Raw genomic sequence first — 56,511 nt, forward strand, 5'->3', positions numbered from 1 at the left:
CGGCTCCGGAGATCGGGCCGCTCACCGAGGGCGTGCCGGTGGCGGTGGTGGGCACCACGCGGTCGCCGACGTTGTTCATGAACAGCTTCTGCACCTCGTACGAGGCCGAGCCCCAGGACGCGTGGTTGTTGAACCAGATCATGTCGGGGCGCCACTGCACGTAGTCCTCGTTGGCCAGCAGAGGGGCGTACGAGGCGAGCTTGACGACGTCCGCGTTGCGCTCCAGACCGGTCATGAACGCGGCCTCGGTGAGGGCGTTCTTGAAGGTGTTGCCCTGGGAGGCGTACTCCCCGAGGAAGACCTTGGGGCCGCTGCGGTCGTAGGAGTCGTAGCGGTCGTTGTTCTGGAGGAACCACTGCGGGCTGTTGTAGTAGTGCTCGTCGACCATGTCGACGTTGGCGTCCCGGTTGAGCTTCCAGGCGGTGTCGAAGGTCGAACCACTGTCGTCCGGGCCGGAGTTGGAGATGATGGTGATGTCCGGGTACCTGGCCTCGATGGCGGTGCGGAACTCCGTGAAGCGGGCGAAGAACTCGTTCGGCAGGTTCTCCTCGTTGCCCACCTCGATGTGCGTGAGGCGGAAGGGTTCGGGGTGGCCCATCTGCGCCCGCTTGCGACCCCACTCGCTGGTCACCGGCCCGTTGGCGAACTCGATGAGATCGAGGGTGTCCTGGATGTGCCGCTTGAGCAGCGCCTCGTCGACGACGGCCTGGTTCTGCCCGCAGCCGGTGACCAGTGCCGGGACGACGGGCAGCGGCATCGCGCCCATGTCCTCCGAGAACTGGAAGTACTCGTAGTAGCCGAGCCCGTAACTCTGGTTGTAGCCCCAGACGTTGGAGTTGGTCGCGCGTTGCTCGACCGGTCCGACGGTGTCCTTCCACTGGTACGAGCGCCGGCGCTCCCAGTTGGACGCCTCGCTGTAGTCCTGCATGGAACCGGTGTTGACCAGGCAGCCGCCGGGGAAGCGGACGAAGCCGGGGTCGAGCGCGGCGATCTTCTCGGCGAGGTCCTCGCGCAGCCCGTGCCCCTTGTAGGTGTCCCGGGGGAGCAGCGAAATCATGTCCAGGGCAACGGAGTTGTCCGTCGCGACGGTCAGCCGCCCGGCGGTGCTGGAGCGGGTCGCGGTGAACCGCGCCCGGTATTTGGCCCAGCCGCCCTTCACCGTGACCTGGCGTACCTCGGCGAGGGTGCCCTCGGCGTCGGCGAGGGACACGGTGAGCGCGCCGGCCCGGTCGGCTCGGGCCCAGACGGAGAAGTCGTACTTCTTGCCGCTCTCGACCCTGATCCCGGTGTTGTAACCGGAGTTGGTGACGGACGAGCCGGCGCCCAGGGAGAGGTAGGTGCGGTTACGGGTGTTCAGACGGCCCTCGTCGTCCTGGGCCGTCGCCGTACCGCTGACGGCCCAGGAGGTGAGGGGCGTGTACGAGCGGTTGTCGGCGGTGGAGTACTCGAAGGACCGGTTCTGCACGAGTTCGGCGTACAGGCCGCCGTCGGCGGCGCGGTTGATGTCCTCGAAGAAGACGCCGTACATCGTGTCGTCGATCCTGGCGCCCTTGGTGGCCCGGTCCACGGTGATGGCGTAGTCGGTGACGTCCACGGCGCCGGCCGGGGCGGGGACGACCGCCGATACCGCCAGGAATGCGGTGGTGACTGTGAGACCTAGTCTCCAGCGGGTGCTTGTGCGTGACATGGATACTCCGCGGCTCTGTCGATGCAGTTCGGGATACCGGACAACGATCAGCACTTCGAACGGCAACATAGGTATGTGACCGGAGTGCGTCAATGGGGCGCGCGACAACCGGAGGTTCAGGAGAGGCGGCGACATGGGCGACTTCCGGCCAGTGCCTGATGTGCTGCCGTATCTGGCGGGGAGCTGGCGGCTGGAACGGTCGGTGCGGGATCTCGCGAGCACGGACGAGGGGACCTTCACCGGCACCACGACGTTCAGCCCGTTGCACGGCGGGAGCCCGCGCGGCCTGCTGCACCACGAGTCCGGCACGTTCGTGTGGCGGGGCGTCGCCCGCCCCACCGAGCGGACCCTCCATTTCCTCCCGGGCACCACGCCCGGCACGGCGGACGTCCGTTTCGCGGACGGCCGCCCGTTCCACGACCTGGACCTCACCTCGGGCCGATGGATCACCGGCCACCTCTGCGCGGCCGATCTCTACCGGGGAGAGTTCACGGTCCTCGACGGGGACCGCTGGCGGACGGTGTGGCGGGTGGCGGGCCCCGCCAAGGACCTCGTCCTCACGACGGAATACGCCCGCGCCCGATCGGGCGGCTAACCGCGCGTCGCCTGCGGGAAAGCACCTTCGAAACGCAGGTTCCAGCGGCCCGTACGGCCCGTGACGACGGTCGTGGACAAGGGGCGGACGTCGAGGTTCCAGTAGGTCGAGGGCGGTGCCTTCAGGGCGTAGACGAGGGCGGCCCGGATGACCGAGGGTTCGGCCACGGCGACGATCCGGCCGTTGTCGTCGGCGGGCCGGGTGTCGAGCCAGCCGCCGACGCGCGAGACGAAGTCCACTAGAGACTCACCGCCGTGGGGCGTCGCGCGCGGGTCGGCGAGCCAGGCGTCCACGGACTCGGGCTCCCGGGCCATCGCCTCGCCGAGGGTGAGTCCGCGCCAGCGGCCCATGTCGCAGTCGCGGAGGGCCAACTGGACGAGCGGCCCGTAGCCGAGCGCGTCCCCGGTGGCCCGGCTGCGGGGCGTCGGCGAGCAGTAGCGCAGCTCGGCCGCCGCCAGCGGCAGCAGATCCTGGGCGGCGCGCTGCACCTCGTCCCAGCCTGCCTGGTCCAGCGGCCGGTCGTCGTCGAAGCGCTCGGCGAGCAGCGGGGAGCTGCGCGCGGCGGCGACGAACGTGACCCGAAGTTGCATGCGGCGATGGTGGGCCGGGAAACAACGCAGGTCAAGGGGTGTTACTCAGGAGTTATCGAGGGTCCGCACCGACCCCCACCCGATCGTCACAGAGGCTTTACGTCTGCTCCATGAGGGCTTCACGCGAAGTGGAGCGCCATCCACCGGTCGGGCTTGTCGAGCGGCCGGAAACCGATCTTCTCGTAGACCCCGTGCGCGTCGTGCGTGGCGAGCAGGATGCGGCGCACCCCGAGCGCCCCGAGGTGATCGCGCACCTCGCGCACCATCGCCGTACCGATCCCCGTGCCCCGCACCGACGGGTCCACGTACACATCGCACAGCCACGCGAAGAGCCCCTGATCCGTCACCACCCGGGCGTACGCCACCTGCTCCCCCGACGTCACGTCGTACACCCCGAAGTTGAGCGAGTGCGGGATCACCTCGTCGAACTTCTCCCGGGGGCGGTCCAGCGCCCAGTAGGCGTCGGTCGACAGCCACCGGTGAACACGCTCGACATCGACCCGGGCGGGGTCGACGGAGATCTCGTAACCCTCGGGGAGGGCGGGTACGTCGTCGTCGCTCATGGCGGGAGGTTCCCCCGTCCCGGCCCACCGTGTCGAACCGTTTTCTCACGGCCCGCCCCACGTCAGAGCACCTCGTCAGAGCACCTCGTCAGAGCACCTCGTCAGAGCACCTCCTCACAGGCTGTACGCAGCCTCCGTACCCCCTCCCCGATCTCCCCCGTCCCTGCCACGGCCGCGAAACTCAACCGCACGTGTGCCGCCGGTGGTTCGGCGCTGAAGTAAGGGCGGCCGGGGGTGATCGCGACGCCCGCGCGCAGGGCCGCCGCGACGAGGGCCGAATCTCCCCCGGAGCCGAAAGCCTGGGAGGTGCCCCCAGTGCCGTCGGGAAGGCGCAGCCAGAGGTGGTAGCCGCCCGAGGGGATGTGGGGCAGGGAGAGTTGAGGGAGTGTGGTCAGCAGCGCGGACGTCATGGCGTCCCGGCGGATCCTCAACTCCGTTGAGATCGAGCGGAGATGGCGGGGCCACGCCGGTGAGCCGACCAGCTCCAGGGCCGCTTCCTGCAACGGCCGCGGGACGAAGAAGGTGTCGACGATCTGGATGGCGCGCAGCCGTTCCAGTACCGGGCCCCGGGCGGCGAGCGCACTCACCCGGAAGCTCGGTGAGGTCGCCTTGGTGAGCGAGCCGACGTGGACGACCACACCGTCGGGGTCCTCCGCCGCGAGCGGACGCGGCAGCGGCGCCGCGTCCTCGTGCACCAGCCGCCGTACGAAGTCGTCCTCGATCACGAAGGCACCGGCCTCGCGCGCGATCCGCAGTACCTCCGCGCGCCGCTCCGGCGCGAGCACGGCACCGGTCGGGTTCTGGAACAGGGGCTGGCAGACGAACACCCGGGCGCCGGTCGCCCGGAACGCGTCGGCCAGCAGCGGTGGACGTACCCCGTCCGCGTCCACCGGGACCGGCACCGGGCGCAGACCGGCCGCGCGGGCGATCGCCAGCATGCCGGGGTAGGTGGGCGACTCGACCAGTACCGGAGCCCCGGGCGGGGCGAGAGCGCGCAGGGCTGTCGTCAGGGCCGCCTGACCGCCCGCCGTGATCAGCACCTCGGCCGCCGTGACGGCACCGCCGATGCCCCGCGCGAACCACTCGCGCAGCTCCGGCAGCCCGTCCAGGGGCGGCCGGCCCCACGCCCCGGGACGGCGTCCGGCCCGCGACAGGGCCGCCGCCATCGCCCGCTCGGGCTGGAGGGAGTGATGCAGATAGCCGCCGTTGAACTCGATCACGCCGGGCGGCGGCGCGGCCAGCGAGACGACGACACCGGCAGCGTCCACCGTGCGCGGTACGAGGTCGGCGGCGCCGTCCGCGCTCAGGGCGACCTCCTGCCACGAGGTGTCCCCGCCGGGGCCGGACGCGGGACGTGCCTCGGCGCGGTAGGCGCCGGCCCCCGGGCGGGTCACGACCAGACCCTCGGCGGCCAGCTGCGCGAGCGCCCGGGAGACGGTCACCGGGCTCACCCGGAAACGCTCCACGAGCACCCGGCTCGACGGCAGCTTTCCACCAGGAGAGTAGCGGTTCACCTCCCGTCGCAGCCGATTCACCAGTTCATCCACACTGCTACGCTCTTGCATGAGAGCACACAATAGCGCTACCGCCCCTACCCCGATAGCGGTCAACAGGCGCGCGGAGACCCCGGGCGCCCCCACCGGTCCGCTGCCCGCGGGCTCCCCGACCCGCCGCGCCGGAACCCTTCAGGCCGCCCTCGGCGTCACCGCCTTCTCGCTCACCTTCCCGGCCACCGCCTGGGGTCTGGAGGGCTTCGGCCCGTGGTCGCTGGTGGCCGTGCGGTCCGTCCTGGCGGCGGTCATCGCGGGTGGCTGTCTGCTGGCACTGCGGGTGCCGCTCCCCGCTCGCCGCCACTGGGCGGGGCTCGCGGTCGTCGCCGCCGGGGTCGTCGTCGGTTTCCCGCTCCTCACGACGCTCGCCCTGCGGACCTCGACCACCGCGCACGCCGCCGTCGTGGTCGGCCTGTTGCCGCTGACGACGGCCCTCTGCTCGGCGCTGCGCATGGGCACCCGCCCCTCGCGCACCTTCTGGGCGGCGGCGCTGGTGGGCGCGGCGGCCGTCCTCGCGTTCACCGTCCAGCAGAGCGGCGGCGCCCTGACCAGTGCCGACGCCTATCTCTTCGGCGCCCTGCTGGTCTGCGCCGCCGGTTACACCGAGGGCGGCCGACTGGCCCGGATCATGCCGGGCTGGCAGGTCATCGCCTGGGCGCTGGTGCTGTGCCTGCCGCTCACCGTGCCCGCCGCCGCGCTGACGCTGTCGTACGAGCCTGTGCGGCTCACCGCCCACAGCGTGCTCGGGCTGCTCTGGGTGGCGGCGGGCTCGCAGTTCTTCGGCCTGGTCGTCTGGTACCGGGGCATGGCGGCGATAGGCATTCCGAAGGCCAGCCAGTTGCAGTTGGCGCAGCCCCTGCTCACACTGGTGTGGTCGGTCCTGCTGCTGGGCGAGCAGCTGACGCCGGCCGCTCCGCTGACGGCGGCGGCCGTGCTCGTCTGTATCGCCGTCACCCAGCGGGCCCGTGGCTGAAAGCCGAGAGGAGACCCGCAGATGCGCGCAACCGTGGGCGACCAGCTTGTCCAGCACGGCAGGGTGGTCGGCCAGCACGACCAGGTCACGGAAGTCGTCGAGGTCATGGGCCAGGAGGGCAATCCCCCGTACCGCGTCCGTTTCCCGGACGGGCACGAGGCAGTGATGTCCCCCGGCCCCGACTGCCAGGTCCGCCACAAGGGCGAGGACCGCTAGAGAGCAACCGTTCCAAAACCGCTGAACATCAGCACATCAGCGCGGGGGCATCGCCGGCTGCTGATAGTGGTCGGCGACCACCCGGGCCATGGCCCCGATCCTGTTCGTGCCCACTTCCTTGGCGGAGAAGAAGACGTGCCCCTTCGCCTCGGGGTGGCCCTGGGCAAGGGTCAGATGCCGGGACAGCTCGGCCGGGTCCTGCCAGGCCGCGGGCTGCGCCGGGTCGCCCGCCTTGTACAGCGCCTCACCGACGTACAGCTTCGTCCCCGTACCCTTCGCGACCCCGGCCCACCAGGGCAGCAGCTTGGCGTAGTCGGCGGCGGCGAAGCCGATGTTCCAGTAGATCTGCGGGCAGATGTAGTCGATCCAGTTCTGCCGCACCCATTTCCTGGTGTCCGCGTACAGGTCGTCGTACGTCTGCACACCCGCCCGTGTGTCGGAGCCGAGCGGGTCGGTCGCCACGTTGCGCCAGACGCCGAAGGGGCTGATCCCGAAGTCGGCGCCGGGGCGTACCGCCTTGATGCGGGCGGCCGTCTCCTGGACCAGTTTGTCGATGTTGTCGCGCCGCCAGGAGGCCCGGTCGGGGAAGGCGCCGCCGTACTTCACGTACTCGGCGTCGTCGTCGAAGGCCTGGCCGGCGACCGGGTACGGGTAGAAGTAGTCGTCCCAGTGGACGCCGTCGATGTCGTACTTCCGCACCGCGTCGAGCATCGCGTCCTGGACGAAGCGGCGGACCTCCGGCAGACCGGGGTTGTAGTACAGCTTGCCGCCGTACGGCACCACCCAGTCCGGATGCCTGCGTGCCGGGTGGGAGGCGATGAGCCTGGTGGGGTCGGTGTGGTTGGCGACGCGGTACGGGTTGAACCAGGCGTGGAGTTCGAGGCCGCGGGCGTGTGCCTCCTGGACCGCCGTGCCCAGCGGGTCCCAGCCGGGGTCCTTCCCCTGGGTTCCGGTGAGGACCTGCGACCAGGGCTCGTACGGTGAGGGCCACAGCGCGTCGGCGGTCGGGCGGACCTGGAAGAACACCGCGTTGAGGCGGCGGCTCACCGCCGTGTCGAGGTGGGTGATCAGCTCTGCGCGCTGCTGGGTGGCGGTCAGCCCCTGCTTGGACGGCCAGTCCCGGTTGGCGACCGTCGCCAGCCACATGCCCCGCAGTTCGCGGGTCGCCCGCCCTCCCTTGCCGTTCGACCGGCTCGGCTCCGCACCGGCCAGTGCGGCTCCCGTGACCGCCCCGCCCACGACGAGGGTCGACAGGGCGGTCACCGCGAACGCCCGCCGTGACATGCGCGCGTGCCGCGCCTTCCCACTCATTTCCGTACCTCCGCTGTGCGCTGTGTCGGACACGTCACAAACCGTCCTCACCCGTCCGGGGCCACACTCCCATGGGAGGCCCGGACAATGGGGCAATGGCCGCCGCAGGTAACGTGCAGGTTTGGCGCAGGCCCCGGACGGACGGAAGACCCCGGACGACGGCGGGCCAGCGAAGGCCGGACGGCCCTGAGGAAGATCAGTGAAAGGGACGATGTGACGGACAGCCCAGCGGGAGAGATCTCGCGCGTCGGAGTTGTGGGCTGCGGCCAGATGGGAGCGGGCATCGCCGAGGTGTGCGCCCGCTCCGGGCTGGACGTGAAAGTCGCCGAGACCACCGGCGAAGCCCTGGAGTTCGGCCGTACCCGGCTGTTCAACTCCCTTTCCAAGGCGGCCGAGCGCGGCAAGATCACCGAGGAGGAGCGGGACGAGACGCTGGCGCGGCTCAGCTTCACCACCGACCTCGGCGAGTTCGCCGACCGCGACCTGGTGATCGAGGCCGTCGTCGAGAACGAGCAGGTGAAGACCGAGATCTTCCAGGTGCTCGACCAGGTGGTGACCCGCCAGGACGCGATCCTCGCCTCCAACACGTCCTCGATCCCCCTGGTGAAGCTGGCCGTTGCCACCTCCCGGCCCGACCAGGTCGTCGGCATCCACTTCTTCAACCCGGCGCCGGTGCAGAAGCTCGTCGAGCTGATCCCGGCCCTCACCACCTCCGAGGGCACCCTCGCCCGCGCCCAGCTGTTCGCCGAGAAGGCCCTCGGCAAGCACGCGATCCGCGCCCAGGACCGCTCGGGCTTCGTGGTGAACGCCCTGCTGATCCCGTACCTGCTCTCCGCGATCCGGATGTTCGAGTCGGGCATGGCCAGCCGCGAGGACATCGACAACGGCATGGAGATGGGCTGCGCCCACCCGATGGGCCCCCTGAAGCTCTCCGACCTGATCGGCCTGGACACGGTCGCCTCGGTCGCCTTCTCGATGTACGAGGAGTACAAGGAGCCGCTGTACGCCGCTCCCCCGCTGCTCCAGCGCATGGTCGACGCGGGCCGGCTGGGCCGGAAGTCGGGCTCGGGCTTCTACACCTACGGCTGAGCATCACCCAGCGTCATGGCTGGGCTTGTGCGGGCCCGGCACTCTTCGGAGTGCCGGGCCCGCGGCATTCACACACCGTGTGCGCGCCGGACACGCATATGCCGCACGCACACTCTCCCCACGCGCCCACCAGGCGAGTTGACTCATCATGCACATTCAAGGGATGTGACGACTACGGAAAGGAGCGGACAAGTGACCGCCGATCCCGAACATCCCACGGCCCATGGGGAACTCGCAGAGTTACGCCGCCGCCTCGATGTCGCGTACGCACGCGTCGAGGGAGGGCTGGCTCTGCTCAGCCACCGCACGAAGGAGACGGACAAGGAAGTCGACGACCTGAGCACACGCGTCGTCCACCTCGAACACGGCCGATGGCCCCTGCCGGCCGTCGCGGCCCTCGCCGCCCTCGGGGCGCTGGCCGTGACGGTCTGGCAGATCCTCGGACGCTGAGCGTGTCCCAGGTGTCCTAGGCGTCCTCGCCGAGCCTGAGATGGTGCAACAGCAGCAGCGCGGCCGCCATGTTGGCGGCCGGGACCTCCCCGCGGGCGACCATGTCGGGGACGAGTTTGAGGGGGATCCACTCCCGGCGGTCCGACTCGAAGTCGTCCACGGGGTGGCCGATGTACTCGCCCTCCTCGGCCCAGTAGATGTGGTGCCGGGCGTCGGTGAGTCCGTTGGACGGCTCGACGCTCATGAGATGCCGCAGCGGTCCCGGTCGCCAGCCCGTCTCCTCCTCCAGTTCCCTGGCTGCCGCGAAGGCGATGTCCTCGCCGTCCTCCACGATCCCGGCCGCGAGTTCCCACCCCCAGCTGTCCGTGATGAACCGGTGCCGCCAGAGCAGGAGCACCTCGTTGGCCTCGTTCACCACCGTGGCCACGGCGACGGGCCTCAGCCGTATCAGAAAGTGGTCGAGATGCCGCCCGTCCGGCAGCTCGACATCTGCGAGATTGACCCTGAACCAGCGGTTTTCATACACAGTTTGTTCGTTCTGTTTCGTCCACTGCACGGTTCTGCCACCTTCCGCCGAGTAGATGGCAATATGGCAGCAGGAACGTTCTGACAGCAGGCACACAGGATGCGACTCGGTGCACGGGTACCCGCGAATCCGGGCGCCAAAGGTGCCCGGCGAAGGGTGTCAGAGCGGTACGCGCAGTGCGCCGTCGATCAGTTCGGCCGCCTCGGCCGTGCCCGCGCAGCCGTTGCGCACCAGGTGTTCGCGTACCGCCCGGAGTCTGTCGCGCAGCCGCTGGGACTCCATTCCGCGCGCCTGCTCGGCCATCTGCACCGCGGTGGCCACGGCCTTGTCGGCGTTGCCCCGGCGCAGCTCGATCTGACTGAGCATGGCGAGTCGGTGCACTCTGCCCCGGTCGTGCGCCGGGGTGTCCACCGCGGCCGTCGCATGCTCCCCCGCCGCCGATAGATCGCCGAGGAACAACAGTGCCTCCGCCACCTGCACGTTGACCAACCCCGGCTGGACATAGCCGGTCTCGTCGGGCTCGTACCCGCGCCGGATGCGTTCGGCGGCCTGCTCGGCCCGCCGGATGCAGGACAGCGCGCTGCTGCCGTCGCCCAGGTGTGCGTACGCCTTGGCCTGCATCGCGTAGAGATCGGAGGCCAGCGCCGGCGTGATGTGCTTGCCCGCGGCACGCAGCGCGGCCTCCGCGAAGGCGACGGCCTGCCTGAACTCCCGCATGAACAGCGCCTGGTTGACCAGCAGCCCGATGACGTACGCCCCGAGTCCCTGGTCCCCGCTGGCCTTCGCCAGCCGCAGCGCCTGGTGAAAATAGCGCTGGGCGAGGCCGTGGGCATCGGAGTCGTACGCGCAGATACCGGCGATCGCCACCAACCCGCCGGTGGCCCGGTGCAGTTGGCGGCCGGTGGCGTCGGTGTAGCTGCCGCGCAGCAGGGGTGCGGTCTCGGCGTTCAGGAAGCCGACGATCCGGGTGCGGGTCGCGACTCCGCCGGCCTTGCGGTACATCTGCTCGTAGTGCGCGCGGGCCGAGCGGAGCATCTCGATGTCGGCCATGCTGACCCGGTGTCTGCCGCCGCGCGACACGTCGACGTCCTCGGGCGGGTTCTCCCACTCCCACACCGGCATCACCGCGGGCGTGCCGGTGACGGCGGGGGCGCCGAGGATGTGCGGGCGCTGCTGCTCGTCGGAGCGCCACAGTGCGGTCGCCCGCTCGACGAACCCGGACAGCGAGGTACCGGCCGTGCCGAGCGGCCCGGCGGTGTCACCCGGTACTCCGAGGCCGATGTCGTCCAGCCTGACCGGCCGGTGCAGCCGGGTGGCGAGCACCTCGCAGATCAGGTCGGGAACCTGGCCGCGCGGGCGCTGCCCCTTCAACCACCGCGCCACAGCGGTGTGTTCGTACCTCAGGGCCAGGCCGCGCGCCCGGCCCGCCTGATTGACATGCGCGGCGAGTCCCGCGTGCGAGATGCCCGCCTCGTCGAGGATCGCGTCGAGCAGGGTGTTGGGCTGCATGGATGCCCTCCGGTGGCTCGGTGCCGACGGTGCACCTACCGTGCCCGTCAGCGTAGTGTGTCCGGCTTCACACGGGGTGTGATCGAAGTACGCGAATTCGTAGCGTGTGCACGCTGTCGCGGAGAGTCCCTGTCCGGTTGACTGAAATGCCTCGCAAGAGGCCGCCGGGCCGCCGGCTCCCCCTCGTAAGTGCGGCGGCTCGGCCCCGCCGGTTGAGCACGGGCAGCTTCGGTCGTGGGTTGCCTACGGGTGCGTCGTGGCTTGTCGCGCGGTTCCTCGCGCCCCTGAAGACCCGCAGTTCACGTGACTTGGTGGGCTACCGGAGGTTCCTGTTGCCGCCTGGGGACCTGGGTGCGGTCGTTTCGCAGTACGAGTACGGCTACGTCGTCCGCCGGAGAGCCGCCCGCATGCCGCAACAGGCGGGAGAAGACGGCCCCCAACACCGCCTGCGGCGAGACCGGTTGGGTACGGACGGCGTCCGCCAGGACCGCCGGCAGGGGAAAGAACCGGCCATGAGCGTCCCGGGCGTCCTCGACCCCGTCCGTGTGGAGCAACAGGGCCTCGCCGGGCAGGAGTTGGCCGCAGTGTTCGGCGGACAGCTCGGCCGGCAAGGGGAACGGGCCCAGCGGAGGCATGGGCTCACCGGCCATCAGGACGTCGGCTCGGCCGCCACTGAGCAGATATGGCGACGGATGGCCGCAGTTGAAGGCGCGCACCTCGCCGTCCCCGCGGATCTCCAGAAGCAGTACGGTGACGAACTCCTCGGCGACCGGACTGTCGGGGTCCAGCGCGGCCGAGAGCCCCGCCGAGGGGTGCTCGGCACGTGCGCGCTCCCTCAGGTGCCGGGCCAGCGCCCGCTCCAACCTCCTCAGTACGCCGCCCAGTTCGACCTCGTCGTGCACGGCCTCACGGAAGCTGCCGAGCACGGCGGCGACGGTCCCGATGGCGCCGATGCCGTGTCCGCGCACATCGCCCATCACGACCCGTACACCGTGCTCGGTGGCGATGACCTCGTACAGGTCCCCGCCGACCACGGCACCCCGGTCGGCGGACAGCTGGGCGGCGGCGACCCGCAGACCGTCGATGCGCTGTGGCAGCGGACGCAGCAGCACGCTCTGCGCCGCCCCGGCGACCTGCCGGGCCAGCCTCAACTCGCGCAGGAACGCCCGGCGGACGTGGAGTACGAGCCCGGTCCCGACGGCGAAGAAGACGGCACTGGTGACGATCCGCGCCCCCAGCCCGTTCTGCTGGGCGACCGGACAGGTCAGTTTGTACGTGATCGCCGTGGCACCCCACACCGTGGGCAGCGCGACCGAGAGCACCCGGCGCAGGGGCCACCGCTCGATGCGCCGGGCGACCTGCCGTTCGGGCGGCCGACGCCGCCTCCGGCACCCCGGCCCCGCTTTCCTGATCCGGAACCTGCACCCCCGCCCCACCAACGCGGCCCGCAGCCGCTCCGTCCGGAGCCGAGCCCCACAGGAAACCCCAGCCTTGATACGGATCATGCCGATGGCCCCCCAGTCAGGCCCTGACAACGCAAATCGGACCGGCCTCGAAAGACCGGTCCGATTCTGTCGACCACATGCCCCGAACGGGCCAGATCGCCCCAACTTGTCACCCGAAGGAGTGAAGTGACCGATGGTGGTATGTGTGTGTGAGGGGGCGGGGCACAGCCCCACCCCCCAGGGGCGCGGGGCTGTGTCGATTGCGGCTCCGCCGCGTGGGCGCGACCAGCCACAGCGCACCCGCAGCCGAAACGCCCCCAAACGGACCTAGCTCCTCAACACCGCCCCGGTTCGCTCACCCGCGAGAGCAACCGCCGCATCCCGTGCGGCCGACGCCTCATCGACAGTCAGGGTCCGGTCGGCCGCGCGGAAGCGCAACGCATAGGCGAGGGACTTCCGCCCCTCCCCCAACTGCTCACCGCTCTCGTACACATCGAACAAGCGGATGGACTCCAGGAGGGCTCCCGCGCCTTCCCGCAGCGCCGCCTCGACGTCCGTGTGCGGAACCTCGCGCGCGACGACCAGGGCGACATCCTGCGTGGCGACCGGGAACGTCGAGATCTTCGGGCCCTTGGGCACGCCCGAACTCGCCGCCTCCAGCTCGTCCAGGTTCAGCTCCATCGCACAGGTGCGCGCGGGCAGATGCAGGGCCTTCAGGACGCGCGGATGCAGCTCGCCTGCGTACCCGATGACCTGCTCGGTGCCGTCGGCCACCACCACCAGCTCGGCGCAGCGGCCGGGGTGCCACGGGCCGTACTGGCCCGCGCGGACGAGGAGTTCGGTGCCGGCCTCGTTAGCCAGGCTCCGTGCCGCCTCGATCGCGTCGGCCCAGTCGGCCGGGCGGCCCTTCCCCCACCAGCCGGCCTGCTCGCGCGCGCCCGCGAGGACGACGGCGGCATGCCGGGGCTGGACGGGGAGCGCGGCCGTGAGGGACGCGATCTCCTCGTCCGTGGGACGCCGGTCGACCGGAAGACGCCCGGCGACCAGCAGCTCGTCCTGCGGATGGAACACCAGCCCTGTCTCGAACAGGGCCAGGTCGTGGCTGCCCCGCCCGTCGTTCCGACGCAGCGCGCCGAGCAGGCCCGGCAGCAGCGTCGTACGGAGTGCGGGCTCCTCGTCGGAGAGCGGGTTGGCCAGCTTGACGACCTTGCGCTTCGGGTCGTCGGCGGCCAGGCCCAGCTGGTCGAAGACCTGCTCGCCGATGAACGGGTAGTTCAGCGCCTCGACATAGCCCGCCCCGGCCAGCGCACGGCCGACCCGGCGGTGCAGTCGCTGCCGGTCGGTCAGACCGCGCCCCGCCGGGGGCTTGGGCAGGGTGGAGGGCAGGTTCTCGTAGCCCTCCAGCCGGATGACCTCTTCGGCGAGGTCGTTCGGGTCCGTCAGGTCGGGGCGCCAGGACGGGACGGTGACGATCAGCTCGTCCTGCCCGTACACGTCGCAGCCGACCTGCTGGAGACGGCGTACGACGGTCTCGCGGCCGTACTCGACGCCTGCCACCCTGTCCGGGTGGTTCGCCGGGATGGAGATCGTGCGCGGCGCGGACGGCGAGATGACCTCGGTGACGCCCGCGTCGGCGGTGCCGCCGGCGAGGAGGACCAGGAGGTCCACCGTGCGCTGGGCGGCGGCCGACGCGGCCTGCGGGTCGACGCCGCGCTCGAAGCGCTTGGACGCCTCGGAGGCCAGCTTGTGACGGCGGGCCGTGCGCGCGATGGTGATCGCGTCGAAGTGGGCGGCCTCGATGACGACCTCGGTGGTGGTGCCCTCGGTGTCGTCGATCTCGGTGTTGGCGCCGCCCATGACGCCCGCGAGGCCGATGGCGCCCCGGTCGTCGGTGATGAGCAGGTCCTCGGCGTCCAGCGTGCGCGTGACGCCGTCGAGGGTGGTGAGCTTCTCGCCCGGCTCGGCCCGGCGCACGCCGATCGCACCCTGGACGCGGGAGCGGTCGTACGCGTGCAGGGGCTGGCCCAGTTCCAGCATCACGTAGTTGGTGATGTCGACGGCGAGCGAGATCGGGCGCATACCCGCCTTCTGGAGGCGGCGCCTGAGCCAGATCGGGGACTTCGCGTCCGGGTCGAGCCCGGTCACCGTGCGGGCGGTGAAGCGGTCGCAGGCGAACGGGTCGGCGACCTCGACCGGGTAGCCGTACGCGTTGGGCGCCGGTACGTCGAGCAGGGCCGGGTCGCGCAGCGGCAGACCGTAGGCGATGGCGGTCTCGCGGGCGATGCCGCGCAGCGAGAGCGCGTACCCGCGGTCGGGCGTGACGGCGATGTCGAGGACCTCGTCGACGAGCTGGAGCAGTTCGATGGCGTCGGTGCCGACCTCGTGCTCCGGCGACAGGACGATGATGCCGCCGGTGCCGTCGTCGCCCATGCCCAGCTCGTCGCCGGAGCAGATCATGCCGTGGGAGGTGTGGCCGTACGTCTTGCGCGCGGCGATCGCGAAGTCGCCGGGCAGGACGGCGCCCGGGAGGACCACGACGACCTTGTCGCCGACGGCGAAGTTGCGCGCGCCGCAGACGATCTCCTGGGGCTCGCCGGTGCCGTTGGCGGTGCCGACGTCGACCGTGCAGAAGCGGATCGGCTTCTTGAAGCCCTCCAGCTCCTCGATGGTCAGCACCTGGCCGACGACCAGCGGACCCTTGAGACCGGCGCCGACCTGCTCGACGGTCTCGACCTCGAGGCCGACCGTGATGAGCTTCTCCTGGACGTCCCGGCCGGTCTGAGTCGCCGGCAGGTCGACGTACTCCCGCAGCCAAGAAAGCGGGACCCGCATCAGATCTCCATCCCGAACGGCCGGGTGAACCGGACGTCACCCTCGACCATGTCTCGCATGTCCTCGACGTTGTGGCGGAACATCAGCATCCGCTCGATGCCGAACCCGAAGGCGAATCCGCTGTACTTCTCGGGGTCGACGCCGCACGCGACGAGCACGCGCGGGTTGACCATGCCGCAGCCGCCCAGCTCGATCCAGCCCTCGCTGGAGCAGGTCCGGCAGGGGCGGTCGGGGTTGCCGACGGACGTGCCCTTGCAGACGTAGCAGAGCATGTCCATCTCGGCGGACGGCTCGGTGAAGGGGAAGTAGTTGGGCCGCAGCCGCGTCTTCATGTCCGAGCCGAAGAGCGACTGGACCATGTGGTCCATGGTGCCCTTGAGGTCGGCCATGGTCAGGCCCTCGTCGATGGCGAGGAGCTCGATCTGGTGGAAGACGGGGGTGTGCGTGGCGTCCAGCTCGTCCGTGCGGTACACGCGGCCGGGGCACACGATGTAGACCGGCGGCTCGCGGTCGAGCATGGAGCGGGCCTGCACGGGCGAGGTGTGCGTCCGCAGCACGACACCGGACTCGTCGCCGGCAGTGCCCTTGGGGCCCTCGACGAAGAAGGTGTCCTGCATCTGCCGGGCCGGGTGGTCCGGGGTGAAGTTCAGGGCGTCGAAGTTGAACCACTCCGCCTCGACCTCGGGGCCCTCGGCGACCTCGTACCCCATGGAGACGAAGACGTCCGCGACGCGCTCCATGAACGTGGTCAGCGGGTGGCGGGCGCCGGCCCGCGCGCGGTCGTACGGCAGTGTGACGTCCACCGCCTCCTCGACCAGCACGCGGGTGTCCCGCTCGGCCTCCAGCTCGGTCTGGCGGCCGGCGAGCGCCTTGCTGACGGCGCCCCGGGCCTGGCCGACGAGCTTGCCCGCGGCGGCCTTGGCCTGTGGGGGCAGCGCGCCGATCTCGCGGTTGGCGAGGGCCAGCGGCGAGGTTCCGCCGGTGTGGGCGACCTTGGCCTCCTGGAGCGCGTCGAGAGAGTCCGCGGCGGCGAAGGCGGCGAGCGCCTCGTCCCGCATGCGCTCGATCGCTTCCGGTTTCAGGGCCTCGACCTCTACAGGGTCGTACGACTTGTTCGGTGCCGACATCTCTTCCCGTGCTTCCGGTTGGCTGGCGGATGGTCCCCGTCTACGGCTCGGAGACGAATGGTCCACAGAGAGGGACGCAAAGGTGCCAAAGGCCGATTCTAACGGGGGTGAGGTGGGGGAACGCGCCCGTGGGGCCTCGTCGGCGTTACTGCAGGTACGCCGGGGTGCTCACGGGCAGCATAAATCGGAACTCGGCGCCGCCGCCGGGGGCGCGGCCGACCGTGATGGAGCCGCCGTGGGCCTCGACGATGCCCTTGACGATGTACAGCCCAAGACCGGTGCCGCCGCGCTTGCTGCCCCGCCAGAAGCGGGTGAAGACGCGGTTCATGGACTCCTCCGGGATGCCGGGCCCTTCGTCGCTCACCGTGACCGACGTTGCCGTGTTCTGGTCGGCGTCCCCTTCACGCGGGGACAGCGCGGCCGTGACCTCGATGGTGACGGTTCCCTCGCCGTGGCGCACCGCATTTTCCAGCAGGTTGCTCAGCACCTGGTCGACCTTGTCGGGATCCGCCCAGAGCGCGGGCAGCGGCTGCTCTATCCGGAGCAGGAACCGGTCGGCGGTCTGGCCCGCGGCCACGTACGCCTGGATGTGCCGACCGACGGCGGCGCCCATGTCGACGGGCTGGCGGCGCAGTTCGAGTCGTCCGGAGTCGATGCGCGAGATGTCGAGCAGCTCGGCGATGAGCCGGGTGACGCGGTTGGCGTCGGCGTCGACGGTCTCCAGCATCAGTTTCTTCTGGTCGTCGGTGAACCGTTCCCACTTCGCGAGCAGGGTCGCGGTGAAACCCTTGACGGAGGTGAGCGGTGAGCGCAGCTCGTGGGCGACGATGGCGATCAGTTCGGCGTGACTGCGCTCGGTGCGGCGGCGGGCCTCGGTGTCACGCAGGGAGACGACGACCCGGCGGATCGGTCCGGTGGGGTGCGTACGGAGGTAGCGCGCCGAGACGAGCACCTCGCGCCCGCCGGGCAGCAGCAGGTTCCGCTCGGGCTGGCCGTTCCTGATCGCGAGCCCGCCGTACGGGTCGGTGAGCTGCCACCAGCGGCGGCCTTCCAGGTCTTCCAACGGAAGGGCCCGGTCGAGCCGCAGGCCGAGGGCCTCGGCGGCGGGGACGGTGGTGATGCGCTGGGCGGCGGCGTTGAAGCAGATCACCCGGCCGTGCTCGTCGGCGACGACGAGTCCGTCGGGCAGATCGTCGGGGTCGATGCCCAGCTCGGCTCCGAGTCCGGCTGCGGGCCCAGCTCCTGGCCCGGCGGGATCACCGTGCGGGGAGGCGGGTTGGCTCCGCAATTCCCATGCCCCCAGTGTTCCGCTCGTGCCGACAGTCATCCCCGAACCCCACCTCTCGGACTGGCGCAGTGGGCCCCCGAGCCCGTCACCCTACTAGCTCTCGGTGACGGAGCGGCACCCTCCGGAGGCGCGCTGTGCACGGGCGGACGCGTAGAGACATACGGCGGCGGCGGTCGCCAGGTTCAGGCTTTCCGCCTTTCCGTGGATCGGAACGCGCAGGACGGCGTCGGTCAGTGCGCGCGTCTCCTCCGGAAGCCCCCAGGCCTCGTTCCCGAACACCCAGGCGGTGGGCCCGCCCATGGTCCCCTTGTCCAGCTCGTCGTCGAGGTCGTCCGGGCCCGCGCCGTCGGCGGCCAGAATCCGTACGCCGGCGTCCCTGAGCCCGGCCACCGCCTCCTCGACGGGCACACCGACGGCCACGGGCAGATGGAACAGGGAGCCCACGGAGGCCCGTACGGCCTTGGGGTTGTACAGGTCCACGGAGGCGTCGGTGAGGACGACCGCCTCGGCGCCCGCGGCGTCCGCGCACCGCAGTACGGTGCCGGCGTTCCCGGGGTCGCGCACGTTCGCGAGAACGGCGACGAGGCGGGGCCGTGCCGTGAGGATCTCCGCGAACGGGGTGTCGACGAACCGGCAGATCCCGACGAGCCCCTGTGGCGTGACGGTGGTGGTGATGTCGGCGATGACGTCCTCGTCGGCGAGGTGCACACGGGCTCCGGAGGCGCGCGCCTCCCCGACGATGTCGGCGTACCGCTCCGCGGCGTCGACCGTCGCGAACAGTTCGACCAGGGTGTCCGTGTGCCCGGCCGCCTCCCGCACGGCCTGCGGCCCCTCGGCGAGGAACAGCCGTTCCTTCCCCCGGAAGTTCCGCTTCGCGAGCCGCCGCGCGGCGGAGACACGGGCGGAGCGCGGGGAGATCAACTCGGGGGTGGCGGGCATGGGGCACCTTTTCGAGGGGTCGGTTCGTTGTCGGGTGCGGGTGCGTGGGGGGGCTGGTCGCGCAGTTCCCGGCGCCCCTGAAGGACACGGCCCCTGCGGGCCGAAAAGCACGGGCGCAGCCCCTGCTTTTCAGGGGCGTGGGGAACTGCGCGAGAAGCCCCACCGGGCCCGCACCCGACAACGCACCCCAAAACGCCCGGGCCCACAGGCGGCGAACACCTGTGGGCCCGGAATCACATCACACGCGGCTCAAGGCCAGCGCCGGCGTCACGCCGCCTTGGGCGCGTTGACGTCCGACGGCAGGGCCTTCTGCGCGACCTCGACGAGCGCGGCGAACGCGGGGGCGTCGTTGACGGCGAGCTCGGCCAGGATCTTGCGGTCGACCTCGATGTTCGCGGCGTTCAGACCCTGGATGAAGCGGTTGTAGGTGATGCCGTTGGCGCGGGCAGCGGCGTTGATGCGCTGGATCCACAGCCGACGGAAGTCGCCCTTGCGCTTCTTGCGGTCGTTGTAGTTGTAGACCAGGGAGTGGGTGACCTGCTCCTTGGCCTTGCGGTACAGGCGCGAACGCTGACCGCGGTAACCCTTGGCGGCCTCGAGGATCGCCCGGCGCTTCTTGTGGGCGTTTACTGCCCGCTTGACGCGTGCCACTTTTAACTCCTTGCAGCGGGGCCGTGGGTGTGGTCACACGGCCCGATTTCGATGAGGTCCCGGTCTTCAGACGTACTTGCGGCGCACAGGCGCCGGTACGTCACTTGCCGAGAAGCTTCTTGATCTTCTTGGCGTCGCCCGGGGCCATCTCGGCGGTGCCGGTGAGGCGGCGCGTCACGCGGGACGACTTGTGCTCGAGCAGGTGGCGCTTGCCGGCACGCTCGCGGAGCACCTTGCCGGAGCCGGTGATCTTGAAGCGCTTGCTGGCACCGCTGTGCGACTTGTTCTTCGGCATAGCGCCGTTCTCTCCTCGTCAGTGCCGTCCCGGTGCCCGGTCGTGAAACCGGGCACGGTGGAACGTCATGTGTATGGGTTGGCATCCCAGGGCGTGAGCCCCGGGATCACACCTCGGCGGACGCCGGAGCCGGAGCCTCGGCGGTCTCCTCGGCACTGTCCACGTCGTCGGCGGTGTCCACGTCGTCAACGAAGTCCTCGTCGACTCCGTCGCTCTCCGCGGCGTTCTGCGACTTGCCCGGGTTGGCCTTCGCTTCTGCCTTACGGACCGCCTGGGCCTCACGGGCCTCGGCCATCGCCTCGGTCTTCTTCTTGTGCGGACCGAGAACCATGATCATGTTCCGGCCGTCCTGCTTCGGGTTCGACTCGATGAACCCGAGATCCTCGACGTCCGTCGCGAGCCGCTGCAGCAGTCGGTAGCCCAGTTCGGGCCGGGACTGCTCGCGACCACGGAACATGATCGTGATCTTGACCTTGTCGCCCTGCTTGAGGAACCGGACGACGTGACCCTTTTTGGTGTCGTAGTCGTGCGGGTCGATCTTCGGCCGGAGCTTCATTTCCTTGATGACCGTGTGCGCCTGGTTCTTGCGCGCCTCACGGGCCTTCATGGCCGACTCGTACTTGAACTTCCCGTAGTCCATGAGCTTGCAGACCGGCGGGCGCGCGCTCGCCGCCACCTCGACCAGGTCGAGGTCGTACTCCTGCGCAAGCTCCAGGGCCTTGGCAAGCGGAACAATCCCGACCTGCTCGCCGCTGGGACCGACAAGTCGCACTTCGGGAACGCGAATCCGGTCGTTGATGCGGGGCTCGGTGCTGATGGATCCTCCTCGGTAGCACCACACGGCGGTCTGGCGGACAGCCGCGTATGTCTCTGATGACAGTGGGACCAACCACCGAGGCACATGAAAAATGCCCCGCCGGGACACAGGCGGGGCTCCAATGGCATACCGGAACACCGCCGCGGTCAACCGCGGGGCGCACATCGGGCGACTCCATCGTCCGTACGGAACGATGGTGGCCGCCTGACCGGGTGACCCGCCATCCGTGAGGACGGTCGGGTGGGAGATCGGAGCCTCCACTTGTGGGCCGGGCACGTAAATGCCCAGCCGGTCGTTCCAAAAGGTTAACACCAAGAGGGAGTAGGTGCTAACCCGCGGGCACAGGGCTCCCGCGCCCCGGCCGTTGCGGGACTGGGCCTATCGTGTGGGTCATGAGTGAGACCCCTCCCCAGAACGCCGACTTCGACGCCATGACCCGCGACATCGCCGAGGTCCCGGCGGTCGAGGTGATCGTGACGGTCGCCGTGAACCTGATGAGCGCCGCCGCCGTGAAGCTCGGTCTGACCGACGAGGGCGACAAGTACAAGGACCTGGACGAGGCCCGCAAGCTGGTGCACGCCCTCGCCGGTCTGCTCGACGCGAGCACGACGGAGATCAGCTCCTTCCACGCGGCCCCGCTGCGCGACGGCCTGAAGTCGCTCCAGCTGGCGTTCCGCGAGGCGTCCCTCGTCCCGGACGACCCGGGCCAGGGCCCCGGCGAGAAGTACACGGGTCCGGTCTACGGCTAGGAGCCGGTCAGGGAACGCACGTAGAGGGGCTCGCCGGGCGGCGTCGCTCCGGCCGGCAGGAGTGCCAGGTCGAGGCCGCGCACCAGGCGGGCCCTGAGCGTTTCGTCTGCGGCGAGGCGCCCGGCGACCGCACGGGCGGCGGCGGCCGGGGGTGCCGCGGGGTCCAGTACGAGCGCGAGGGTGCCGTCGGCCTCTCCCGGGCCCAGGTGGGCGCGGACCACGGCCGGCTCGGCGGCCACGACGGCCCGTACGGCGTCGACCACCGCGGGATCGGCGAGCGGATCCGCCGTCGTACGCCCCTCGGCGAGCGCGCGCAGCGCGGGACCGCTCAGCTCGTAGGGCACGGGTCCGGCCAGGTCGATGACGATCGTGTCCGCCTTCTCGTGCACGGCTGCCTGGATGGCCTGGTGCAGGGGTACGGCGACGGGGCGGGCGGCCGGGTCCCAGCGGGCGAGCGAGTCGGTGGACGTGAAGGCAGGCAGGGCGGTCCGGTCGCCGGCTCTAAGGGTCGGTACGGCCATGTCGCTGGTCTTCTCGTGGCGCAGCCCGTTCTCGTCCTCCTCGACCTCCCCCAGTACGGCGACCACGGGGACGAGCAGCCGGGCCCCCTTGAGGGCCGCCAGCACCGGTCCGACGGCGGTGCGGTCCTCGGCCCAGGCCGCCAGCGCGGCGCTCAGCCGGGGGTCGGCACTGCCGTCGTCGTCGGGAAAGCCGGAGTCGGGAATGTTCTTGTTCGCCACGGTGACCGACCCTATCGGGGGATCGCTCCTGGGCTTTCGCCGCCCCGGAAACCCGCCGTTCACCGGATTCACGGGATTCTCAGTCATCGCTGACACACATCTAACATTCGGCTAATCAACCGCACAGTCAGGGCCGCCAGCATCACGGCATGGCCTCTGAGAGAGCTCCCCGGCGTCGGTCGCTCGTCCGCATCGTCCTCGCCTCCGCGGTGGTCATGGGTGGCACGGGGGTGGGCACCGCGTATGTGAAGGCACAGGCACAGGCTCACGCGGACGTGGGCCGCGTAACGTCGGCGGCGGCAGCGCCCGTGGCGGCCGGAGCGAGCGAGGAGACGTCGGTGAAACCCGTCGTGAATCCCACGGTGGCAGCGGATCCCACGGTGGCACCGGACACGCTGCTGTCCGATGCGATGAGGCCGGTGACCGCGGCGGCCGAGGACGGGGCCGAGGTGTCCGTGGCCGTGTTCGACGTCGCGTCGGGCGACAGCGCCGCCTACGGGGACGGGGCGTTCGACACGGCGAGCATCGTCAAGGTGGACATCCTGGCGACGCTGCTGCTCCAGGCGCAGGACGAGGGCCGGAGTCTCACCGCGCAGGAGAAGCGGTACGCCACCTCGATGATCGAGGTCAGCGACAACGCGTCGGCGTCGGCCCTGTGGACGGCGATCGGCCGGGCGGAGGGTCTCGCCGCCGCCAACAAGCGCTTCGGACTGACGGACACCGAGGGCGGGTCGGGCATGCTGTGGGGCCTGACCCAGACCACGGCGGCCGACCAACTCACCCTGCTCCAGCAGGTGTTCGCGGAGAACGGGGCCAGCGGGGACAGCGGGGAGGCCTCGGAGCTCAACGAGGCGTCCCGGACGTACCTCCAGGGGCTGATGGGGTCGATAGCCGAGGACCAGGACTGGGGGGTGTCGGCCGCGGGGGCCGCGAGTACCGCCGATCGCCGGTTCGCCCTGAAGAACGGGTGGTTGCCGCGTACGGCGACCGGGCTGTGGGACGTCAACAGCATCGGGCGGGTGACGACGGCGGACGGGCGGGAGTTCCTGGTCGCGGTGGTGTCGAAGGGCAACACGACGAAGGCGAAGGGGATTTCACTGGTGGAGTCGGCGGCGCGGGCGGCGGTGTCGGTGTTCGCCGTGGACTCCGGTACGGCCGACCAGTCCTGACGAGCGGTCAGGTCAGGTCAGGTCATCGCACGCGAGCGTCTCAGAAGCTGTCGTCGTACGAGTCGTAGGCGGAGTGGTCGGCCGTCCTGCGGCGACCGCGCCACAGCGAGACCGACGCGACCAGGAGCACGACACCGAGGCCGCCGGCGGCGGGTCCGGCCCAGTTGAAGGTGTCGTCCTCTTCGGGAGCCGGGTCCGGGCCCGCGCCGAAGTACTCCTTGCCGTACGCGGTCGGCGTGAGTCCTTCCGGCTTGAGCTTGGTTGCCGCCTTGATGGCGGCGGCGGGGTCGATGAAGCCGAAGCCGCGTGAGTCGTCACGGCCGCCGTCCGGGGCGTTGCGGGCCGTGTCCTCCAGGAGCTTCTTGATCTGGGCCGGGGTCAGTCCGGGGTGGGCGGCCTTGATGAGGGCGACCGCGCCGGAGACGAACGCGGCGGCTGCGCTCGTGCCCCAGCCCTCGTAGTAGCGGTGGTCGGGGGCGGCGATGACGACGTCGACGCCGGGGGCGCTGACCGTGGCGTACCAGCGGCGGGTGGAGAAGGAGGCGCGGGTGCCGTACTTGTCGACGGCGGTCGCCGCGATGACGCCCGGGTAGGCGGCCGGGTAGGAGATGTGGTCGCCCTTCTCGCCGCCGTTGCCGGCCGAGGCGACGACGACGGCGCCCTTCCTCAGGGCGTACTGGACGGCCTCGTCCTCGGCGGGCTCGGGATGCGCGGACTTCGAGTCGTCGCCGAGGGAGAGGTTGATGACGTCGGCGCCCTGGTCGGCGGCCCAGCGGATGCCTTCGGCGAGGGCGTTGCCGCGGGTGTTGCGCGCCTTGGCGCGGGCCGAGTCGCCGTCTTCGAGGATCACGCGGACGGGCAGGATCTTGGCCTGGGGGGCGATGCCGAGGACGCCGTCCTCGTTGTCGTAGCCGTGGCCGTGACCGGCGATGATGCCGGCCATGGCGGTGCCGTGCTTGGCCCAGGACTCGTCGCCCCGGCTCGCTCCGAAGCCGACCATGTCCTTGCCTTCGAGGACGTTGCCGACGAGGTCGGGGTGGTCGGCCTCGACGCCGGTGTCGAGCACGGCGACCGTGATGCCCTTGCCCTTGGTCGTCCGCCAGGCCTCCTGCGTGTGCATGGCGTCCAGGGCCCACTGCTGGGCCCGGATGCTGTCGGCGTACGCGCTGGTGGCGGGCAGGAGGGTCAGGGAACCGGCGAGGAGGAGGACGAGGAGCCCGCTTCGGGCCGTGCGGGTGCGGGTCATGACGGCAGCTTCGGGGCCGAGCTGACGGTCTTCCGGAGGGCCCGTTCGACGCGGTCGGCCAGGCCCTTCGCCTCGTGGCCGAGGCCCGCCTGGGCGAGGGCCGTGGTGGCGCCGGACGCCATGGCCTCCTCGGCGGGCTGCGGGGCGTCGACGGTGCGGCCGTCGGCCCAGCCGGAGACGGCGTACGTGATGACGGGGGCGTCGGTGAGGACGGAGATGGTCCAGGAGGCTCGCCGGGCGTCCGTGAAGTCGTCGGCGACGGTGTTCTTCGCGGCGTACGGGCGGGGCATCAGGTCGGTACGGCGGTCGAGGTTCTCGTTGCTGAAGCGGGTGCGCAGGGCGCGCATCGCGGTGACGTCGGCCCTGGTGAAGAGGAGGCCGACGGTGGTGACGTAGCTCTGCGTCTCGTCGGTGTAGGTGGCGCGCAGGAGGCGCTGGCAGCCGACCGGCGCGAGGGCCTTGCCCAGCAACGGGTCGAAGGCGTCGGCACAGCCGCTGTCCGGGGCGACGGCGATCCGGGTCCAGGTCCGGTCGGCGCCCCCGGGGCCGGCTCCGTCGCCCTCGATGGTGGGTGGGAAGAGCCGGTCCACGGGGACGCTGTGCCAGAGACTCCCTGCCGCGCTGAACGCGGTGCGTGAACCGGCGTCCCCCGAGGCCTCCCCGGTCAGCCAACTCCCGGTCAGCGCACCGCCGATGAGCCCGAGTCCGAGCACGGCACAGGCGACGGCCAGCAGCGCCCTGCCGCTGAAACTGAAGGAGCGGGACCTCTCCCCACCGCCGTACACGTCGGGTTGCGCGAGCGAGACGACGGGCCGCCCGGAGCCGACACCACCGGCGGCGCCGTAGGAGGAGCTCCAGGACAGGGCGGGGTCGGGCGTGCCGGGCGCGGGGGGCGTGTTCGCGGGGCCGGGCCGCTCGGTGGGCGCCGAAGGCATCCCGGCGGCGCCCGGCACCTTGGGCGGGTCGGCCACTGCCGGGTTCGGCAGGTACGGGCGACCGGCGGGGGTGTTGGCGGGCCGCGGAGGATCGACGGGGGCAGGGGGCGTCCCGGCGGCGCCAGAACGGCTGCCGGGTGCCTGGGACGGGCCCGGGAGATACGGGCGGCCGATGGGAGCGGAGGACACGCTCGCCGGACGCGGCCGACCGACGGGGGCCGGGGGCGTCTCGGCGGTGCCCGGACGGCTGCCCGGCGCCTGGGGCGAGTGGCCCACGGACGGGTCCGGCAGGTACGGGCGACCGGCGGGAGTGTCGGCGGGCCGCGGAGGATCGAAGGGCGCCGACGGCGTACCGGCGGCGCCCGGACGGCCGTTCGGCGCCTGGGGCGGGTCGGCCACAGGCGGGTCCGGGAGATACGGGCGGCCGGAGGGGGCGTTCGCGGGGCGCGACGGACCGGCGGGCATCGGCGGCGTCTCGGCGGCGCCCGGACGGGCGTTCGGCGACTTAGTCGGGTCCGAGACGAACGGACGCCCGACGGGAGCCGACGGCACATCCACGGGCCGCGACACACCAGCCGACACCGACGCCGTCCCGGAGGCACCCGGACGCATGCCCGGCGCCTGAGACGAATCCGAGACGAACGGACGCCCCACGGGAGCCGACGGCACATCCACAGGCCGCGGAGGACCAGCCGGCGGCGACGGCGTCGCGGTGGCCGGGCGGGTGTTCGGTGTCCCGGGTTGGCTCAGGCGGTACGGGCGGCCGGTGGGGGCGAGGGGCTGGTCCGGGGTGCGTGGTCCGGTCTTGGGGGCGGCGGGAGGCTGGTCGGTGGAGCGCGCCTGGTGCCCGGGGGCGGGCCTGCCGTTCGGGCCGGGGGGCGTCTCGTCGGTGCGTGGCTGGTCGCTCGGTCGCGGAGGGGCCTTACGGAGGCGCCGGGTGGTCTCCGACTCGGCGTCGGCGAGGGCGGCCGGGCGCCAGGGCGCCACGGGCGGCTGGTGGGTCGGGCGCGGCGGCAGGTCGGGGTGGGGGCGCGGTGCCGCCGAGGTGCGGTCGGCCGGGGGCGCGTCGGGGAGCCGGGTGGCGGAGGGCGGCGGGGCTATGGGGTCGCTGGCCTCCCGGGAGGGAGCACGCAGGTGCGGGAACGGGGGTGGGGCAGCGTCCGTCGCGGTGTTCGACGTCGGCGTGGGGAAGACCGGTGCGCCGGGAGTCGTCGAGCCGGATGTCACGGGGCCGCCGGCGGTCGCACCAGGTGCACCGGGCGTACGCCCGGACCCGCTCGCCGCGTCCCCGGTCACGCCGGACTCCCGGGCGTCGCTCCCCGTGCCGTTCCTGCCGGTCCCCGGCGCACCCTGCGCCTCGTCGGCCGTGCCACCCGTACCGTCCGTGACCGGCGCCCCGGTCGGCGGTGGAGGGGTGGCCGGGCGCGGGGGGATGGAGGCGCGCCGCGCTTCCGTGCTCATGCACCCCCCGTTTCCTCGTACCGGCGCAGGGCCGCGGAGTCGGTGCGGCGCGGGACGCGGCCGTCCCGGGCAGGCATACCCGCGCGGGCGGGCGGCCATCCGGACGCGTACCTCCGCGCGCGAAGGCTCCTCCCTGCGTGAAGCGTCACTCTACGGGTTGACACCCGCCGAACGGGAACCAGTCCGCGGCACCGGGGCTTCTGCCCGGATCGTCCCTCTGCCCTGCGGTAATCGTGCCCGGCAGACTTCGTTCATGACGGCCCGCGCCGCTGCCCGGCCGGTCACGGCCGGCCCTCCGCACCGGCCGGCGGACCAAGTGTCCCGGGACACCCTCCGCCCCCGCCCGGTGCGGAGGGGGCGAAGGCACTTCGGGTGCGCGCCGGTGGTCGGTCCGGCTGCTCCCCCGTCTTCCGGAACCCGTCAGGCGTACGGCTGTTGCTACACCGGTGTGACGTACGCGCCCGCGATGCCGCCGTCGACCAGGAAGTCGGTGGCGTTGACGAACGAGGAGTCGTCGCTGGCCAGGAAGGCGACAGCGGCGGCGATCTCGTCGGCCTCGGCGAACCGTCCGACCGGGATGTGGACGAGCCGGCGGGCGGCGCGCTCGGGGTCCTTGGCGAACAGTTCCTGGAGGAGCGGGGTGTTCACCGGCCCCGGGCAGAGGGCGTTGACACGGATGCCCTCCCGGGCGAACTGAACGCCCAGCTCGCGGGTCATCGCGAGGACGCCGCCCTTGGACGCGGTGTACGAGATCTGGGAGGTGGCCGCGCCCATCCTCGCCACGAACGAGGCGGTGTTGATGATCGAGCCCTTGCCCTGGCGCCGCATGTAGGGGATCGCGGCCTTGCAGCACAGGAAGACGGAGGTCAGGTTGACCTCCTGGACGCGCTTCCAGGCCTCCAGGCCGGTGTCCAGGATGGAGTCGTCGTCGGGCGGCGAGATACCGGCGTTGTTGAACGCGATGTCGACGCTGCCGTAGGTGTCGTACGCGGTCTTGAACAGTGCCTCGACCTGCTCGGGGTCGGTGACGTCGACCTTGACGAAGACGCCGCCCACCTCGTCGGCGGCGGCCTTGCCGCGTGTCTCGTCGACGTCGCCGCAGACGACGTGGGCGCCCTCGGAGGCGAGCCTGCGCGCGGTGGCGAGGCCGATGCCGCTGCCGGCACCGGTGATGACGGCGGTACGGCCGACGAGACGCCTGCAAATGTTCTCTGCGGTCACTGTGCGGGGCCTTCCGTGCTGATGAAGACGTTCTTCGTCTCGGTGAAGGCGGTGAGGGCGTCCGGGCCGAGCTCACGGCCGATCCCGGACTGCTTGAAGCCGCCGAAGGGGGTCCAATAGCGCACGCTGGAGTGCGAGTTGACGGACAGGTTGCCTGCCCGGACGGCCTGTGACACGCGCAGGGCGCGGCCGACGTCCCGGGTCCAGATGGAGCCCGAGAGGCCGTAGTCGGTGCCGTTGGCGAGTGCCACGGCGTCCGCCTCGTCGTCGAAGGGGAGGACGACGGCGACGGGGCCGAAGACCTCCTCGACGGCTACACGCGCGTGCGGGTCGACGTCGGTGAGGACGGTGGGCGGGAACCAGAAGCCGGGGCCCTCGGGCGCCTCGCCCCGGATGCCTGGCAGGTCGTCGGTGACATACGCGCGTACGCGGTCCAGTTGGGCCCTGGAGATCAGCGGGCCCATCTGGGTCTTCTCGTCCGCCGGGTCGCCGACGAGGACGGATTCGACGGCGGGGGCGAGGAGGCCGAGGAAGCGGTCGTACACGGAGCGCTCGACGAGGATGCGGGTGCGGGCGCAGCAGTCCTGGCCGGAGTTGTCGAGGAACGACATGGGCGCTGCCGCCGCGGCGGCCTCGATGTCCGCGTCGGCGAAGACGATGTTGGGGCTCTTGCCGCCGAGTTCGAGGGTGACACGCTTGAGGAGCGCCGACCCCTTCGCCAGCACCTGCTTGCCCACACCTGTCGACCCGGTGAAGACGATCTTCGCGACGCCCGGGTGCTCGACGAGTGCGCTGCCCGCGACGGGACCGTGGCCCGGCAGCACCTGGAAGAGGCCCTCCGGCAGCCCTGCCTCCAGGGCGAGTTCGGCGAGGCGCAGAGCGGTCAGGGGGGTGGTCTCGGCGGGCTTGAGGATCACCGCGTTGCCCGCGGCCAGCGCGGGAGCCGTGCCCCAGGCGGCGATCGGCATGGGGAAGTTCCAGGGCGCGATGACGCCGACGACGCCGAGCGGTTCGAGGAGGGTGATGTCGATGCCGCCGGCCACCGGGATCTGCCGTCCGGTCAGCCGCTCGACGCCGCCCGCCGCGTAGTCGAGCAGATCGCGGACGTTGCCCGCCTCCCAGCGCGCGTTGCCGATGACGTGCCCGGCCTCCCGCACCTCCAACTGGGCCAGTTCTTCGAGGTGTTCGTCGACGGTGGCCGCGAAGCGGCGCAGCAGACGGGCACGGTCTGCGGGCGGGAGGGCCGCCCAGCGCGTCTGTGCCCGCGTCGCCCGGACGACGGCCGCGTCGACGTCCTCCCGGGTGGCGGCGGGGACGGTGGCGACGACCTCCTCGGTCGCGGGATTGAGTACTTCGAGCTCGTGCTCATGCTCGTACGACAAGAAAGGACCTCTCACAGACATTTCACAGACGTTCAGAGACGTTCGAAGGAGCGGCGAAGCTCCCAGTCGGTCACCGCGGCGTCGAAGGCGTCGAGTTCGACGCGGGCCATGTTGCGGTAGTGGGCGACCACCTCGTCGCCGAAGGCCGCCTTGGCGATGGGGCTGTTCTCCCACAGCTCGGCGGCCTCGCGCAGGGTGGTGGGGACATGTGCGTACTCGCCGGCGTACGCGTTGCCCGCGCACGCCTCGGGCAGTTCCAGTTTCTGCTCGATGCCGTACAGGCCGGCGGCGACCAGTCCGGCGACGGCGAGGTACGGGTTGACGTCGCCGCCGGGCAGCCGGTTCTCGAACCGCATGGACCGGCCGTGGCCGACGATCCGCAGCGCGCAGGTGCGGTTGTCGTAGCCCCAGGCGACGGCGGTCGGGGCGAACGAGCCCGGCTGGAACCTCTTGTACGAGTTGATGTTGGGCGCGTAGAGGAGCGAGAAGTCCCGCAGGGCGGCGAGCTGCCCGGCGAGGAAGTACCGCATCACCTCGGACATGCCGCCCGGATCGGCGGGGGTGCCGGCCATGACGTTGGTGCCGTCGGCGTCGGCGAGCGAGAGGTGGATGTGGCAGGAGTTGCCCTCGCGCTCGTTGTACTTGGCCATGAAGGTGAGCGAGACGCCTTCCTGGCTGGCGATCTCCTTGGCGCCGGTCTTGTAGACGGCGTGCTGGTCGCAGGTGACGAGGGCGTCGTCGTACTTGAAGGCGATCTCGTGCTGGCCCGGATTGCACTCGCCCTTGGCGGACTCGACGGTCAGCCCGGCGGCCGTCATCTCGTTCCGGATGCGGCGCAGGAGGGGCTCGATGCGGCCGGTGCCGAGGACCGAGTAGTCGATGTTGTACTGGTTGGCCGGGGTCAGTCCGCGGTAGTTGGCGTCCCAGGCCTGCTCGTAGGTGTCCTTGAAGACGATGAACTCGAGTTCCGTGCCCACCTTGGCGCTGAACCCGTGCTCGGCGAGCCGGTCCAGCTGGCGGCGGAGCACCTGGCGGGGTGCGGCGACCACCGGGGAGCCGTCGTTCCAGGCGAGGTCGGCGACGAGGAACGCCGTACCGGCGTTCCAGGGCAGCCGCCGGAGCGTCGACAGGTCGGGACGCATGGCGAAGTCGCCGTACCCCCGCTCCCAGCTGGACATCTCATAGCCACCAACCGTGTTCATCTCGGTGTCGACGGCGAGGAGGTAGTTGCAGCCTTCGGTGCCGTGCTCCAGGACGTCGTCGAGGAAGAAACGGGCGGCGAACCGCTTGCCCTGGAGCCGCCCCTGCATGTCGGGGAACGCCAGGACAACAGTGTCGATCTCTCCGCTCGCGACGAGGGCGTGCAGCTCCTCGACGCTCAGCGGGGGTGTGCGGTCTGCCACGGGAAAGCTCCTTCGGCTTCTGCGCGCTTCTTCGGCCGGGCCGGAAGCCATAAGGTATTGCGGAGAACCATTGCTTGGGAAGGGGGCACGACGAGATGTCGCTGGACGCGGAGGGCGGCTTGGAGGACCGGTTGACGCCGGTGCTGCGGCCCGTGCGGGCGGGCAACGGGTTCGAGGAGGCGCTGGAACAGATCCTCCAGGTCGTACGACTGGGCCTGGTACCGGGCGGCGAGCGGCTGCCGGCCGAGCGCGAACTCGCGGAGCGGCTCGGAATCAGCCGGGTGACGCTGCGCGAGGTGCTGAAGGTGCTCCAGGACCAGGGGCTCGTGGAGTCGCGGCGCGGCCGGTACGGCGGCACGTTCGTGCTCCCCCGGGACGGCGCGGGCGGCGAGGTCGAGTTGCGGCGGCGGATCAGCGCGGTCGACATCGAGGACGTCCTTCGCTTCCGGGAGGTGCTGGAGGTGGGCGCGGCGGGTCTGTGCGCGCGGCACGGGCTGTCGGCCGAGCAGGCGGCCCGGCTGCGGGAGGCGCTGGCGCGCACCCAGGACGCGCCGCTGCCGGACTACCGCCGCCTGGACACGCTGCTCCACCTCACGCTCTCCGAGCTGTGCGGCTCCCCGACGCTGACCTCGCAGTACGCGGCGGTACGGGCGACGGTGAACGACCTGCTGGACTGCATCCCGCTGCTGGTCCGCAACCTGGAGCACTCGCAGCGGCAGCACGCCGCGCTGGTGGACGCGGTGCTCGACGGGGACGCGGACGGGGCGCGGGAGATGATGCGGGAGCACTGTGCGGGGACGGCGGCGCTGTTGCGGGGGTTCCTGGCGTGACCCGGGTTGCCACCCGGGGCGAGGGTCGGCAAAGGTATGGCCGTACGCCATTGGATGCCAGGAGGGCCCTCGTGACCACGACCGGACGACGACCGCTCATCGGTGTCAGCACGTACCTGGAGTCCAGGACGCGCTGGGGTGCGTGGGAGCTGCCCACGGCGCTGCTGCCGGCCGGGTATCCGCGGCTCGTGCAGCGGGCCGGGGGCATCGCCGCCCTGCTCCCGCCGGACGACCCGGCACACGCCGCCGCGACGGTCGCCCGGCTCGACGGTGTCGTGATCGCGGGCGGTCCCGATGTCGATCCGGCCCGGTACGGCGAGGCGCGCGACCCGCGGACGGGCCCGCCCGCCGAGGCGCGGGACACCTGGGAACTGGCCCTGATCGAGGCGGCGTTGGCGACCGGCACCCCGTTGCTGGGCATCTGCCGGGGCATGCAGCTGCTGAACGTCGCCCTGGGCGGCACGCTGGTCCAGCACATCGACGGCCACGCGGAGACACCGGGCGTCTTCGGCCACCACACCGTGAAGCCGGTACCGGGCACGCGGTACGCGGAAGCGGTACCGGAGGAGACATCGGTACCCACCTTCCACCATCAGGCGGTGGACCGCCTGGGCAGGGGACTGCTGCCATCGGCGTACGCGGCGGACGGGACGGTGGAGGCGGTGGAGGCGGAGGGTTCCGAGTGGCTACTGGGGGTGCAGTGGCACCCCGAGATGGGTGAGGACCTGAGGGTGATGGAGGCGTTGGTGGGCGCTGCCCCCGAACCCCCGCTCCTCAAACGCCGGACGGGCTGACTGTCCAGCCCGTCCGGCGTTTGAGGACGAGGCCGTTCAGGCCGACAGCGGGGGTCTGGGGGCGGCAGCCCCCAGGGACGGGACGGGTAAGGGCGGCGGGGGCGGAACAACCCACCGCCCGCCAACGCCTCACCCCCGCGTCAACCCCAGCAACTCCCGCGCGGGCCCCACCGGCCGATGCCCCGTCGGCCACACGGCCCGCAGGTCACGGTCCAACCGCACCCCGTCCAACGGCACACACACCAGCCGCCGCGTCGCCAACTCCTCCCCCACCGCCAGTTCACTGAGCACCGCGGGCCCCGCGCCACCCACCGCCGACGCCTTCACCGCGGTCGTCGACGACAGTTCGATCAGCGGACGCGCCAACCCGCCCAACGCGGTGTTCAGCACCTGCCGCGTCCCAGACCCCTCCTCCCGGAGGATCAACGGCGTCACCGCCAGTTCCTCCGCACCCACCGGCTTCCGCCGCCGCGCCCACGGGTGCCCCGGCGCCGTCACCACGATCAGCCGGTCCTTCGCGACGACCACCGAGTCCAGCCCGCCCGGTACGCCCGTCCCCTCCACGAAACCGAGGTCGGCCTCGTCCGACAGGACCCGTTCGGCCACCGCCGCCGAGTTCCCCGCGAGCAGCGACACCGCCGTCTCGGGCCGCAGCGCGCGCAGTGCCAGCAGCCAGCCCGGCAGCAGGTACTCGGCGATCGTCATACTGGCCGCCACCCGCAGCCGGGAGTCGCGTCGCGTACGCAGGGCCTGCGCCCCGGCGTCGAACGCCTCCGCCGCCTCCACGACCCGCCGGGCCCAGTCCGTGACGAGCACACCGGCGTCCGTCAGGCGGGACCCGCGCGGCGAGCGGTCCACGAGAGCCACGCCAAGCTGGCGTTCCATCGACCGGATGCGGCTGCTGGCGGCCGGCTGTGTGACGCCCAGCTCCTGCGCGGCCCGCCCGAGGCTCCCCAGCCGCGCCACGGCCAGCAGCAGCTCCATCGCCCCGAGGTCGGGAACCCGCCGCGCGACCCCCGACGACTGCACGGCCCTGCCCTCCACATCACCCATAGATCCAGCTTATGCCCTCATTCACCGGAACCCCCTGGTGACCGCCCTCACCCCGCGCGACGGTGAGGACATGGCCCCCGCAGCACCCTCCCTCGCCCGCCCACTCCCCGGATCTCAATCCCAATCCCAGTCCCGGCCCCAGTCCCCCTCACAGCCCCGGCGCCTGTCAGCGCGCCTCGGCAGCCTCCGCCATCTCGGCCCCAACTGGTACGCCCCCGTCATGGGCACGACGATCGTGGGCACCGCGGGCGCCGGTCTCCCCGGCGCGGACGGCATCCCTGGACTGCGTACCGTCTGCACGGCCGTGTGGGTCCTCTCCCTCGCCCTGCTGCTCGCGCTGCTCTGCGCCCGCGCCCTGCACTGGGCCCACCACGGCGACCAGGCCCGCACCCACCTCCTCGACCCGGCGACGGCACCCTTCTACGGCTGCCTCGCCATGGCCCTGACGGCCGTCGGCGGTGGCGCCCTCGTCGTCGGCCGGGACTGGATCGGCCTCCCGGCCGCGCTCGCCCTGGACGCGGTCCTGTTCACCGCCGGGACGGTCGTCGGACTCGCCGCCGCCGTCGCCGTCCCGTACCTCCTGGTCGTACGACGGGGAACACCCAGCCCCGTCTGGCTGCTCCCCGTCGTCGCGCCCATGGTGTCCGCGGCGCTCGGTCCCCTTCTCGTCCCCCACCTCCCGCCCGGGCAGGGGCAGCGGACACTGCTGTTCGCCTGCCTGGCCATGTTCGGCCTGAGCCTGCTCGCCACCCTCGTGATGCTGCCGGTCGTCTTCGCGCGCCTGGTCACGAGCGGTCCGCTCCCGCTCGCCCTCACCCCGACCCTGTTCCTGGTCCTGGGCCCGCTCGGCCAGTCCACCACCGCCGCCGGCCACTTCGCCGACCTCGCCCCGGACGTCGTCCACCTCCCGCATGCCGCCGCCGTTGCCGCCGCCGTCCTCTACGGCGCGCCCGTCATGGGCTTCGCCCTGCTGTGGCTCGGCCTCGCCGGGGCCCTGGTGGTGCGCGCCCGGCGCCGGGGCATGGGCTTCGCGATGACGTGGTGGGCCTTCACCTTCCCGGTGGGCACCTGTGTCACCGGTGCGGAGAGTCTCGGCCGGCAGACCGGGCTCGGCGCCTTCGACGTCCTCGCCGTCGCCCTGTACGCGCTGCTCGTCGCCGCCTGGGCCGGCGCCGCCGTCCGTACCGTCCGGGGCCTGGTCAGCGGTGAGCTGCTCGCAGGGCCTCGCCCAGCACCTGGGGCGCCTCTGCCAGGGACGGCCCGTACCAGGTGAGGTGGCGCCCGCTGACGAGCGCGCAGGGCAGCCCCTCGAACGCCTCGGGACCGTCCTCGGCCGTGAAGCGGTACGGCTCGTCCGGCAGCACGACCGTCCCGGTACGCGCGGCGGCCCGCAGTTCCTCGACGGGTACGCGCGGATAGCGTTCACTGTGGCCCGCGTACGCGTTGTCGACGCCCAGCCGCGCCAGCACGTCACCCGCGAAGGTGTCCCGCCCGAGCACCATCCAGGGGCGCCGCCAGATCGGCACGACAGCACTCGTGCGACCGTCGGCGGCCGTCCTCCACCATCGCTCCGGCGCCGACCACGCCGTCTCCGCCTCGTCCAGCCACCGGGGCCGCGACGCCGCGCCGCACGCCGTCACCACCCGCTCCAGCTCCCGGAACGCCTGCGGCACGGTCCGTACTTCGGTGAGCAGCACCTCGATGCCCGCCGTGCGCAGGGCCGCGAGGTCGGGTTCGCGGTTCTCCTCCTCGTTGGCGACGACCAGGTCCGGCGCGAGGTCGACGATCCGCTCGACCTTGGGGTTCTTGGTGCCGCCGACGCGTACGACGTCGGCGCCGAGGTCGGCCGGGTGGGTGCACCAGTCCGTGGCACCGACCAGAACGCCGGGCACCGTGACCGCCACCGCCTCCGTCAGGGACGGCACCAACGAGATCACCCTCATGGTCGTGCTCTCCAACTGCCGATCAGCGGATACGGGTTGACGGCGAACGCCGGGTCGTGGAGCAGCCGCGAGGGTGGGTGAGGGGCGTTCCGGCGCCCGAGTGCCTCAGCGACCGCGTTTCAGCGCCGCCCGTCCTGCACCGGCTCGATGTGTTCGGCCACCGCCACCACGATCACCCGGGTGTCCGGCACGGTCGCACGCCAGCGGTGCCGCACCCCGCCGGTCAGATACAGCGTGTCGCCGCGGCCGAGCCGGTGTGCGCGGCCCTCCGCCTCGATCTCGACGGCGCCGTCGGCGACGTACATCAACTCGTCGTTGCGGTGCTGGAACTCGCGGCCGGCGTCGTGGTCACCCGTGAACTCCATGGCGTGCAGCTGCTGGTGGCCCCGGACGAGGGAGCGCACGAGGGGCTCGTCGGGGACGGGTTCGAGGGCGTCGGCGCGGACGACGTCGACGCTGCACGCCGGGTCGGCCGCCGCGAGGAGTTCGACGGCGGTGGTGCGCAGGGCGTCGGCGACCTTCTCCAGGGAGCTGCGGCTGGGCCGCGCCCGCTCGTTCTCGATCTGGCTCAGGAAGGGCACGGACAGGCCGCTGCGTTCGGCAACGACGGCGAGGGTGAGCTCCAGCGTCCGCCGCCGCCGCCGGACGGCCGCGCCCACCCGAAGGGGCTGTTCTTTGTGGTCGCCCATAGCTCCGGCTCCCTCCTCGGCTCGTCGTCGCGTCCCGGTGGCGTACGTCCCATCACAGCGCATCGCGCCGCGTGTTCGGTGGCTGTTCGCCGGATCGTCTCCGAACCATGCACGACGCGTTCTCTGATGACTTCCTTGCACCCTACGCATGTTCGTCAAACCGTTTCACGCGCCCGTCACATCGGTGTCACCCTCCGTCGGGCACGACCCCCACGGTTCGCGCCAGTGGAGGGGTCGCCCGGCCCCTCCCGGTGCCCGTCCACGCGCGCGTGCCGCGGACCTGACCAGCGGGACCCGTCCACACGGTGGTCGAGCCAAGGTGATGGCCTAGCGCTCCGTGGTTGGCCGGATCCTTCTCGTACGCGGAACGTGTCCGTCCGGGAACGCCGCGAGGGGTGGGCCGCACCGGAGACACCCGCACGCGCGCGTGCCTCCCGGCTCGACCCACCCCTCCTGAGAGCGGCTCCCTCAGTTGTCCGATACCCCGTTCGCGCCGCTCTTGCCCTCGGAACTGCCGACCGGTGCCCATTTCTCGGCGAGCCCGGGGTTCGCCTTCAGCCAGGCACGCACGGCGTCCTGTTCCCCGCCCTTGCCCGCCTGCTGGATGCGCGCCTCCAGGCCGGTGAGCTGTTTCTCCGTCATGGAGAAGTTCTTCAGCCAGTCGCCGACCTCGGGGTTGTCGTCGGCGAAGCCCTTGCGGGCGAGCGTGTGCACGCCGTCGCCCTCGCCCCAGGCGGCCTTGGGGTCCTTGAGCTTCTTCAGGTCGTAGTCGCTGTACGCCCAGTGCGGCGACCAGAGGGTGACGACGATCGGTTCCTTCTTGGCGTACGCGCGCTTGAGCTCCGCGAGCATGGCCGGGGTGGAGCCGTCGACGACCTCGTACTCGCCGTCGAGGCCGTACTCCCCCAGAACCTTGTCCTTGAGGAGGCCCATCATTCCGGCGCTCGGTTCGATGCCGACGATCCGGCCCTTGAACTTCGACGACTGTCCCTTGAGGTCGGCGAGCGAGTCGACGCCCTTCACGTACGAGGGGACGGTCAGCTCCAGTGAGGTGGGCCCGTACCACTTGCCCAGGTCCTCCAGCTGGTCGCCGTACTTCTTCCAGTACTCGGCGTGGGTGACGGGCAGCCAGGCGTCCGTCTGGAAGTCGATCTGGCCGGTGGCCAGGCCCGTGTACAGCGGGCCGGCCGCGTACTGGGTGGTCGTGACGTTGAAGCCGCGCTCCTCCAGGAGCTCCTTCCACAGGAAGGTCGTGGCGATGCCCTCGTCCCACGGGATGTAGCCGATGGTGACCTTCTTGCCCTGGCCCACGTCCGTCCCGGTGGCCGCGGTGGTCTGCGCGGAGGAGCCGAAGATGCCGAGTCCGCCGGCGACGAGCGCCAGGACGACCACGCCGGCCAGCGCGACGACCGGGCGGGGGCGGTGGTTCCAGAGCTTCGGCGTGCCCGCGGTACGGGCTTTCGCGGCGGCGCGACGGCCCAGCGGGGAGATCTGGGCGCCGAGGGCGCCGGTCATCCGGTCGAGGTAGATGGCGAGGACGACGATGCCGAGGCCGGCCTCGAAGCCGAGGCCGATGTCGAGCTGGCCGATGGCCTCGTTGACGGCGCCGCCGAGCCCGCCGGTGCCGACCATGCCGGCGATGACGACCATGGACAGGCCGAGCATGATGACCTGGTTGACACCCGCCATGATCGTCGGGAGCGCGGACGGCAGCTGCACGCGCAGCAGCGTGTCGCGGGGCGGGGTACCGAACGCCTCTGCGGCCTCGACGAGTTCGGCGTCGACCTGCCGGATGCCGAGTTCGGTCATGCGTACGCCGGGCGCGAGCGCGAAGATCAGGGTGGCGACGACGCCCGCCGGAACGCCCATGCCGAAGAACAGGATCGCCGGGATCAGCAGCACCATCGACGGCATCGTCTGGAGCAGGTCCAGGACGGGCCGTACGACGGCGCTGACCGTCTTCGAGCGGGCCGCCCAGATGCCCAGTGGGATCGAGATCACCAGGGCGACCAGGGTGGCGACGAGCACCAGGGCGAGCGTCGACATGGCCTTGTCCCACAGCGCCATGGAGTCGACGAGCGCGAATCCGGCGAAGGCGAGGACGCCCGCGACCAGGCCGCGCAGCCACCAGGCGGCCACCGCGAGGATGCCTGCCAGGAGGAGGGGCTCCGGGGCGGTGAGCACCGCGTAGATGCCGTCGTACAGGCCCTCCACGACCATCTTGATCGCGTCGAAGAGCCAGGACATGTGGTCGACGAGCCAGCTGACTCCGTCGTCGACCCAGTCGCCGAGCTGGAGCCTAGGCACGGGCGGTCACCTTCCCGTCGACGTGGGCGGGGACACTCGGGTTGCCGCAGGGCTCGGGGGCGCCCTGCCGGTCTCCCAGGAAGCCGACGAGGCGCTGACGCCGTACGACACCGACCAGTTCGCCGTCCTCACTGAGCACCGCGACCGGGTGGGACAGCCGGGCGCTCAGCGCGCAGAGCTCGGTGAACGGCGTGTCGGGCGTCACCGTCGGACAGTCGCAGTCGGCCTCGTCACCGCGTGTCTCCGGGTCCATGACTGCGCCCGTGGTGAGCACGCGGGAGCGGTCGACGTCCTTGGTGAAGGAGGCGACGTAGTCGTCGACCGGGCGCACGAGGATGTCCTCCGCGGTGCCCGTCTGGACGATGCGGCCGTCACGCATGACGGCGATGCGGTCGCCCAGACGCATGGCCTCGTTGAGGTCGTGGGTGATGAACACGATGGTCTTCTTGAGAGTCTTCTGGAGTTCCAGGAGCTGGTCCTGCATGTCGCGGCGGATCAGCGGGTCGAGCGCGCTGAACGACTCGTCCATGAGCAGCAGGTCGGCGTCAGTGGCGAGCGCCCGGGCCAGGCCCACGCGCTGCTGCATACCGCCGGACAGCTCGTCGGGCCACGAGTCCTCCCAGCCGGCCAGACCGCACAGGGCGAGCGCCTCGTCGGCGCGGCGTTCACGCTCGGCGCGGGGCACGCCCTGCACGGACAGGCCGTAGGCCGCGTTCTCGCGGACACTGCGGTGCGGGAAGAGCGCGAAGTGCTGGAAGACCATGCTGATCTTGTTCGCCCGCAGCGCGCGCAGTTCGCGGTCGCCGAGCGCGGTCATGTCCTGGCCGTCGAAGCGGACGTGTCCGGCCGTGGGTTCCAGCAGTCCGTTGAGCATGCGCAGCAGCGTCGACTTGCCGGAGCCGGACAGGCCCATGACGACGAAGATCTCGCCGGGTTCCACGCTGAAGGACGCGTCGATGACGGCTGCGGTGGTGCCGTCGTCACGCAGTTCGTCGCGGTCGGCTCCCTGTTCGAGCCGTGTCACCGCGTCGCCGGGTCGTCTGCCGAACACCTTGTACAGATGCTCGGCCTCAAGCCTGGATGACAAGGGTGCTCCTCGGTCGTGTACTTCGGGCGTGTCACTTCGTCGTGTCACTTCGGTCGCGCTCTTCGCTTACGACGGTTGCGCGAACAACCGGTTTTGTCCGTGGCCGCACCTGCCCCTGCTCCACATGGGCAAACGGAGAAGTGGGCCAGTTCACAAGGCTTCGCATAGGTAACGGAAGGCCCGTCGGCGGAACCCCTGGGAGTGCCGGGAAGTGGTGCGAGGGGTGACTGTCAGTGGCGTACGGCATGATGCGAGGCGTGACCGGACGACTGATGCTCCTCGACACCGCCTCGCTCTATTTCCGCGCCTACTTCGGCGTCCCGGATTCCGTGAGAGCTCCGGACGGCACGCCGGTGAACGCCGTGCGCGGGCTGCTCGAATTCATCGACCGGCTGGTCAAGGACCATCGGCCGGACCTCCTGGTCGCCTGCATGGACGCGGACTGGCGTCCGCAGTGGCGGGTCGACCTGATCCCCTCGTACAAGGCCCATCGCGTCGCCGAGGAGCGCGAGACGGGGCCGGACGAGGAGGAGGTGCCGGACACCCTGTCTCCGCAGGTGCCGGTCATCGAAGCGGTGCTGGACGCGGTGGGCATCGCGCGCGTGGGCGTCGCGGGGTACGAGGCGGACGACGTGATCGGCACCTTCACCGCCCGCACCGAGGGCCCCGTGGACATCGTCACCGGCGACCGGGACCTGTACCAACTGGTCGACGACGCGCGCGGAGTGCGTGTCCTGTACCCGCTCAAGGGCGTGGGCACCCTGCAGCTGACGGACGAGGCGTGGCTGCGGGAGAGGTATGGGGTGGACGGGAAGGGGTACGCGGAGCTGGCAATGCTGCGCGGTGACCCGAGCGACGGATTGCCGGGCGTGCCCGGTATCGGCGAGAAGACGGCAGCGAAGCTGCTGGCCCAGTTCGGCGACCTGGCCGGGATCATGGCCGCGGTCGACGACCCGAAGGCGAAGCTGACGCCATCGCAGCGCAAGCGGCTCGACGAGTCACGGCCGTACGTCGAGGTCGCACCCAAGGTCGTCCTGGTGGCCGGCGATGTGCCCCTGCCGGACGTCAACACAGCGGTGCCGCGCACCCCTCGCGACCCCGCGGCGCTCGACGCGCTCGCCGCCCGCTGGGGACTTGGGGGTTCGCTGGAGAGATTGCTCACGACACTCGGCCACTGAAGAACCCGCTCACCGTTCCTGGGGCACGATGCACTCGTGCCCCATCACCAGGCACGAGGCCCTGCACGAGGAGAACCACACCACCGCTCCCGGGAGCATCTCTCTCGTTTTGCGGCGAACTTTGCGAAATCGATCACCTCGGGACACAGGGCTTCACCAAGGGGAGATGCTAACTTAGGTAAGCCTAAGCAAGGAACAGGGAGGCCGTCATGGCAGAGCGCCCGGAACGCAGGGCTCCGAAGCTCCACTCCGCGCAGGTCGTCCGCACCGAGCGGCTGACCCCCCATATGCAGCGCGTGGTTCTGGGCGGCGACGGCCTCTCCGAGTTCTCGGCCGGCACCCGCACCGACCACTACGTGAAGCTGCAGTTCCCGGCCGAAGGCGTCACCTATCCACAGCCCTTCGACCTGCAGCGCATCCGCGAGGAGTTCCCGCGCGAACAGTGGCCCGTGTCCCGCACCTACACGGTGCGCGCCTGGGACCCCGAACTGCGTGAGCTGACCCTCGACTTCGTCCTGCACGGCGACGAGGGCCTGGCCGGCCCCTGGGCGATGCGCGTCCAGCCGGGCGAGACGGTGGTCTTCGGCGGCCCCGGCGGTGCCTACGCCCCCGACCCCGACGCAGACTGGCATCTGCTCGCCGGGGACGAGAGCGCGCTGCCCGCGATCGCCTGCGCCCTGGAGGCGCTGCCCGACGGCGCCAAGGCGTACGCCTTCGTGGAGATCGCCGGCCCCGGGGAGGAGCAGAAGATCGACTCGGACGTGGAGGTCCGCTGGCTGCACCGCGGCGAGCGGCCCCTCGGCGAGGCCCTCGTCGAGGCCGTACGCGCCCTGGAGTTCCCCGCCGGCCGGATGCACGCGTTCGTGCACGGCGAGGCGGCCTTCGTGAAGGAGCTGCGCCGGCTGTTGCGGGTGGAACACGGGATCCCGCGCGAAGATCTCTCGATCTCCGGCTACTGGCGTCTCGGCCACAACGAGGACGGCTGGCAGGCGTCCAAGCGGGATTGGAACGCGCAGGTGGAGGCGGAGCAGGAGCCCGCCGAACCGGCGGCCTCCTGAGTTTCCGCAAGTCCGACGAGTTCCTCTGTGATTCAGGGGCCCGCGACCGCCCGGGCCCCACGTGTCCGGCCCCGTGTGGAGCCGGACCGGCGGCGCACCGCCCCGACTGAACGGGTTTTACGGTCAGGGCGGTCAGGGCGGTCAGGGCGGTCAGGGCGGTCAGGCAGCGATGAACCCCCCTCCCCCAGCGCCACGTTGACGTTCTCGCTCTGGAGCAGGCGGGAGAGCGACTGCACGCCCACACACACCACAGCATCCCGTCCTCGCCCCAGCCCCAGCTCCGAAGACACCGCGCGGGAACGTCCTTCCATGCCGGCGCCACGCCGCCGAGCCTCGCCACACCGCCCAGTCGGCGAGCCGCCACCGCCAAGTGAGGACTTGGGTCCCGCCTCGTCACGGCCGCGATATCCCTGCGAAACAGCGCGTCCCTAATTTCTGTCACCCGACAGGAATACCGCGCCGAAGGCAGGTCCCGCCGTGACCACGACCGCTCCCTCCGACATACGCCCCGATCCACCGGACCCGTCCGTCGACGGCTCCCTGACCGAGTTCGGCTACCGCCAGGAGCTGCACCGCAACCTCGGCAGGTACGCCTCGTTCGCCGCCGGGTTCTCCTTCATCTCGGTCCTGACGACCGTCTTCCAGTTCTTCGCCTTCGGATACGCGTTCGGCGGCCCCGTCTTCTTCTGGGCCTGGCCGGCCGTACTGATCGGCCAGTTGCTGGTCGCCGCGTGCTTCGCGGAACTGGCCGCGCGCTATCCGATCTCCGGCGCGATCTACCAGTGGTCGTCCCGGCTCTCCAACCTCACCTTCGGCTGGTTCGCCGGCTGGATCATGGTGATCGGGCAGGTCGTGGTGGTCGCGGCGGCAGCGCTCGCACTCCAGGTCGTCCTGCCGGCCATCTGGTCCGGCTTCCAGCTGGTCGGCGACGACCCGGCCCCGACCTCGGCGAGCGGCGCGGCCAACGCGGCGATTCTCGGCGTGCTCCTCCTGACCCTGACGACCCTGGTGAACGTCCTGGACAACCGCGTGATGTCCCTGATCAACCGGGTCGGTGTGACCGCCGAGATCATCGGCGCCGTCCTGATCATCGTGCTCCTGTTCACCCACTCCGAGCGCACTCCCGGCATCACCTTCCACACGGGTACGGCACTGGAGTCCGGCCTGACCGGGGCCCTGTTGGTGGGGTCGTTCACTGCGGCGTACGTGATGATCGGGTTCGACAGCGCGGGCGAGATGAGCGAGGAGACGCACCATCCCCGGCGCACCGCCCCCCGCACGATCCTCACCGCGCTCGCCTCGGCGGGCCTGCTGGGCGGCCTGATCATCCTCGCCGGCCTGCTGGCCGCGCCGAGCCTCACCGACGGCCGGCTCGGCGTCGAGGGCCTGAGCTACGTCCTGACGAGCAGCCTTGGCGACGGGGTGGGCCGCGCCCTCCTGGTCGACGTCGTGGTCGCGATCGCGGTGGCCACCCTGGCGATCCAGACGTCGGCCTGCCGGATGCTGTTCTCGATGGCCCGCGACGGCCAGCTGCCCTTCTCGGCCCGCCTCGCCAAGGTCAACCCGCGCACGGGCATGCCGAGCGCCCCGGCCCTGGTCGTCGGCGTCCTGGCGGCGGCCCTGCTCCTCCTCAACTTCGCCTCCCCAGAAGCGTTCCTGGCCATCGGCACCACCTGCATCGTGATGCTGTACCTGGCGTACGCGATGGTGACAGGCCCACTCCTGGTCCAGCGGCTGAAGGGCACCTTCACCGCCGACGGCACCGACGAAACCGGCAAGCCCCTCTTCTCCCTCGGCCGCTGGGGCATCCCCGTCAACGCCCTCGCCCTCCTCTACGGCCTCTTCATGACCATCAACCTGGCCTGGCCCCGAGCAGCGGTGTACGACCCGGCGGGCGGGCACTGGTACTTCCAGTGGTTCACTGTGCTGTTTTTGGTGGTCGCGGTGGGGGGTGGGGTGGTGTACCGGGCGGTGAGGGCGCGACGAGGGCGCTCCGCTCCGAAACCGCACTCTCCGGAACCTCTCCGAGAACCGACTCCATAGAGTCTGCGGTGATGTCCACGCCCGTCGGCCAGCGGTCCGTGTACGTGTCGACCGTGCGGCTCGGCTTCAAGTCGCCGAGCCGCACCTGATCGACCTTCACGTTCCCAAGACCATGGCGGACAGCTGCGGGGCACCGTCGAACGGCACCGCCTCACCGACCGTCCGATAGCCCCATCCTTCGTACAGAGCACGCACCTTGCCGTGCTCCTTGTGCACCAGTAGCGTCACCCGTTCCTCGGGGCGGTCGTCAAGCAGCGCATCGTGGATCCGGTGGGAGGCCCCCGTACGGCGCCACGGCACCCGAACCATCAGCTCGGACAAGGCGAAGGTGCGCGCCCCGGTCTCCTTGGTGAACGCCTGTGGCAAGGCTGGAGTCACCTTGTCCCACCAGGTCGTGGCCGGACCCAGGGGCGCACCGTATGCGTAGCCGATCGGCTGGCCCTTGTCGTACGCGACAACGCAGGCGAAGCCAGGGCGCGCGGACCAGTGGTCCAGGAACTTGGCGAAGGCGTCCCGGCCGGCGAGCGGGTCGTCCACGCCCTCGTACACCTCGTCATGAACGTCGAGGAGAAGTTCACGGATCTCGGGTGCGTCCCCTGGGCCGTACTTGTGAAGGTCGAGTGGCGTGGGCGTGGTCACGGGCTTCCTTCCTCCCTACGGCTGGGCCGCTTTGGCCACCCGGTCGAGACGGGCGGTGATGCGGCTGCTGGCCACATCGGATGCGGGCACGTCCGCGACAGTTGCCGCAGCCTTCTCGATGTCGCCTTGTGTGAGCTGTAGTTCGGCGAGGAGCACCGTGTAATAGGCGCGATTTCGAGTGAAGCGGCTGTTGAGGAGATCGAGGGCCTGCACTGTCTGTGTCTCCGCGCGGGCGTACTGGCCTGCGCTCTGGTGGGCAATCGCGCCGAGCCCGGACAGCTCCGCCGGCGTCAGGAAAGCCAGCCAACTCGGGGCGCCTTCGGGGTCCGCGCGGTCGTAGGCACGCTCGGCGGCAGCAAGTTGACGGCCCATGCCCGATCGGTCGTCGATCTGCGCTAGGCAGTCGGCCAGCCGTGCGTGGAGGAGCGCGGAGATCAGAGGCTGAGTGCGTAGGTGGCGCTCGGAGAGGGCGGCCTTGTTGATCCGAGCGGCCTCGACGGCGCGTCCGGCATGCTCGGCCTGCGCGGCAAGGTCGGACCATGCACGGGTCACGGCGACCGGATCGCGTGCCAGTAGAGCGGCCTGTAGCGCCTCGTTGCGGAACTGCGCCGCCTTCGCGTACTCCCCGCAGTCGTGGGCCGACCATCCGGCGCAGGCCGCCACGTCGGCCACTGCCCGCATCAGGGCCCGTTCGACGCGCTCACCGAACGTGCAGTGGTCCAGGGCGCGTTGGAGTCGTGCCAGGTAGTCGGTGGCGACCTCGACGAGGGCCCCGCCGCCGAGCCTGTTGAAGTGGGCGTCGAGCCGCGTGACGGTGCCCTGGATCCGGTCGACGTCGGCCATGCCCAGGCGGCCCCGCTGGGGCGCCTCGTCGGTACCGAGCACGGTGATGAGGGCACCGGCGATGAAGGTACGGCGCTGCACGGCGTGGTGCTCCACGGCAGGGGCAGACAGCGCAGCCGTGACGGTGTTCCGCACGTTGCTGCGTGGCACGAACCCCATGACCTCCGGGGCGCGACCGAAGATCTCCTGGAGGGGGCGAAGGTATCGGGACCATGGCCACCGCACCTCGCCCGCGATCCAGCGGCGTACATGCCGGTCGGTGCAGTTCGCGGAGGTGCCGAACTCGTCCAGGGCAATGCGGTTGACCTCATCGGCGAGCTGCTCGTGCGTATACCCGAACTCGATGAGCAGCGTCTCTAAGGCGGTGTTCCGCTGCTTCGGCATGGCTGTGTCCCCTCGTGCGTGTGCCCTCGACGGTAGTCCTACCGTTGTGGCCCGTCCGGTGAAACTGTCCGGTCTGCTGTCGGTAACTGCCCTCCTTCTGTCCTGATGCGCAACAGGCCACTTCCGGGAGTCTCAGAGCATGAGACCTCAGCAGACGACGCCCGGTCCCCCCATCACACTGCCCGACCTGACCCAGCCGCCCCGGCCTGCGCCCGGCTGTGACGTGTGCACTGCCCTTGACAAACAGCGCGCTCAAGCGGAGGAGACCAGAGACATTCGACGCGCCACCATGTTCGAGGTCGAGATGCGCCGCCATCCCAACCACCGCGAGGTCACGCCATGATGGACAGTCAAGGGAAGAGGCACGACACGTCCGGCAATGCCGGACGTCCGCAACGGCTAGTGGTTCCGGATCACCTTCCTGGGGAGGAGGCGTACGGGACCTTCATGCACCACATGACGGGGTGCGCGGACTGCGGGTACGGGCAGGTCCAGTGCGAGAAGGCAACCGAGCTCTGGCAGGCGTACAAGAAGGCTCGGCGTAAACGCACATGAGCCTCGGAGCCGGCGGTCACTTCGCGCCGGCTCCGGGAGGGAGTGGGTGCTCGGGCCCCGTCGAGTGCCCGTCCGCCCTCTTTGCCCTGGCCTGGCCTGCCACGCCTTGCCCGACGAACGGACCTGACCCGGTGGTCGGGTACGCGTCTCCGTGTCTGCCTCAACTGTCGCAGCAGGCCGTTGATGTTCTCGTTGGTACCCCGGCCGGGAACTGTGCGGGCACGCGAGGTAGACGAACAGGCTGATGTCGATGTGCAGTTGGGCGCGTTTGGGCCATCTCCGCACATTGGTCCCCCAGGTCACGCCCTGCGAAGCTGCTCGGGCAGGGTCGTGATCGTCGTGGTGACAGCGTTGCGCACGGCTGCGGCACCGTGCACGGCCCGTGGCAGGCCGTTCTTCACCCAGGCGCCGCCGGGCCCGGGCATGGGCGGAATGTGCTGGAGCTTCGCGAAGCGGGTTCTGCGTTCGACCAGCCCGCGCCTCGGCCTTTGACGTACCCCTCTCCCGATTTTCGCAGAACGGCCTGACCTGGGCGGCGCACTGGGCAGAGTGTGGAGTGAGGCCGCGCACAAGACCGCTCCATGCGCCGGAGCGCACTCCCTTTTCCGACTACCGGGAGCCGTCGCATGCTGCGAAGCAATGGGCTGTCAGGGCGAGTTGACGGCATGAAAGGGTGTCGCACCCGGCCCCGTGGGGGTGAGGTCCGGATGCCCTCGACGGTCGTCAGCGCGACTCGGGATCACTGCGACGAGCCGGTCGAGCCGAGAGGCGACCGGGCGGCCACGGCGAGTAGCCCCCAGCGGCGTCTCGGTGATGCGACTCTGGAGATCGACCCGATGCGGTTGTATCGTATGAGGGTGCGAATCTGGCCGGAAAGCGCGACCTGCTCACTATCAACAAGGCCATCCGGACAGTCGCCGAAGACGTGGATCTTGCTCAATCAATGGTCCGCGGCTATAGGCAGGTGTCCTCGCACTGACCGAATCGGCGTCGGCGGACGTAGATCTCGTACACCATGCACAAGATTCTGGCCTGCGCCCCTGATCAGCGGGAGCGTTTCGAGGCGGCCCCCGGCCCAACGCCGGCGAAGGTCCGCCGAGGTGGACGCAGGTCAGCGCGAAGTGGGTGGTGGCTGGAAGATCGATTCCCCGGACAGCATCCAGCAGGAAGTGGAGACGATTCCCTGCCCGACCGTCGACGACACAGGTCGCCGCAGTAGTGACTGCACCTGTCCAGTCCCGAGCTTTCCGAACCCCGTAATCCAGGAGACGCGCGCCCCAAGATCGTCAGCTACTCGCTATGAGGAGACATCGCTATGCCACCTCTTGAGCTCGACGTTCCATTCGCCTTGCGGATGAACCCCCGGCTGGCAGAAGCTCTGCCAGAACATGTACAGCGACTGCGGAGCTTCTGCCTGCCTGAGAAAGTTTACCTGGCCCAGCGGTGCCCCGACATCGTCGGAGGGTGGTGGCCTGAGGCAAACGGAGAACAACTGGACCTCGGGCTGGACTTCTTCGCCTGGCTGTTCCTGGTCGACGATGCCTTCGATGGCCTCAATGCACAGGACGCAGAGAAGCTGATCAAGACGTTCACTGGCGTCGTAGAGGGTACCGGAGGAAACGGCGATGGCCGAGTCGACTTCTTCGCCGATGTGTGGGACCGCCAATGCAAGGGGATGTCAGCCCGATACTGCAGACGTGCGGCAGACAACTGGACAAAGGTGTTCGACGCCCTCCTGACGGAGGTTGCCAATATCGCGGAGGGTCACCTCCCCACGATCGAGGAGTACCGCGATATCCGATACCGGTCCGGATACATGCCTCCCATACTCGACATGACCGAGCGCCTCCGGGGTTTCGAGCTGACGCCCGAAGTACATGCCGATCCGGTGTTCCAAACCCTCTATGACGCGAATGTGTGGTGTCTCAACCTGGTCGATGATCTGTTCTCGTTCGAGAAAGAGGCAGCTCAGGGAGAACCCCACAATATGGTCCTCGTCGTCGAGCGCGAGCGTGGCTACTCACGCTCGGAGGCGATCAACACGGTGGTGTCCATGCTGGGTGAGCACTTCACTGACTTTCTCACAGCGGAAGCCCAGTTGTCGGCTGCGCTGGAAACTCGCGGTGTTTCCCTGGCAGACCGGGCGAAGACCTACGCTTTTGTCGACGACCTGCGATCGAGCTGCGCGTCCTCCTACTACTGGTGCCGGAGTTCTCCCCGCTATACCGGAGAGATGGAGTGGCTGAGCTTCCGCGACGAATGAGCCAAGACTGTTGATAATCAGCCGGTACGAGCGGTCGGCCGCCCAAACCAAACGTGGCCGACCGCTTTCGACATCGCACCCACTGCAGGCCCACCGCGTCGTGCCGACTGCGCACCCGGCCCACCCACCCCTGACGCCGGAATCGGCATCGCCTCGCCCCGCTGTCAGTACCACCTCGTACGCTTGATCGTGATGAGACGCCGCACTCCGCCCCCGCCCTCTCCCCTGCCGCAGCGCAACGGGGTGGATGCCGTGCGCGTGCGGTTGCCCGCCGGGGACGCGTGGGCCACCGTGCGGGACCATCTCGTGGCACGCCTCACAGCCGGAGCCGGCGTGATCGACGGGATGTTCGACGCGGGGAGGATCGTGGACGCCAACGGGCGTCGAGTGGCGCGGACCGCGGCATACGTGCCGGGGATGTTCGTCTGGTTCTGCCGGGAGCTGCCCGACGAGGAGCAGGTGCCGTTCACGGTCGACGTCGTGTATCGGGATGAGCACGTGGTGGTGGCCGACAAGCCGCACTTCCTGGCCACCACCCCGCGCGGCAGCCACGTCGCCGAGACAGCCCTGGCGCGACTGCGGAGACAGCTGGACATCCCAACGCTGGGCGCGGCGCACCGGCTGGACCGGCTGACGGCCGGGCTGGTGCTGTTCACCGTGCGGCCCGAAGAGCGCGGTGCGTACCAGTCGTTGTTCCGGGACAAGAGGGTGGCGAAGGAGTACGAGGCCGTGGCGCCGTACGATCCAAGGCTGGTCCTGCCCCGCACCGTGCGCAGCCGGATCGTCAAGGAGCGCGGGGTCATGGCGGCCCGCGAGGTCGAGGGCGAGCCCAACGCCGTCAGCCGGGTCGAGTTGCTGGAGCACGGGCACGAGCATGCCCGGTACCGGCTGATGCCGAGTACCGGACAGACGCACCAGCTGAGGGTGCACATGAACGCGTTGGGGGTGCCTATCCTCGGCGATCCCCTCTATCCGGTGGTGACCGGCCCCGGGGCGGCCAGCGACTTCCGACGGCCGCTCCAACTGCTGGCGCGGATGCTGGAGTTCACTGATCCCGTCACGGGGCGCGAGCACCGGTTCGTCAGCCCGCGCGTGCTGCGGGCCTGGTCGGCGTACGAGGAGTGGGCTGGGTAGTCCCGGCGCCCGGTCGGCTCAATCGCCGCGCCACCAGCGCTGGAGGCGCCGGAACATGCCCGGTCGGGGGGCCGGTTCGGGCGTCGGCGTCGGCGTCGGCGTCGGGGCAGTGGGCGGCACGGCGGACTCCGAAGCCCTCGTCTGCCGCTGCGGCGTGCCGACCTGCCCGTTACTGGGACGCTGTGCCGACAGCGTGTGCGCGGGTCGCACCGTGACGTCCCGCTGGGGCTTGGGCGCGAACCTCACCGGCAGCTCCACCAGGTGCCGGTTCGAGATGGACGCCCGCCAGCGCAACTCGTGCTCTTCGCAGTCGAGTTGGATGTCTGGAAGGCGGTCCAGCAGTGCATCGACGCCGACATCGGCGATGGCTCGACCGATGTCCTGGCCCGGGCACTCGTGGGGACCGCCGCTGAAGGCGAGGTGGGAGCGATTACCCTGCATGTTGGCCTTGACGTCGGGACGGACACGCGGGTCTACGTTGCCCGGCGCAATGCCCAAGAGAAGGCCGTCGCCCTTACGAATGCGCTGGCCGCCCAGCTCTGTCTCCTGCTTGGCGAAGTAGCCCAGGATGGTGCTGAACGGCGGCTCGTCCCACAAGGACTGCTCGACTGCCTGAGGCACCGTCATTTGGCCGCCGTTGAGCCGAGCGCGGAACCCCGGGTCGGTGAGCACGACCCTTAGTACGTTGGCGAGGAGGTTGGCGGTGGTCTCGTACGCGACGATCAGGACGACGCGCAGGTGCTGGCCGACCTCCTTGTCGTTGAGCCGCGCCGGGTGGTTGATCAGGTGGCTGGTGAAGTCCTCCCCGGGGTCGGCCCGGCGGCGGACGGTGAGCCGCGTCAGCACGTCCATGATGTACGCGTTACTGGCGATGGCGGTCTCGGTGCCCTTGAGCATGTCACGAGCGGCATGCACGATCCGGTCGTTGTACTCGTCAGGCATGCCAAGGATCTCGCACATCACCGCCATCGACAGATGCTCGCAGAACTGGCCGACCAGGTCGGCCCTTCCATCCTCGGAGAACTTGTTGACGAGGTCCTGGGTCGCGCGGTTGATGTGACGGCGGATGCCCCGGTGGTCGATGGTCGACATGGCCCCGATGACTGCTCCGCGCAGCCGCAGGTGTTCGTCGCCCTCTGCATGGCAGCAGATGGGTTCCCATGCGATGTGCGGCATGAGCGGGTGATCCGGCTTGACCGTGCCGTCCCGCAAGGGGGTCCACAACCGGGTGTCCCGGCTGTACTGCGAGGGGCTGCGCACCATGTGCATGTTCTCGCCATGCCCGAGCACCACCCAGATCGGCACATCGTCATGGAGCAGCGCAGGAGCCACCGCCCCGTGTTCGGCGCGCAGCTTCTCGTACACGGCTCCCAGGTCCTCCGCCTCGGGGCCGTACAGCCGGCGCAGTCCGCCGGGGCCGGTGCCGTGGGCGGGGCAGCCGGGGGGCGGGCTCAGGGCGGTGTCGTCCGTGTCGGTCAGGGAGTGGGGCTCAGGCGTCACAGTGATCGCTCCGAAACTGAAGTGGATCAGGTGTCAGGTGAGTTGGTGATGTGCTGGTGGTGAATTGCCGCCCTCAGACGGACGCCTTCGTCAGCTCCAGCGAGTGCAGGAACCGCATCAGGGTCATGAGCGTGTCCCGGCTGGAGGCCCGGCGGCGGGCGTCGCACTCCACGATGGGGATCTCCGGGGCCAGGTCGAGGGCCGAGCGCAGGTCCTCGATCGGGTAGCGGGGCGCGTCCGGGAAGGAGTTGACGGCGATGACGAAGGGCACGCCCCGTTCCTCCAGTCGCCCTATGACGTCGAAGCTCACCTCCAGGCGCCGGGTGTCGATCAGGACGACCGCGCCGAGGGCGCCTTCGAACAGGCCGCTCCACAGGAACCAGAAGCGTTCCTGGCCCGGGGTGCCGAACAGGTACAGCACCAGTTGGTCGGTGATGCTGATGCGGCCGAAGTCCATGGCCACGGTGGTGGCCGTCTTGGAATCGGAGCCGTAGTTGTCGTCGACGCCGATGCCGGCCTGCGTCATGGTCTCTTCGGTGGTCAGCGGCCTGATCTCGCTGACCGAGCCGACCATGGTCGTCTTGCCGACACCGAACCCGCCCACGATGACGATCTTCACCGCGGCCTGGGTGCTGTGCGGCAGGCGGTCCTCGGTCCGTGGACCCGTGATGGTGTCAGAGCTTTTGAAGTCCATGCATCACCGCTTCGAGGAGGGAACGGTCGGCCAGCGACTGGCGGATGAGCGGATCGCGCGCCTGGACCAGTTCGGCCGTCAGCAGCTCGGTGAGCAGGACGGTCACCACGCTGAACGGCAGGTTGAGGTAAGCCGAGAGCTCGGCCACCGACAGGGGGGCCTTGCAGAGGCGGAGCAGCGCCGACTGCTCCGGCGGGGCGGCGGGCGGGGGTTCGGCGCACGCCACGATTAACGTGACGAGGTCGAGGGAGGCGCGCTCGCCGCCCGGGGTCGCGCCGGTGAGCACATAGAGCCGTTCGGGGTTCTTCCGCTCCCCCTCCTTGCCCTTCGTGCCCTCCTGGCCCGTGCCGCCCTCCGCACCGGGTGCGCTCTGCTGGAGTTGCTCCGGCGGAGGTTCCTGCTTGATCGGGTAGCGCCGGCGGCGCTGCGGAGGAGTCATACGGTCTGCCCGTTCCGCCGGGGCGGACTGGTGAGGTGGGCGCCGATCCGGACCACCAGGTCGCGCATGTGGTTGCTCATGTTGCCGGGCTCGGCGATCACGTTGGCGAGGACCGCGAGGTAGGCGTTGGGGCCGGCGGCCATCAGGTAGAAGTAGCCGCCGGTGACCTCGATGATGACCATGCGCATCATGCCGTCGCTGTCCGGGATCTCGTGTGCGACGGCGCCCGCGAGGCTCTGCAGCCCCGCGCAGGCGGCGGCGACACGGTCGGCGGCGTCGGGGTCGCCGCCGTAGCGCGCGATGCGCAGGCCGTCGGCGGAGAGCACCACGATCTGCTGGATACCGGGTACGCCGTCGGCGAGCTCCTTGAGCATCCAGTCGAAGTTGGCTCGCTGCGAGATCACTTGAGGTCCCCCTCGTCGTCGGCCTCGGCGTGGGCCGGCTGCTGGTTGGTCGCGCTGGCTGCGGTCGGGTCTTCCCGGTGGCCGCCGAAGGCCGCCCGGTCGTCCGGGTGGCCTTCGGGGGTTCTGGAGCCGCCAGCCGGGAACCCGGTGAAGTCGACCGCGTCGTCCGGGTGACCCGAGAACGTCGTCGGGTCGTCGGGGTTCCTGGTGAAGGCCGTGGGGTCCGGGTCGCCCTTGAGGCCCTCCATGAAGGCCTCGACCCACAGGCCCGGCAGGGGTTCCTCTTCCTTGTCCTTCTTCTGCGACTCGGGCTCCCACAGCTTCCGGAGCTCCGGGTCGGCGTCCATCTCGGCCTCGGCGGCCCGGGAGCGGGCGTACCGCTCGCTGAGCGGGGTCTTGACCCGGCTGCGGCGCTGGGGCAGACCGTTCTCGGTCCACTCGGTGACCTCCGGGACGTCGTCCTCCATGGAGACCGACGCCGGGATCCGCGGGCCCGTCGTGGGGCGGCGCTTCTTGGGCGGGCGCTTGGGGCCTTCCAGCGCGCCGAGTTCGATCTTGGGTGCGGCGGTGGCGCCGATGCCGTGGGCGAGGCCCGGGGCGGGATCGCTGGTGAGCATGTCGGACGGCACGACCAGGACGGCGCGGACACCGCCGTACGCGGACTGCCTGAGCGAGATCTGCATCTTGTACGACTCGCAGAGGCGCCCCACGACGGCGAGGCCGAGGCGCGGGGACTCACCGAGGTCGTTGAGGTCGAAGCCGGCCTGAGCGCGGGCGATCATGCCCTCGGCCCGCTTGCGGGACTCCTCGCTGAGGCTGACGCCGGCGTCCTCGATCTCGATGGCGATGCCGGTCTGCACCTCGGTCGCCGTGACGTGCACCTTGGTGTGGGGCGGTGAGTAGCGCGTGGCGTTGTCGAGGAGTTCGGCCGCCGCGTGGATGAGCGGCTCGACGGAGTTGCCGTCGACGTTGACCTTCGCGATGGAGGTCAGGTCGATGCGGCGGTACTCCAGGATCCGGGACATCGCACCGCGCAGCACGCTGTACAGCGCGACGGGCTGGGGCCACTGGCGTCCGGGGCGGCCACCGCCGAGCACGGAGATGGAGTCGGCGAGGCGGCCGATCAGCGCGGTGCCGTGGTCGATGCGCAGGAGGTCGTCGAAGACCTCGGGGTTGCGGCCGTGGTCCTCCTCCATCTCCCGGAGTTCGTTGGCCTGCTGGTGGACGATCGCCTGAACACGCCGGGCGATGCTGACGAACGCGCGCTGCGATCCGTCCCGCATGGCCTCCTCGCGGTCGATGATCTCCAGGATGTGCTCCAGCAGCCTGCGCTGCGGCACCGGGAGTGCGCCGTACGGAGAGTCCGGCCCACGCAGTTCGCGAATCACCCCTGTGGGTGAACCGGTGACGCGCAGCAGATGGAGTCCGTGCGGCAGGACTTCCTTGCCGAACCGGTCGAAGTCCTCGTCGTGGGCGGCGATGCGCCGTTCCAGATACGCGGTGTGACGGGCGTGCTCGGCCCGCAGGCTACGGACGGTACGGCCGCGGCGGACCACTTCGGCGGCGACCGCGAGGACCAGGACCGTGGCGATGGCTCCGCACCAGCCGACGGCAACACGGGCCGGCCCCGTCACCAGGGCGACGGCGGCTCCGGTCGCCCCGGCCATTGCTATGGCAGGTAGCAACAACACGCGCGCGTAGGGAAGTTCACGGCCACCGGGAGGCGATTGAACACTCACCATGTATGCCCTCTGAGACAAGTCGGCTGGGGTTGGGGGAGCTTGCTGTGGGGTACGTCTGGGAATTGTCTGGATCTTCGGTATTTTTGGGAACAAGCGCACGAATACATCCCAACTCGGTGCGCTGCGGGCGAGCTTAGTCCGACCGGATCAACGCCGTGTCATATTCGGCAAGCCCCTGAATTGCTCCTCGCAAGTGGAGTACCCTCGACCCATTTACACGCTGCGGATGCAATCGCACACAGCGAGTCACGACGTACGGACGTACGAGAACCACTCACCGTGACGAGTGAATGCGGGTACCCGGAAGGGCCCGAGGCCCCGGAGTCCGCAGCGGCGCTCAGATACCGGCGATGCGCAGAGCCGCGTCCGCCGTGGCTTCCGCGAAGACGGAGGCCGGGCGCTCGGGGTCGGAGCGGTGCACGAGGATGACGCCCTCGATGAGCCCGAAGAGCAGATCCGTCCGCAGGTCCAGCTCGCTCTTGGCAAGCACACCCCCGGCGGCCGTCGCGGCGAGCAACTGCCGGTAGGCGTCCTTCAGTTCGGCACGCACCGCATGGAAGCCGGCGAAGCGTTCGGCGCGCACTTCGGGGAGGAGGTAGAGGCCGCCGAGATTGTGCGGGCCGCCGCACAGCAACTCGACGTCGGCGCGGCACAGCTCCCACAACCGGCTCTCCGGCGGGGCCGCGTCATCGGCGAGCAGCCCACGGGCGTACGCCAACGAGGGCGTGACGGTGGACTCCAGGAGCTCGGCGAGCAGCTCCTCCTTGCCGGAGACGTAGTGGTACATGGACGCCTGGCGCATCCCCGCCCGCTCGGCGATGGTCCGGGTGGTGGTGGCCGCGTAGCCCCGGGTGGTGAACAACTCCGCTGCCGCGGTGAGCAGTTCGGCACGCGGGGTGAGCCCGCTGTCCGGCCGCTGCGCGACCCGCGGCCTGCCGACCCGCCGTCCGCCCGGCCCGCCCGTCGTTCCCATGCGTTCGATCCTCGCATACCGGCCGGTCCGATGATCTCCGTGAGCAATCGGTAACCGGGTGGCAACGCACGGGCAATTCCAGCGTCTCGCCGCCCGCCTAATTTCTGTCGCGCGACAGAAATTAGGCAGCGGGACAGGCACAAGCCCGACGAGACGCGAGACGCACCCCGAGAAGCAGCACGAGAAGCAGCACGAATTCGGAGCCGGAGGACCCCCGATGGGGACATCGACCACGTACGGAGCCCGTGACCACGCCCGCGCCCAGGAGGGCGCCCGGGCCGAGGCCATGCCTGTCGTCCCGGCCGCCGACTGGCCGGCGCCGCCCTGTGCGGCGGGCCATCTGGTGTGGGCCGAGACGGTTGCGGGCGGCAACTACACGCACCGGGTGCTGGCCCGTGGCACCGAGCTGCGCCTGACCGACCTGCGCGGCGACGCCTGCGCCCATCTGCTGCTCTTCGCCGCCGACCGGCCCTGGGAGCGCCTGAACGTCGCCGACACGGTCAAGGTCCAGTGGAATGCCTACCTCGGCGAGGGCCAGTTGCTCCTGTCCGACCAGGGCCGCGTCCTCGCCTCGCTGGTCACCGACACCTCCGGGCGCCACGACGCGCTGTGCGGCACCTCGACCCTCGTACGCAACACGAACCGGTACGGCGACGGCACCCCGCAGTCGCCCTCCCCGGCCGGCCGCGAGCTGTTCAAGCTGGCCGCTGCCAAGAACGGCCTCCAGCCGCGCGATCTGCCGCCCTCGCTCTCCTTCTTCCAGGGTGTCGAGGTACGCGAGGACGGCGCCCTCGACTTCACCGGTTCGGCCGGGCCCGGCGGCAGTGTGACGCTGCGCGCCGAGCAGGACGTCACGGTGCTGATCGCGAACGTCCCGCACCCCGCCGACCCGCGCGACGACTACGTCAGCACCCCACTGGAGGTGCTGGCCTGGCGCGCCGGCGCGACCCGCCCAGGCGACCCGCTGTGGGAGGCCACGCCCGAGGGGCGCCGCGCGTTCCTGAACACCACCGAATTCCTTGCCGCGAGGGGGCTCGCATGACCACACCGATCGTCCGGAAGACCGTCGTTCCGGCCCGCGCCGCCTGGTCGTCCGTCGTCCGTGCAGGCGGCACACTGACCATCACCGACCTGCACGGCAACCAGGCCGTCGACTTCCTCGTGTACGACGCCCACGACACGTCCGTGCGCTACAGCGCG

52 protein-coding genes (2 of these 52 cut by a window edge) are annotated in these 56,511 nt (G+C 70.6%); 17 read left to right on the forward strand and 35 right to left on the reverse strand.

The window, feature by feature from the left end:
- Positions 1 to 1,687, reverse strand: the 5' portion of a protein-coding gene (locus IEY89_RS06470; RefSeq protein ID WP_189146287.1) for an alpha-L-arabinofuranosidase family protein. 791 nt of this gene lie to the left of the window's left edge; the window shows 1,687 of its 2,478 coding nt (coding positions 1-1,687); the start codon lies at positions 1,685 to 1,687; its stop codon lies off the left edge, out of view.
- Between the two features lie 133 nt (positions 1,688 to 1,820).
- Between IEY89_RS06470 and IEY89_RS06475 the strand changes: the two genes are divergently transcribed.
- On the forward strand, positions 1,821 to 2,282 hold the full coding sequence (locus IEY89_RS06475; protein WP_189146288.1) for a DUF6314 family protein: 462 nt from the start codon (positions 1,821 to 1,823) through the stop codon (positions 2,280 to 2,282).
- Here the strand turns inward: IEY89_RS06475 and IEY89_RS06480 are convergent.
- The 3 genes from IEY89_RS06480 to IEY89_RS06490 all read right to left on the reverse strand — a co-directional run bounded on the left by IEY89_RS06480 (position 2,279) and on the right by IEY89_RS06490 (position 5,000).
- Positions 2,279 to 2,872, reverse strand: coding sequence for a histidine phosphatase family protein (locus IEY89_RS06480; protein ID WP_189146289.1), 594 nt, complete (start codon positions 2,870 to 2,872; stop codon positions 2,279 to 2,281). The genes IEY89_RS06475 and IEY89_RS06480 overlap by 4 nt on opposite strands.
- 119 nt (positions 2,873 to 2,991) lie before the next feature.
- Positions 2,992 to 3,435, reverse strand: a complete 444-nt coding sequence (locus tag IEY89_RS06485; protein WP_189146290.1) for a GNAT family N-acetyltransferase — start codon at positions 3,433 to 3,435, stop codon at positions 2,992 to 2,994.
- Positions 3,436 to 3,536: 101 nt separating this feature from the next.
- Positions 3,537 to 5,000: an aminotransferase-like domain-containing protein gene (locus tag IEY89_RS06490; RefSeq protein ID WP_189146291.1), complete on the reverse strand. Its 1,464-nt coding sequence runs from the start codon at positions 4,998 to 5,000 to the stop codon at positions 3,537 to 3,539.
- Here IEY89_RS06490 and IEY89_RS06495 point away from each other — a divergent pair.
- Together IEY89_RS06495 and IEY89_RS06500 are read left to right on the forward strand one after the other, a co-directional pair.
- A complete protein-coding gene (locus tag IEY89_RS06495; protein ID WP_189146292.1) occupies positions 4,999 to 5,958 on the forward strand; it encodes a DMT family transporter in 960 nt (319 codons plus the stop codon). The two genes, IEY89_RS06490 and IEY89_RS06495, sit on opposite strands and share 2 nt — an antisense overlap.
- A 21-nt stretch (positions 5,959 to 5,979) precedes the next feature.
- A complete protein-coding gene (locus IEY89_RS06500; RefSeq protein WP_189146293.1) occupies positions 5,980 to 6,174 on the forward strand; it encodes a DUF1918 domain-containing protein in 195 nt (64 codons plus the stop codon).
- Between the two features lie 36 nt (positions 6,175 to 6,210).
- On the opposite strand, the gene IEY89_RS06505 is transcribed toward IEY89_RS06500, so the two are convergent.
- A complete protein-coding gene (locus IEY89_RS06505; protein ID WP_229695072.1) occupies positions 6,211 to 7,485 on the reverse strand; it encodes a glycoside hydrolase family 10-like protein in 1,275 nt (424 codons plus the stop codon).
- Positions 7,486 to 7,698: 213 nt separating this feature from the next.
- On the opposite strand from IEY89_RS06505, the gene IEY89_RS06510 reads away from it, so the two are divergent.
- Together IEY89_RS06510 and IEY89_RS06515 are read left to right on the forward strand one after the other, a co-directional pair.
- Complete coding sequence (locus IEY89_RS06510; protein WP_189146294.1) at positions 7,699 to 8,574, forward strand: 3-hydroxybutyryl-CoA dehydrogenase; 876 nt, start codon at positions 7,699 to 7,701, stop codon at positions 8,572 to 8,574.
- A 192-nt stretch (positions 8,575 to 8,766) separates the two neighbouring features.
- The gene (locus tag IEY89_RS06515; protein ID WP_189146295.1) at positions 8,767 to 9,024 is read left to right on the forward strand and encodes a hypothetical protein; all 258 of its coding nucleotides are present in this window, start codon (positions 8,767 to 8,769) and stop codon (positions 9,022 to 9,024) included.
- Between the two features lie 16 nt (positions 9,025 to 9,040).
- On the opposite strand, the gene IEY89_RS06520 is transcribed toward IEY89_RS06515, so the two are convergent.
- From IEY89_RS06520 to infC, 10 genes are all read right to left on the reverse strand, one after another.
- On the reverse strand, positions 9,041 to 9,580 hold the full coding sequence (locus IEY89_RS06520; protein WP_189146296.1) for an NUDIX hydrolase: 540 nt from the start codon (positions 9,578 to 9,580) through the stop codon (positions 9,041 to 9,043).
- Positions 9,581 to 9,709: 129 nt separating this feature from the next.
- A complete protein-coding gene (locus tag IEY89_RS06525; RefSeq protein ID WP_189146297.1) occupies positions 9,710 to 11,059 on the reverse strand; it encodes an NsdA family TPR-like regulatory protein in 1,350 nt (449 codons plus the stop codon).
- Between the two features lie 299 nt (positions 11,060 to 11,358).
- A complete protein-coding gene (locus tag IEY89_RS06530) occupies positions 11,359 to 12,471 on the reverse strand; it encodes a PP2C family protein-serine/threonine phosphatase (RefSeq protein ID WP_373287203.1) in 1,113 nt (370 codons plus the stop codon).
- A 360-nt stretch (positions 12,472 to 12,831) separates the two neighbouring features.
- Positions 12,832 to 15,336: a phenylalanine--tRNA ligase subunit beta gene (gene pheT, locus IEY89_RS06535; RefSeq protein WP_189146298.1), complete on the reverse strand. Its 2,505-nt coding sequence runs from the start codon at positions 15,334 to 15,336 to the stop codon at positions 12,832 to 12,834.
- Positions 15,336 to 16,463, reverse strand: a complete 1,128-nt coding sequence (gene pheS / locus IEY89_RS06540) for a phenylalanine--tRNA ligase subunit alpha (RefSeq protein ID WP_189146299.1) — start codon at positions 16,461 to 16,463, stop codon at positions 15,336 to 15,338. Before pheS ends, pheT begins: the two co-directional genes overlap by 1 nt.
- 145 nt (positions 16,464 to 16,608) lie before the next feature.
- Positions 16,609 to 17,790, reverse strand: coding sequence for a sensor histidine kinase (locus tag IEY89_RS06545; protein WP_189146300.1), 1,182 nt, complete (start codon positions 17,788 to 17,790; stop codon positions 16,609 to 16,611).
- A gap of 54 nt (positions 17,791 to 17,844) precedes the next feature.
- Positions 17,845 to 18,690 (reverse strand): TrmH family RNA methyltransferase, encoded by an 846-nt coding sequence (locus tag IEY89_RS06550; RefSeq protein WP_189146301.1) that lies wholly within the window; start codon positions 18,688 to 18,690, stop codon positions 17,845 to 17,847.
- 267 nt (positions 18,691 to 18,957) lie between these two features.
- A complete protein-coding gene (rplT, locus tag IEY89_RS06555) occupies positions 18,958 to 19,341 on the reverse strand; it encodes a 50S ribosomal protein L20 (protein ID WP_189146302.1) in 384 nt (127 codons plus the stop codon).
- A 100-nt stretch (positions 19,342 to 19,441) separates the two neighbouring features.
- Complete coding sequence (gene rpmI / locus IEY89_RS06560) at positions 19,442 to 19,636, reverse strand: 50S ribosomal protein L35 (protein WP_073499621.1); 195 nt, start codon at positions 19,634 to 19,636, stop codon at positions 19,442 to 19,444.
- A 106-nt stretch (positions 19,637 to 19,742) separates the two neighbouring features.
- Entirely contained in the window at positions 19,743 to 20,477 is a 735-nt protein-coding gene (gene infC / locus IEY89_RS06565) for a translation initiation factor IF-3 (protein ID WP_189146303.1), read from the reverse strand.
- 368 nt (positions 20,478 to 20,845) lie between these two features.
- Here infC and IEY89_RS06570 point away from each other — a divergent pair, with 368 nt between their 5' ends.
- The gene (locus IEY89_RS06570; protein ID WP_189146304.1) at positions 20,846 to 21,202 is read left to right on the forward strand and encodes a DUF1844 domain-containing protein; all 357 of its coding nucleotides are present in this window, start codon (positions 20,846 to 20,848) and stop codon (positions 21,200 to 21,202) included.
- On the opposite strand, the gene IEY89_RS06575 is transcribed toward IEY89_RS06570, so the two are convergent.
- Positions 21,199 to 21,942, reverse strand: coding sequence for an SseB family protein (locus IEY89_RS06575; RefSeq protein ID WP_189146305.1), 744 nt, complete (start codon positions 21,940 to 21,942; stop codon positions 21,199 to 21,201). The genes IEY89_RS06570 and IEY89_RS06575 overlap by 4 nt on opposite strands.
- A gap of 149 nt (positions 21,943 to 22,091) precedes the next feature.
- Between IEY89_RS06575 and IEY89_RS06580 the strand changes: the two genes are divergently transcribed.
- A complete protein-coding gene (locus IEY89_RS06580) occupies positions 22,092 to 23,111 on the forward strand; it encodes a serine hydrolase (protein ID WP_189146306.1) in 1,020 nt (339 codons plus the stop codon).
- A gap of 40 nt (positions 23,112 to 23,151) precedes the next feature.
- On the opposite strand, the gene mycP is transcribed toward IEY89_RS06580, so the two are convergent.
- The 5 genes from mycP to IEY89_RS06605 all read right to left on the reverse strand — a co-directional run bounded on the left by mycP (position 23,152) and on the right by IEY89_RS06605 (position 30,759).
- Positions 23,152 to 24,357, reverse strand: a complete 1,206-nt coding sequence (gene mycP, locus IEY89_RS06585) for a type VII secretion-associated serine protease mycosin (protein WP_189146307.1) — start codon at positions 24,355 to 24,357, stop codon at positions 23,152 to 23,154.
- Entirely contained in the window at positions 24,354 to 26,753 is a 2,400-nt protein-coding gene (locus IEY89_RS40445; RefSeq protein WP_229695074.1) for a hypothetical protein, read from the reverse strand. Before IEY89_RS40445 ends, mycP begins: the two co-directional genes overlap by 4 nt.
- 438 nt (positions 26,754 to 27,191) lie before the next feature.
- Positions 27,192 to 27,974: a 3-oxoacyl-ACP reductase gene (locus IEY89_RS06595; protein WP_189146308.1), complete on the reverse strand. Its 783-nt coding sequence runs from the start codon at positions 27,972 to 27,974 to the stop codon at positions 27,192 to 27,194.
- Positions 27,971 to 29,377 (reverse strand): aldehyde dehydrogenase family protein, encoded by a 1,407-nt coding sequence (locus IEY89_RS06600; RefSeq protein ID WP_189146309.1) that lies wholly within the window; start codon positions 29,375 to 29,377, stop codon positions 27,971 to 27,973. The genes IEY89_RS06595 and IEY89_RS06600 overlap by 4 nt, the downstream gene beginning before the upstream one ends.
- Positions 29,378 to 29,388: 11 nt before the next feature.
- Positions 29,389 to 30,759 (reverse strand): glutamine synthetase family protein, encoded by a 1,371-nt coding sequence (locus IEY89_RS06605; RefSeq protein ID WP_189146310.1) that lies wholly within the window; start codon positions 30,757 to 30,759, stop codon positions 29,389 to 29,391.
- A gap of 95 nt (positions 30,760 to 30,854) precedes the next feature.
- Between IEY89_RS06605 and IEY89_RS06610 the strand changes: the two genes are divergently transcribed.
- Positions 30,855 to 31,589, forward strand: a complete 735-nt coding sequence (locus IEY89_RS06610; RefSeq protein ID WP_189146311.1) for a FadR/GntR family transcriptional regulator — start codon at positions 30,855 to 30,857, stop codon at positions 31,587 to 31,589.
- Positions 31,590 to 31,660: 71 nt separating this feature from the next.
- On the forward strand, positions 31,661 to 32,383 hold the full coding sequence (locus IEY89_RS06615) for a gamma-glutamyl-gamma-aminobutyrate hydrolase family protein (RefSeq protein WP_189146312.1): 723 nt from the start codon (positions 31,661 to 31,663) through the stop codon (positions 32,381 to 32,383).
- Between the two features lie 129 nt (positions 32,384 to 32,512).
- Here IEY89_RS06615 and IEY89_RS06620 read toward each other — a convergent pair whose 3' ends face one another.
- The gene (locus tag IEY89_RS06620; protein ID WP_189146313.1) at positions 32,513 to 33,436 is read right to left on the reverse strand and encodes a LysR family transcriptional regulator; all 924 of its coding nucleotides are present in this window, start codon (positions 33,434 to 33,436) and stop codon (positions 32,513 to 32,515) included.
- Between the two features lie 70 nt (positions 33,437 to 33,506).
- Here IEY89_RS06620 and IEY89_RS06625 point away from each other — a divergent pair, with 70 nt between their 5' ends.
- Complete coding sequence (locus tag IEY89_RS06625; protein WP_189146494.1) at positions 33,507 to 34,709, forward strand: TDT family transporter; 1,203 nt, start codon at positions 33,507 to 33,509, stop codon at positions 34,707 to 34,709.
- Here the strand turns inward: IEY89_RS06625 and IEY89_RS06630 are convergent.
- The 4 genes from IEY89_RS06630 to IEY89_RS06645 form a co-directional block, all read right to left on the reverse strand.
- Entirely contained in the window at positions 34,636 to 35,379 is a 744-nt protein-coding gene (locus tag IEY89_RS06630) for a helical backbone metal receptor (protein ID WP_189146314.1), read from the reverse strand. The genes IEY89_RS06625 and IEY89_RS06630 overlap by 74 nt on opposite strands.
- Positions 35,380 to 35,498: 119 nt before the next feature.
- Complete coding sequence (locus IEY89_RS06635) at positions 35,499 to 36,068, reverse strand: helix-turn-helix domain-containing protein (protein WP_189146315.1); 570 nt, start codon at positions 36,066 to 36,068, stop codon at positions 35,499 to 35,501.
- Between the two features lie 468 nt (positions 36,069 to 36,536).
- Positions 36,537 to 38,375 carry an ABC transporter permease/substrate binding protein gene (locus IEY89_RS06640; protein ID WP_189146316.1) on the reverse strand — a complete coding sequence of 613 codons (1,839 nt, stop codon included), beginning with the start codon at positions 38,373 to 38,375 and terminating at the stop codon, positions 36,537 to 36,539.
- Complete coding sequence (locus tag IEY89_RS06645) at positions 38,368 to 39,462, reverse strand: quaternary amine ABC transporter ATP-binding protein (RefSeq protein ID WP_189146317.1); 1,095 nt, start codon at positions 39,460 to 39,462, stop codon at positions 38,368 to 38,370. The genes IEY89_RS06640 and IEY89_RS06645 overlap by 8 nt, the downstream gene beginning before the upstream one ends.
- Before the next feature lie 248 nt (positions 39,463 to 39,710).
- Here IEY89_RS06645 and IEY89_RS06650 point away from each other — a divergent pair, with 248 nt between their 5' ends.
- The 3 genes from IEY89_RS06650 (at position 39,711) to IEY89_RS06660 (ending at position 43,741) form a co-directional block, all read left to right on the forward strand.
- A complete protein-coding gene (locus tag IEY89_RS06650) occupies positions 39,711 to 40,640 on the forward strand; it encodes a 5'-3' exonuclease (RefSeq protein WP_229695084.1) in 930 nt (309 codons plus the stop codon).
- 209 nt (positions 40,641 to 40,849) lie between these two features.
- A complete protein-coding gene (locus IEY89_RS06655) occupies positions 40,850 to 41,698 on the forward strand; it encodes a siderophore-interacting protein (protein WP_189146318.1) in 849 nt (282 codons plus the stop codon).
- 477 nt (positions 41,699 to 42,175) lie between these two features.
- Positions 42,176 to 43,741, forward strand: a complete 1,566-nt coding sequence (locus IEY89_RS06660; protein ID WP_189146319.1) for an amino acid permease — start codon at positions 42,176 to 42,178, stop codon at positions 43,739 to 43,741.
- A 96-nt stretch (positions 43,742 to 43,837) separates the two neighbouring features.
- Here IEY89_RS06660 and IEY89_RS06665 read toward each other — a convergent pair whose 3' ends face one another.
- The 3 genes from IEY89_RS06665 to IEY89_RS41465 all read right to left on the reverse strand — a co-directional run bounded on the left by IEY89_RS06665 (position 43,838) and on the right by IEY89_RS41465 (position 46,587).
- Complete coding sequence (locus tag IEY89_RS06665) at positions 43,838 to 44,380, reverse strand: GNAT family N-acetyltransferase (protein ID WP_189146320.1); 543 nt, start codon at positions 44,378 to 44,380, stop codon at positions 43,838 to 43,840.
- A gap of 15 nt (positions 44,381 to 44,395) precedes the next feature.
- A complete protein-coding gene (locus IEY89_RS06670; protein ID WP_189146321.1) occupies positions 44,396 to 45,607 on the reverse strand; it encodes an NsdA family TPR-like regulatory protein in 1,212 nt (403 codons plus the stop codon).
- 854 nt (positions 45,608 to 46,461) lie between these two features.
- Entirely contained in the window at positions 46,462 to 46,587 is a 126-nt protein-coding gene (locus tag IEY89_RS41465; RefSeq protein WP_268240722.1) for a hypothetical protein, read from the reverse strand.
- A gap of 890 nt (positions 46,588 to 47,477) precedes the next feature.
- Between IEY89_RS41465 and IEY89_RS06675 the strand changes: the two genes are divergently transcribed.
- Positions 47,478 to 48,425: a terpene synthase family protein gene (locus tag IEY89_RS06675; protein ID WP_189146322.1), complete on the forward strand. Its 948-nt coding sequence runs from the start codon at positions 47,478 to 47,480 to the stop codon at positions 48,423 to 48,425.
- Between the two features lie 192 nt (positions 48,426 to 48,617).
- Complete coding sequence (locus tag IEY89_RS06680) at positions 48,618 to 49,559, forward strand: RluA family pseudouridine synthase (protein WP_189146323.1); 942 nt, start codon at positions 48,618 to 48,620, stop codon at positions 49,557 to 49,559.
- Between the two features lie 18 nt (positions 49,560 to 49,577).
- Here IEY89_RS06680 and IEY89_RS06685 read toward each other — a convergent pair whose 3' ends face one another.
- The 6 genes from IEY89_RS06685 to IEY89_RS06710 all read right to left on the reverse strand — a co-directional run bounded on the left by IEY89_RS06685 (position 49,578) and on the right by IEY89_RS06710 (position 55,311).
- The gene (locus IEY89_RS06685) at positions 49,578 to 51,059 is read right to left on the reverse strand and encodes a cytochrome P450 (RefSeq protein WP_189146324.1); all 1,482 of its coding nucleotides are present in this window, start codon (positions 51,057 to 51,059) and stop codon (positions 49,578 to 49,580) included.
- A gap of 73 nt (positions 51,060 to 51,132) precedes the next feature.
- The gene (locus IEY89_RS06690) at positions 51,133 to 51,753 is read right to left on the reverse strand and encodes a GTP-binding protein (protein WP_189146325.1); all 621 of its coding nucleotides are present in this window, start codon (positions 51,751 to 51,753) and stop codon (positions 51,133 to 51,135) included.
- Positions 51,734 to 52,192, reverse strand: a complete 459-nt coding sequence (locus IEY89_RS06695) for a DUF742 domain-containing protein (RefSeq protein ID WP_189146326.1) — start codon at positions 52,190 to 52,192, stop codon at positions 51,734 to 51,736. Before IEY89_RS06695 ends, IEY89_RS06690 begins: the two co-directional genes overlap by 20 nt.
- Entirely contained in the window at positions 52,189 to 52,596 is a 408-nt protein-coding gene (locus IEY89_RS06700) for a roadblock/LC7 domain-containing protein (protein ID WP_189146327.1), read from the reverse strand. The genes IEY89_RS06695 and IEY89_RS06700 overlap by 4 nt, the downstream gene beginning before the upstream one ends.
- Positions 52,593 to 54,338, reverse strand: coding sequence for a sensor histidine kinase (locus IEY89_RS06705; protein ID WP_189146328.1), 1,746 nt, complete (start codon positions 54,336 to 54,338; stop codon positions 52,593 to 52,595). The genes IEY89_RS06700 and IEY89_RS06705 overlap by 4 nt, the downstream gene beginning before the upstream one ends.
- A 337-nt stretch (positions 54,339 to 54,675) precedes the next feature.
- On the reverse strand, positions 54,676 to 55,311 hold the full coding sequence (locus tag IEY89_RS06710; protein ID WP_189146329.1) for a TetR/AcrR family transcriptional regulator: 636 nt from the start codon (positions 55,309 to 55,311) through the stop codon (positions 54,676 to 54,678).
- 217 nt (positions 55,312 to 55,528) lie between these two features.
- On the opposite strand from IEY89_RS06710, the gene IEY89_RS06715 reads away from it, so the two are divergent.
- Both IEY89_RS06715 and IEY89_RS06720 read left to right on the forward strand, forming a co-directional pair.
- Entirely contained in the window at positions 55,529 to 56,353 is an 825-nt protein-coding gene (locus IEY89_RS06715) for an urea amidolyase associated protein UAAP1 (RefSeq protein ID WP_189146330.1), read from the forward strand.
- Positions 56,350 to 56,511: the start of an urea amidolyase associated protein UAAP2 gene (locus IEY89_RS06720; protein WP_189146331.1), read on the forward strand. 471 nt of this gene lie beyond the right edge of the window; 162 of the gene's 633 nt are visible here — the first part of the coding sequence; the start codon lies at positions 56,350 to 56,352; its stop codon lies beyond the right edge, outside the window. The genes IEY89_RS06715 and IEY89_RS06720 overlap by 4 nt, the downstream gene beginning before the upstream one ends.

It is taken from the genome of Streptomyces lacrimifluminis, assembly GCF_014646095.1.
Classification (GTDB): domain Bacteria; phylum Actinomycetota; class Actinomycetes; order Streptomycetales; family Streptomycetaceae; genus Streptomyces; species Streptomyces lacrimifluminis.

Excerpts from the sequence above, each read along its gene's own strand:
- IEY89_RS06475 (WP_189146288.1), top strand. The coding sequence starts at position 1,821 with ATGGGCGACTTCCGGCCAGTGCCTGATGTGCTGCCGTATCTGGCGGGG.
- IEY89_RS06480 (WP_189146289.1), bottom strand. The coding sequence starts at position 2,872 with ATGCAACTTCGGGTCACGTTCGTCGCCGCCGCGCGCAGCTCCCCGCTG.
- IEY89_RS06485 (WP_189146290.1), bottom strand. The coding sequence starts at position 3,435 with ATGAGCGACGACGACGTACCCGCCCTCCCCGAGGGTTACGAGATCTCC.
- IEY89_RS06495 (WP_189146292.1), top strand. The coding sequence starts at position 4,999 with ATGAGAGCACACAATAGCGCTACCGCCCCTACCCCGATAGCGGTCAAC.
- IEY89_RS06490 (WP_189146291.1), bottom strand. The coding sequence starts at position 5,000 with ATGCAAGAGCGTAGCAGTGTGGATGAACTGGTGAATCGGCTGCGACGG.
- IEY89_RS06500 (WP_189146293.1), top strand. The coding sequence starts at position 5,980 with ATGCGCGCAACCGTGGGCGACCAGCTTGTCCAGCACGGCAGGGTGGTC.
- IEY89_RS06505 (WP_229695072.1), bottom strand. The coding sequence starts at position 7,485 with ATGAGTGGGAAGGCGCGGCACGCGCGCATGTCACGGCGGGCGTTCGCG.
- IEY89_RS06525 (WP_189146297.1), bottom strand. The coding sequence starts at position 11,059 with ATGCAGCCCAACACCCTGCTCGACGCGATCCTCGACGAGGCGGGCATC.
- pheT (WP_189146298.1), bottom strand. The coding sequence starts at position 15,336 with ATGCGGGTCCCGCTTTCTTGGCTGCGGGAGTACGTCGACCTGCCGGCG.
- pheS (WP_189146299.1), bottom strand. The coding sequence starts at position 16,463 with ATGTCGGCACCGAACAAGTCGTACGACCCTGTAGAGGTCGAGGCCCTG.
- IEY89_RS06545 (WP_189146300.1), bottom strand. The coding sequence starts at position 17,790 with ATGACTGTCGGCACGAGCGGAACACTGGGGGCATGGGAATTGCGGAGC.
- IEY89_RS06550 (WP_189146301.1), bottom strand. The coding sequence starts at position 18,690 with ATGCCCGCCACCCCCGAGTTGATCTCCCCGCGCTCCGCCCGTGTCTCC.
- rpmI (WP_073499621.1), bottom strand. The coding sequence starts at position 19,636 with ATGCCGAAGAACAAGTCGCACAGCGGTGCCAGCAAGCGCTTCAAGATC.
- IEY89_RS06570 (WP_189146304.1), top strand. The coding sequence starts at position 20,846 with ATGAGTGAGACCCCTCCCCAGAACGCCGACTTCGACGCCATGACCCGC.
- IEY89_RS06580 (WP_189146306.1), top strand. The coding sequence starts at position 22,092 with ATGGCCTCTGAGAGAGCTCCCCGGCGTCGGTCGCTCGTCCGCATCGTC.
- mycP (WP_189146307.1), bottom strand. The coding sequence starts at position 24,357 with ATGACCCGCACCCGCACGGCCCGAAGCGGGCTCCTCGTCCTCCTCCTC.
- IEY89_RS40445 (WP_229695074.1), bottom strand. The coding sequence starts at position 26,753 with ATGAGCACGGAAGCGCGGCGCGCCTCCATCCCCCCGCGCCCGGCCACC.
- IEY89_RS06600 (WP_189146309.1), bottom strand. The coding sequence starts at position 29,377 with ATGTCTGTGAGAGGTCCTTTCTTGTCGTACGAGCATGAGCACGAGCTC.
- IEY89_RS06610 (WP_189146311.1), top strand. The coding sequence starts at position 30,855 with ATGTCGCTGGACGCGGAGGGCGGCTTGGAGGACCGGTTGACGCCGGTG.
- IEY89_RS06620 (WP_189146313.1), bottom strand. The coding sequence starts at position 33,436 with ATGGGTGATGTGGAGGGCAGGGCCGTGCAGTCGTCGGGGGTCGCGCGG.
- IEY89_RS06625 (WP_189146494.1), top strand. The coding sequence starts at position 33,507 with ATGGCCCCCGCAGCACCCTCCCTCGCCCGCCCACTCCCCGGATCTCAA.
- IEY89_RS06630 (WP_189146314.1), bottom strand. The coding sequence starts at position 35,379 with ATGAGGGTGATCTCGTTGGTGCCGTCCCTGACGGAGGCGGTGGCGGTC.
- IEY89_RS06635 (WP_189146315.1), bottom strand. The coding sequence starts at position 36,068 with ATGGGCGACCACAAAGAACAGCCCCTTCGGGTGGGCGCGGCCGTCCGG.
- IEY89_RS06650 (WP_229695084.1), top strand. The coding sequence starts at position 39,711 with ATGCGAGGCGTGACCGGACGACTGATGCTCCTCGACACCGCCTCGCTC.
- IEY89_RS06655 (WP_189146318.1), top strand. The coding sequence starts at position 40,850 with ATGGCAGAGCGCCCGGAACGCAGGGCTCCGAAGCTCCACTCCGCGCAG.
- IEY89_RS06670 (WP_189146321.1), bottom strand. The coding sequence starts at position 45,607 with ATGCCGAAGCAGCGGAACACCGCCTTAGAGACGCTGCTCATCGAGTTC.
- IEY89_RS41465 (WP_268240722.1), bottom strand. The coding sequence starts at position 46,587 with ATGCCCGGGCCCGGCGGCGCCTGGGTGAAGAACGGCCTGCCACGGGCC.
- IEY89_RS06675 (WP_189146322.1), top strand. The coding sequence starts at position 47,478 with ATGCCACCTCTTGAGCTCGACGTTCCATTCGCCTTGCGGATGAACCCC.
- IEY89_RS06680 (WP_189146323.1), top strand. The coding sequence starts at position 48,618 with ATGAGACGCCGCACTCCGCCCCCGCCCTCTCCCCTGCCGCAGCGCAAC.
- IEY89_RS06690 (WP_189146325.1), bottom strand. The coding sequence starts at position 51,753 with ATGGACTTCAAAAGCTCTGACACCATCACGGGTCCACGGACCGAGGAC.
- IEY89_RS06695 (WP_189146326.1), bottom strand. The coding sequence starts at position 52,192 with ATGACTCCTCCGCAGCGCCGCCGGCGCTACCCGATCAAGCAGGAACCT.
- IEY89_RS06705 (WP_189146328.1), bottom strand. The coding sequence starts at position 54,338 with ATGGTGAGTGTTCAATCGCCTCCCGGTGGCCGTGAACTTCCCTACGCG.
- IEY89_RS06710 (WP_189146329.1), bottom strand. The coding sequence starts at position 55,311 with ATGGGAACGACGGGCGGGCCGGGCGGACGGCGGGTCGGCAGGCCGCGG.
- IEY89_RS06715 (WP_189146330.1), top strand. The coding sequence starts at position 55,529 with ATGGGGACATCGACCACGTACGGAGCCCGTGACCACGCCCGCGCCCAG.